This window comes from Mongoliitalea sp. (assembly GCF_054166905.1).
This window is the reverse complement of sequence record NZ_JBSZCK010000040.1, coordinates 288358-346028: the sequence shown is the minus strand read 5'-3', so window position 1 is coordinate 346028 and position 57671 is coordinate 288358. Positions and strand designations below refer to the sequence as shown.

General features: G+C 39.6%; 51 protein-coding genes (1 of these 51 running past the window's edge). 10 read left to right on the top strand and 41 right to left on the bottom strand.

The window, feature by feature from the left end; translation table 11 throughout:
- The first annotated feature begins 184 nt into the window (after positions 1 to 184).
- Both ACXIUD_RS15675 and ACXIUD_RS15670 read left to right on the top strand, forming a co-directional pair.
- The gene (locus tag ACXIUD_RS15675; RefSeq protein WP_458053588.1) at positions 185 to 1642 is read left to right on the top strand and encodes a Gfo/Idh/MocA family protein; all 1458 of its coding nucleotides are present in this window, start codon (positions 185 to 187) and stop codon (positions 1640 to 1642) included.
- A gap of 232 nt (positions 1643 to 1874) precedes the next feature.
- Positions 1875 to 2993, top strand: a complete 1119-nt coding sequence (locus ACXIUD_RS15670; RefSeq protein WP_458053587.1) for a fatty acid desaturase family protein — start codon at positions 1875 to 1877, stop codon at positions 2991 to 2993.
- Positions 2994 to 3244: 251 nt separating this feature from the next.
- Here ACXIUD_RS15670 and ACXIUD_RS15665 read toward each other — a convergent pair whose 3' ends face one another.
- The 14 genes from ACXIUD_RS15665 to ACXIUD_RS15600 form a co-directional block, all read right to left on the bottom strand.
- Positions 3245 to 4387, bottom strand: a complete 1143-nt coding sequence (locus ACXIUD_RS15665) for a hypothetical protein (RefSeq protein ID WP_458053586.1) — start codon at positions 4385 to 4387, stop codon at positions 3245 to 3247.
- Positions 4388 to 4396: 9 nt separating this feature from the next.
- The gene (locus ACXIUD_RS15660; RefSeq protein ID WP_458053585.1) at positions 4397 to 5422 is read right to left on the bottom strand and encodes a S41 family peptidase; all 1026 of its coding nucleotides are present in this window, start codon (positions 5420 to 5422) and stop codon (positions 4397 to 4399) included.
- Positions 5419 to 6186, bottom strand: coding sequence for a hypothetical protein (locus ACXIUD_RS15655; protein ID WP_458053584.1), 768 nt, complete (start codon positions 6184 to 6186; stop codon positions 5419 to 5421). Before ACXIUD_RS15655 ends, ACXIUD_RS15660 begins: the two co-directional genes overlap by 4 nt.
- Before the next feature lie 68 nt (positions 6187 to 6254).
- Entirely contained in the window at positions 6255 to 8579 is a 2325-nt protein-coding gene (locus ACXIUD_RS15650) for a TonB-dependent receptor (RefSeq protein WP_458053583.1), read from the bottom strand.
- Between the two features lie 147 nt (positions 8580 to 8726).
- Positions 8727 to 9590, bottom strand: a complete 864-nt coding sequence (locus tag ACXIUD_RS15645; RefSeq protein ID WP_458053582.1) for a LytTR family DNA-binding domain-containing protein — start codon at positions 9588 to 9590, stop codon at positions 8727 to 8729.
- Between the two features lie 22 nt (positions 9591 to 9612).
- Entirely contained in the window at positions 9613 to 10083 is a 471-nt protein-coding gene (locus ACXIUD_RS15640; RefSeq protein ID WP_458053581.1) for a hypothetical protein, read from the bottom strand.
- A gap of 4 nt (positions 10084 to 10087) precedes the next feature.
- A complete protein-coding gene (locus ACXIUD_RS15635; protein ID WP_458053580.1) occupies positions 10088 to 10903 on the bottom strand; it encodes a CPBP family intramembrane glutamic endopeptidase in 816 nt (271 codons plus the stop codon).
- Positions 10900 to 11658, bottom strand: coding sequence for a CPBP family glutamic-type intramembrane protease (locus ACXIUD_RS15630; protein ID WP_458053579.1), 759 nt, complete (start codon positions 11656 to 11658; stop codon positions 10900 to 10902). The genes ACXIUD_RS15635 and ACXIUD_RS15630 overlap by 4 nt, the downstream gene beginning before the upstream one ends.
- 74 nt (positions 11659 to 11732) lie before the next feature.
- The gene (locus ACXIUD_RS15625; protein WP_458053578.1) at positions 11733 to 12542 is read right to left on the bottom strand and encodes an alpha/beta fold hydrolase; all 810 of its coding nucleotides are present in this window, start codon (positions 12540 to 12542) and stop codon (positions 11733 to 11735) included.
- A gap of 16 nt (positions 12543 to 12558) precedes the next feature.
- Positions 12559 to 13332 carry an alpha/beta fold hydrolase gene (locus tag ACXIUD_RS15620; RefSeq protein ID WP_458053577.1) on the bottom strand — a complete coding sequence of 258 codons (774 nt, stop codon included), beginning with the start codon at positions 13330 to 13332 and terminating at the stop codon, positions 12559 to 12561.
- Between the two features lie 441 nt (positions 13333 to 13773).
- A complete protein-coding gene (locus ACXIUD_RS15615; protein WP_458053576.1) occupies positions 13774 to 15105 on the bottom strand; it encodes an alpha/beta hydrolase family protein in 1332 nt (443 codons plus the stop codon).
- A 136-nt stretch (positions 15106 to 15241) separates the two neighbouring features.
- Positions 15242 to 16147 carry a helix-turn-helix domain-containing protein gene (locus tag ACXIUD_RS15610; RefSeq protein WP_458053575.1) on the bottom strand — a complete coding sequence of 302 codons (906 nt, stop codon included), beginning with the start codon at positions 16145 to 16147 and terminating at the stop codon, positions 15242 to 15244.
- Positions 16144 to 17205: a serine hydrolase domain-containing protein gene (locus ACXIUD_RS15605; RefSeq protein WP_458053574.1), complete on the bottom strand. Its 1062-nt coding sequence runs from the start codon at positions 17203 to 17205 to the stop codon at positions 16144 to 16146. Before ACXIUD_RS15605 ends, ACXIUD_RS15610 begins: the two co-directional genes overlap by 4 nt.
- 372 nt (positions 17206 to 17577) lie before the next feature.
- Complete coding sequence (locus ACXIUD_RS15600) at positions 17578 to 18039, bottom strand: hypothetical protein (protein WP_458053573.1); 462 nt, start codon at positions 18037 to 18039, stop codon at positions 17578 to 17580.
- 129 nt (positions 18040 to 18168) lie between these two features.
- Here ACXIUD_RS15600 and ACXIUD_RS15595 point away from each other — a divergent pair, with 129 nt between their 5' ends.
- Positions 18169 to 19494, top strand: coding sequence for a DEAD/DEAH box helicase (locus ACXIUD_RS15595; protein WP_458053572.1), 1326 nt, complete (start codon positions 18169 to 18171; stop codon positions 19492 to 19494).
- An 18-nt stretch (positions 19495 to 19512) separates the two neighbouring features.
- Here the strand turns inward: ACXIUD_RS15595 and ACXIUD_RS15590 are convergent, their stop codons facing one another.
- From ACXIUD_RS15590 to ACXIUD_RS15540, 11 genes are all read right to left on the bottom strand, one after another.
- The gene (locus tag ACXIUD_RS15590; RefSeq protein ID WP_458053571.1) at positions 19513 to 20097 is read right to left on the bottom strand and encodes an HD domain-containing protein; all 585 of its coding nucleotides are present in this window, start codon (positions 20095 to 20097) and stop codon (positions 19513 to 19515) included.
- A gap of 11 nt (positions 20098 to 20108) precedes the next feature.
- Positions 20109 to 20975: a YitT family protein gene (locus ACXIUD_RS15585; protein WP_458053570.1), complete on the bottom strand. Its 867-nt coding sequence runs from the start codon at positions 20973 to 20975 to the stop codon at positions 20109 to 20111.
- Between the two features lie 60 nt (positions 20976 to 21035).
- Positions 21036 to 22076, bottom strand: coding sequence for a response regulator (locus ACXIUD_RS15580; protein WP_458053569.1), 1041 nt, complete (start codon positions 22074 to 22076; stop codon positions 21036 to 21038).
- Positions 22077 to 22095: 19 nt separating this feature from the next.
- Positions 22096 to 25818, bottom strand: a complete 3723-nt coding sequence (locus ACXIUD_RS15575; RefSeq protein WP_458053568.1) for a two-component regulator propeller domain-containing protein — start codon at positions 25816 to 25818, stop codon at positions 22096 to 22098.
- A gap of 4 nt (positions 25819 to 25822) precedes the next feature.
- The gene (locus ACXIUD_RS15570; RefSeq protein WP_458053567.1) at positions 25823 to 26254 is read right to left on the bottom strand and encodes a hypothetical protein; all 432 of its coding nucleotides are present in this window, start codon (positions 26252 to 26254) and stop codon (positions 25823 to 25825) included.
- Between the two features lie 195 nt (positions 26255 to 26449).
- Positions 26450 to 27898, bottom strand: coding sequence for a sensor histidine kinase (locus ACXIUD_RS15565; RefSeq protein WP_458053566.1), 1449 nt, complete (start codon positions 27896 to 27898; stop codon positions 26450 to 26452).
- A gap of 2 nt (positions 27899 to 27900) precedes the next feature.
- Positions 27901 to 28575, bottom strand: a complete 675-nt coding sequence (locus ACXIUD_RS15560) for a transmembrane-type terpene cyclase (protein ID WP_458053565.1) — start codon at positions 28573 to 28575, stop codon at positions 27901 to 27903.
- Positions 28572 to 29639, bottom strand: coding sequence for an oxygenase MpaB family protein (locus ACXIUD_RS15555; protein WP_458053564.1), 1068 nt, complete (start codon positions 29637 to 29639; stop codon positions 28572 to 28574). Before ACXIUD_RS15555 ends, ACXIUD_RS15560 begins: the two co-directional genes overlap by 4 nt.
- Positions 29640 to 30258: 619 nt before the next feature.
- Positions 30259 to 30642 (bottom strand): response regulator, encoded by a 384-nt coding sequence (locus ACXIUD_RS15550; protein ID WP_458053781.1) that lies wholly within the window; start codon positions 30640 to 30642, stop codon positions 30259 to 30261.
- 351 nt (positions 30643 to 30993) lie between these two features.
- Positions 30994 to 31887: an NAD-dependent epimerase/dehydratase family protein gene (locus tag ACXIUD_RS15545; RefSeq protein WP_458053563.1), complete on the bottom strand. Its 894-nt coding sequence runs from the start codon at positions 31885 to 31887 to the stop codon at positions 30994 to 30996.
- Positions 31888 to 32096: 209 nt separating this feature from the next.
- Positions 32097 to 32999, bottom strand: a complete 903-nt coding sequence (locus tag ACXIUD_RS15540; RefSeq protein ID WP_458053562.1) for an OmpA family protein — start codon at positions 32997 to 32999, stop codon at positions 32097 to 32099.
- A 167-nt stretch (positions 33000 to 33166) separates the two neighbouring features.
- Between ACXIUD_RS15540 and ACXIUD_RS15535 the strand changes: the two genes are divergently transcribed.
- On the top strand, positions 33167 to 33568 hold the full coding sequence (locus ACXIUD_RS15535) for an STAS/SEC14 domain-containing protein (RefSeq protein WP_458053561.1): 402 nt from the start codon (positions 33167 to 33169) through the stop codon (positions 33566 to 33568).
- Between the two features lie 54 nt (positions 33569 to 33622).
- Here ACXIUD_RS15535 and ACXIUD_RS15530 read toward each other — a convergent pair whose 3' ends face one another.
- The 9 genes from ACXIUD_RS15530 to ACXIUD_RS15490 form a co-directional block, all read right to left on the bottom strand.
- Complete coding sequence (locus tag ACXIUD_RS15530; protein ID WP_458053560.1) at positions 33623 to 34501, bottom strand: alpha/beta hydrolase family protein; 879 nt, start codon at positions 34499 to 34501, stop codon at positions 33623 to 33625.
- Between the two features lie 86 nt (positions 34502 to 34587).
- Positions 34588 to 35625, bottom strand: coding sequence for a cytochrome d ubiquinol oxidase subunit II (gene cydB / locus ACXIUD_RS15525; RefSeq protein WP_458053559.1), 1038 nt, complete (start codon positions 35623 to 35625; stop codon positions 34588 to 34590).
- Positions 35626 to 35634: 9 nt separating this feature from the next.
- On the bottom strand, positions 35635 to 37011 hold the full coding sequence (locus tag ACXIUD_RS15520; protein WP_458053558.1) for a cytochrome ubiquinol oxidase subunit I: 1377 nt from the start codon (positions 37009 to 37011) through the stop codon (positions 35635 to 35637).
- 393 nt (positions 37012 to 37404) lie between these two features.
- Positions 37405 to 39309, bottom strand: a complete 1905-nt coding sequence (locus ACXIUD_RS15515; RefSeq protein WP_458053557.1) for an acetate--CoA ligase — start codon at positions 39307 to 39309, stop codon at positions 37405 to 37407.
- A 746-nt stretch (positions 39310 to 40055) separates the two neighbouring features.
- Positions 40056 to 41441 carry a TolC family protein gene (locus ACXIUD_RS15510; protein ID WP_458053556.1) on the bottom strand — a complete coding sequence of 462 codons (1386 nt, stop codon included), beginning with the start codon at positions 41439 to 41441 and terminating at the stop codon, positions 40056 to 40058.
- Positions 41441 to 42790: an HlyD family secretion protein gene (locus ACXIUD_RS15505; RefSeq protein WP_458053555.1), complete on the bottom strand. Its 1350-nt coding sequence runs from the start codon at positions 42788 to 42790 to the stop codon at positions 41441 to 41443. Before ACXIUD_RS15505 ends, ACXIUD_RS15510 begins: the two co-directional genes overlap by 1 nt.
- A gap of 11 nt (positions 42791 to 42801) precedes the next feature.
- Positions 42802 to 44502 (bottom strand): peptidase domain-containing ABC transporter, encoded by a 1701-nt coding sequence (locus ACXIUD_RS15500; protein WP_458053554.1) that lies wholly within the window; start codon positions 44500 to 44502, stop codon positions 42802 to 42804.
- Positions 44492 to 45172 (bottom strand): TetR/AcrR family transcriptional regulator, encoded by a 681-nt coding sequence (locus tag ACXIUD_RS15495; RefSeq protein WP_458053553.1) that lies wholly within the window; start codon positions 45170 to 45172, stop codon positions 44492 to 44494. Before ACXIUD_RS15495 ends, ACXIUD_RS15500 begins: the two co-directional genes overlap by 11 nt.
- Positions 45173 to 45304: 132 nt before the next feature.
- Positions 45305 to 46936 carry a M28 family metallopeptidase gene (locus ACXIUD_RS15490; protein ID WP_458053552.1) on the bottom strand — a complete coding sequence of 544 codons (1632 nt, stop codon included), beginning with the start codon at positions 46934 to 46936 and terminating at the stop codon, positions 45305 to 45307.
- A 134-nt stretch (positions 46937 to 47070) separates the two neighbouring features.
- Here ACXIUD_RS15490 and ACXIUD_RS15485 point away from each other — a divergent pair, with 134 nt between their 5' ends.
- The gene (locus ACXIUD_RS15485; protein ID WP_458053551.1) at positions 47071 to 48099 is read left to right on the top strand and encodes an alpha/beta hydrolase; all 1029 of its coding nucleotides are present in this window, start codon (positions 47071 to 47073) and stop codon (positions 48097 to 48099) included.
- 65 nt (positions 48100 to 48164) lie between these two features.
- On the opposite strand, the gene ACXIUD_RS15480 is transcribed toward ACXIUD_RS15485, so the two are convergent.
- From ACXIUD_RS15480 to ACXIUD_RS15470, 3 genes are all read right to left on the bottom strand, one after another.
- Positions 48165 to 48608 (bottom strand): DinB family protein, encoded by a 444-nt coding sequence (locus tag ACXIUD_RS15480; protein WP_458053550.1) that lies wholly within the window; start codon positions 48606 to 48608, stop codon positions 48165 to 48167.
- Positions 48609 to 48619: 11 nt separating this feature from the next.
- Entirely contained in the window at positions 48620 to 49711 is a 1092-nt protein-coding gene (locus ACXIUD_RS15475) for a 6-phosphofructokinase (RefSeq protein ID WP_458053549.1), read from the bottom strand.
- A gap of 66 nt (positions 49712 to 49777) precedes the next feature.
- Positions 49778 to 49963 carry a hypothetical protein gene (locus ACXIUD_RS15470; RefSeq protein WP_458053548.1) on the bottom strand — a complete coding sequence of 62 codons (186 nt, stop codon included), beginning with the start codon at positions 49961 to 49963 and terminating at the stop codon, positions 49778 to 49780.
- A 111-nt stretch (positions 49964 to 50074) separates the two neighbouring features.
- On the opposite strand from ACXIUD_RS15470, the gene ACXIUD_RS15465 reads away from it, so the two are divergent.
- Entirely contained in the window at positions 50075 to 50812 is a 738-nt protein-coding gene (locus ACXIUD_RS15465) for an NYN domain-containing protein (RefSeq protein WP_458053547.1), read from the top strand.
- A 76-nt stretch (positions 50813 to 50888) separates the two neighbouring features.
- Here ACXIUD_RS15465 and ACXIUD_RS15460 read toward each other — a convergent pair whose 3' ends face one another.
- Complete coding sequence (locus ACXIUD_RS15460) at positions 50889 to 51557, bottom strand: hypothetical protein (RefSeq protein WP_458053546.1); 669 nt, start codon at positions 51555 to 51557, stop codon at positions 50889 to 50891.
- Between the two features lie 218 nt (positions 51558 to 51775).
- On the opposite strand from ACXIUD_RS15460, the gene mnmA reads away from it, so the two are divergent.
- The 4 genes from mnmA (at position 51776) to ACXIUD_RS15440 (ending at position 55715) form a co-directional block, all read left to right on the top strand.
- Positions 51776 to 52987: a tRNA 2-thiouridine(34) synthase MnmA gene (gene mnmA / locus ACXIUD_RS15455; RefSeq protein ID WP_458053545.1), complete on the top strand. Its 1212-nt coding sequence runs from the start codon at positions 51776 to 51778 to the stop codon at positions 52985 to 52987.
- Positions 52988 to 52996: 9 nt separating this feature from the next.
- The gene (locus tag ACXIUD_RS15450; RefSeq protein WP_458053544.1) at positions 52997 to 53392 is read left to right on the top strand and encodes a VOC family protein; all 396 of its coding nucleotides are present in this window, start codon (positions 52997 to 52999) and stop codon (positions 53390 to 53392) included.
- A complete protein-coding gene (locus ACXIUD_RS15445) occupies positions 53385 to 54110 on the top strand; it encodes a pseudouridine synthase (protein WP_458053543.1) in 726 nt (241 codons plus the stop codon). The genes ACXIUD_RS15450 and ACXIUD_RS15445 overlap by 8 nt, the downstream gene beginning before the upstream one ends.
- A gap of 114 nt (positions 54111 to 54224) precedes the next feature.
- Positions 54225 to 55715 (top strand): M28 family peptidase, encoded by a 1491-nt coding sequence (locus tag ACXIUD_RS15440; RefSeq protein ID WP_458053542.1) that lies wholly within the window; start codon positions 54225 to 54227, stop codon positions 55713 to 55715.
- Between the two features lie 230 nt (positions 55716 to 55945).
- Here the strand turns inward: ACXIUD_RS15440 and pncA are convergent, their stop codons facing one another.
- The 3 genes in view from pncA to ACXIUD_RS15425 are tightly spaced (each overlapping or abutting the next) and all read right to left on the bottom strand, a layout consistent with a single transcriptional unit that may run on beyond the window.
- On the bottom strand, positions 55946 to 56563 hold the full coding sequence (gene pncA, locus ACXIUD_RS15435; RefSeq protein ID WP_458053541.1) for a bifunctional nicotinamidase/pyrazinamidase: 618 nt from the start codon (positions 56561 to 56563) through the stop codon (positions 55946 to 55948).
- The gene (gene prs, locus ACXIUD_RS15430) at positions 56560 to 57480 is read right to left on the bottom strand and encodes a ribose-phosphate diphosphokinase (RefSeq protein WP_458053540.1); all 921 of its coding nucleotides are present in this window, start codon (positions 57478 to 57480) and stop codon (positions 56560 to 56562) included. Before prs ends, pncA begins: the two co-directional genes overlap by 4 nt.
- Positions 57467 to 57671, bottom strand: the end of a protein-coding gene (locus ACXIUD_RS15425; protein ID WP_458053539.1) for a nicotinate phosphoribosyltransferase. The gene runs 1277 nt beyond the window's last position; 205 of the gene's 1482 nt are visible here — the last part of the coding sequence; the start codon falls outside the window, past its right edge — the gene reads right to left on this strand; the stop codon is at positions 57467 to 57469. The genes prs and ACXIUD_RS15425 overlap by 14 nt, the downstream gene beginning before the upstream one ends.

Sequence of the window (57671 nt, the reverse complement as noted above, 5' to 3'; positions counted from 1 at the left end):
AAAGTTCTCAAACTTAAATAATTTTTTTCAATAAGATCAGAAGTGTACAAAAAACTTTGTGAGAAGAATAAATACTTCCACCCATCCATCAAATTTACCCGTTGCTATGAAAAAAGGTGGGAAGTAGTTTTCAATCCCGCTTTTTTAGAATAAATTAAGTGCGCAATAAACTCAAACCAAAGAAATGAAAAAAGAAAGTAAAGAGCTGGAAACTAAATCAAGGCGAAATTTTATAAAAGCTTCTGCAACTGCACTCGCAGTGTTTTACTTTGTACCTCGTCACGTACTCGGTGGTCCAGGATTTATAGCTCCATCTGATAAATTACGGGTCGCAGGAATTGGTGTTGGTGGTATGGGGGGTAATGATATCAGGGGAGTATTCAACTCGGGTAAGGTAGATATAGTAGCTCTTTGTGACGTTCATGATAGTCGTGCTAAAGCCAGTGTAGATGCCCACTCAAAAGCCACCTACTATCGAGATTATCGGGAAATGATGGAAAAAGAGCACAAAAACATTGATGCTGTGACGATTTCCACTCCTGATCACATGCATGCTGTGCAGACGATGGCAGCCATGCAGTTAGGCAAACATGTGTATGTACAAAAACCGCTATCTCACGATATTTATGAAGCCCGAATGCTTACAGAAGCAGCAGACAAATATAAAGTGGTGACGCAGATGGGTAATCAAGGCTCTTCGGGAGATGGCGTTAGACAAATGGTAGAGTGGTACAATGCAGGATTAATCGGTGAAGCCAATAAAGTGTATTGCTGGACAGATAGACCCGTATGGCCTCAGGGAATTCCTTGGCCAACAGCACCTGCAACTCCCCCAGCGGATTTAGATTGGGATCTTTGGTTGGGAACGGCTCCCTATAGAGACTACATCAGCAATTTAGTCCCCTTCAATTGGAGAGGATGGTGGGATTATGGAACTGGTGCATTAGGGGATATGGCCTGCCATATCATGGAGCCTCCTTTCCGTGTGCTAGGATTGGGGTACCCTAAATCCGCTGAAGCGAGTGTAGGTTCAGTATATGTAGGTGAGTTTCAACGAGGATATTTTCCTGAAAGCTGCCCCCCTTCCTCCCATATCACGCTGCGTTTCGAAAGACCTGGCAAAGATGACCTAGAGTTTCACTGGATGGATGGAGGTATTCAACCTACAAGACCAGTGGAATTGGGTCCAAATGAAGTGATGGGTGATGGTGGAAATGGAGTAATCATCGAAGGGACCAAAGGAAAAATGATGTGTGGAACCTACGGTATGAATCCACAACTGTTACCTACAAGCAAAACCAAAGAAGCGAATGTTCCTCAAACAGAAAAGAGGATTGAAGGTGGAGATAGAGGACACTACAATAATTGGGTAGATGCTTGTATCGCCGGATATGGTTCCGCTGCCTTCGAAAACTTAAGCTCTCCTTTCTCCATTGCAGGACCATTGACAGAATCTGTTTTGATGGGAAATCTAGCGATTAGAAGTTATGACTATCGTGAACCTAGAGAAACAGGCAGTGGCTTCAACTACCCTGGAAGAGGAATAAAATTAGTATGGGATGGCCCGAATATGCGGGTAACCAACTTCGAGCCTGCTAACCAATTTGTAAGGAGAACCTATAGAGATGGATGGACCTTATAAATTTGGTAATAATCCATTTATTTTAATTAACTCCCCTGATTAATAGGCGATAAAGCCTGCTGAAAATCAGGGGATTCTTTTTTATTATCGTTATATATTTCAATCTACTAGGATATTGAATTGAATTTTTGGATATTTAATAAAAATCGGTTCTTATTTCATGGCATGTCTAATGTTTTTAAGAGAATCAAAAATTTCAATCACAGTACAGTAATATTACCAAGTACCTCTTATGAATCAATCCCTCAAGTTTAATGATCAAGGGAACTCTCAATTTTTCGCCACAGTCAAACAACGTGTCGATGAGTATTTCAAAATCAATAACATTTCCAAAAAAGCCAACGCGGCAATGGTTGTCAAAACCACCATCTATCTCAGTTCATTTGTCGGCCTTTACTTTCTGATATTATTGGGAGGACTTCCCTTATCAGTAACACTGGGTTTAGCCATCCTTTTGGGCATGAATATGGCCTTTATAGGCTTTAACATCTGTCACGATGCGCTGCATGGATCTTATTCCAAACATCCTTGGGTCAACAAGAGCCTTGGTTTTATTTTCAACATCATTGGCGCCAATGTCTATGTATGGAATATTACACACAATCAAATCCACCACACATACACCAATATTGTAGGACATGATGGGGATTTGGAACTAGCTCCGGGAATCGTGCGAATTTCTGAAAAAGACCCTTGGAAACCATGGCATCGTTTCCAGCATATTTATGCTTTCTTTTTATATGGTTTAGCTTCACTTTCATGGTTTTTCAGAAAAGACTATGTGAAGTTTTTCCAGAAAAAAATCGGCTCCCACGTCAATAAGCATCCAAAAATCGAATACTTCAACCTTTTCTTTTACAAGTTTATCTACTATGGAATTTTTATCATCATTCCACTATTGGTAATGGATATTACTTGGCAGCAGTTTTTGATAGGTTTCTTGGCGATGAATTTTGCTGAAGGACTTGTTTTAGGACTAGTATTTCAATTGGCACATTTGGTAGAAGACACGAATCAGGTAGTGCCAAATGAAGGTGAAAGCATTGAAGAATCTTGGGCAGCTCATCAGTTGCGTACTACTGCTAATTTTTCTAGAAAGAGCGGTATTGCTACCTTCTTATGTGGAGGTTTAAATTTCCAGGTAGAACACCATTTATTTCCAAAAATCTGTCATATCCACTATCCTGAAATCTCAGAAATCGTCAAAAGTACTGCCCATGAGTTTGATTTGCCTTACCATGAAAATGAGACTTTTGTAAGCGCCTTAAAATCGCACTATAATTTCCTCAAAGAAGCAGGTTCCCCAGTGATCGCAAAAAAGGAAGTCAGAGAGCATTCTTATTCGCATTAAAGAGCGAAACCACTTTACAAAATAAGTCAGGGGTTCTATCGTAGAATCCCTGTTTTTTTTGCCACAAAGGCACAAGGGCGCAAATAGAAGAAAGGTAAATTTTTACTACAATAGAGCAATCACACCAAAAGATACATACTTTTGATGCTATAATGATTTAAGATAAACCATGAGTGAATTCTTTGTGTCTTGGTGCCTTTATGGCATTAATACCCCTCGAATTTCAGAATGAATAGTAACAGCAAAAATCTTTATCTGCCTAAATCCAGCTTATAAAAGGTTAAATTATCTTCCTCCACCCCAAAATATTCTTGATTTTTTTGAGCAATGATAGCTCCATTTCGGTGAACAATTGAAGAGAGCCAAATTCCTTTAGGAACTAGTATATCCTTTTGAATCAACTCATGATTGTTATCAAAGATGGCGGCATATTTCTGAATGCTATCAAGAAATGCTGACCACTCTTCCCAATTGTCACGGCTGTATTGGCTAGCAATGTCTTCACTCACTCCCTTGGTGTAAATTACTACTATGTCAGACTCTCTTCTATAAATTTGTTCAATTCTCCCAAACACTACATTCCCGTATTCCTCATACCAATCTTGATATCTTGCCATGGCAATACCAGGCATTGGAATGGCATCTTTCAAGTCGAGATCGACCGTCTTAGAAAATACTAATTCTCCCTCCTGTTCATTGTAAACAAAATACTTTTGCTCTGCCAACATCCACAAAATCCATTCATTTTTGAATCTAGCAAGCCCTGGAAATGTCCAATTATAAAAATTACCAGAGCTGTAAAGTGTATTTGGAGGGAAAGGCATACTCGTCCGAATCTCTCCAGTGGAAGGATTCAATATTTCCAAAACATCTTCAGAATAGGCACTGCCATACATGGATGGAATATCTATCAAACTTTCCCCTCTTTCAGGTCGCAGATAGATGTATTCTTTCGCCAATTTGAGTGCACCAAATGGTAAGCCATTGATGTAAAAGTAACCTTCAGCTGTAGGTAGCTTACTGACAAAAGTGCCATCAAGCTCAAAAAAATGAATGCCTTGCGCTTCATCCATCACACAGATTTCCCCGTCTAAAAAATTTACTCCTTGCGCCCAGGCAATTTTATTAGGGCCATCTTCGGTTAACTTGAAGGTATGCTTAACTTTTCCGGATTCATCAAAAACTACGTACTCCTCCTGAGCATTCCACCTCCCCAAGTATAATTCTTGTAGAGGATCGTAATCCATCAAAAACAATTCTCCCATATAATCCACCTGAATAGAGTCTTGAAAAGCCCATTGGTATGCATCAGTTAACTTATCTTTTGATTTTTTTTGCGAACATGCTGCAATGAAAATCATAAGTAATAACGCTTTAAAAATCTCTTTTTTCATGCTAACTAATTATTCCGATTGTTCTTTTAACCAGGACACAGCTGTATCAATAAAATGATCTCTCCCAATTCTAACGAGTAAAAAAGAAGTTAAGTCCTCATCTACTTGCACACCAAATTCCAAATGATTTTCTTCCAAATCTATACTTTGTGATGCAGAAAAGCGGTAAGTCCAACCATTGGGCAATTCTGCAAAAACCGGAATACCTCCACCTCCACCTGTCTGATCACCGAATAATCGGACTTGTGGAAGCGTCTTCCCCATTTGTGCAAAAAAAGTGGTGGTGCTATAAGAACGACGATTGGTTAAAATGGCTACATTTCCAAGGTATTTTGAGCCTGAACTTGGGATAATTCGCAAAGGAGCCCAAGGAGTAAAATCATTCCTTCCTGGCCCAGATTTAAACCGTTGTTGTCCGTATAGATGTTCTTCCTCTATAAACCTTGACATGATTGTTAAGGCGTTTTGCAAATTACCACCTCCATTACTCCGGACATCAATAATCAACCCTTTATGGCTTCGCATCAAAAACACAATTTGATCCATATGTTGCTCTGTCAAAGGACGTTCAAATGAACGATAATTAACATACAACACATCATCATCCAAGGTCTGCACTTGCAAAGGCCCTATTATCCAAAAATTGGTACGAAGGTAAACTTGCTCAATCAATTGTTGATTGTAAAACAATGGGAAATTCTCATACCAGAGCCAATTTCGAGATCTGTCAAAAGTACTTAACAAATTGACATGGCCATCTTCTAACTCTCCAAGCATATCACCTAAGACATCAAAAAGCTCATGTTCACTCATTGTGGTGAATATTTTTGAACTGTATTTTTCTCTAATCGCATGCCAATCCACCTGTTTTTCTTCAAAAAAACTGTAGCGATTATTGATATCATTCCACAAATGTTCAAATACCACCTGCGGACTAGACGCAGGTTTAACAGGTGCGAGCATTTCTTCGCATGCACCAAGAATAAACATTATTCCAACTAAAATCCACTTATAGATTGAAAAACGCCTGTTCATAACTGAAAATTAAACTGTAAGAAATAGTGTCCTGCAGCACGTTGGGAACGTTGCTCATTAACCAGATTACTGAAATTGAAACGATATCCTAAGCCAAACTCATTTCCATTGGTGAGTTTGTAAAAAACCTGATTGATCATGCCTAAGTCCTGCTGTTGAAATGGTTGAAAAAACCGGATCGATTGCAAAAAGGCATTGAATGTAGGCTGTTCATGCAAAAATGCATCCGGAGGACTCGTAACATAGGAGGCTGAAAATAAAAACCCTATCACTTGCCAATGCCCTTGAAAGCTGTATCTCCACTGTTCACTTTTTCCGAAAATTGACTCATAACGAATAGCCGGACCAAAGGAGGTATGAAAATCGAACCTGGGATTAAAATTCTGCGCATCTTGAAAATTACGAAGACTGAGCGCATTATTATTGGACCAACCTATCTTCCATCCGCTTGGCAACCAAGAAGCTTTATAAAAAGTGTAGGTCATGATACTGGCTTGGGTACCTACCATAGCAGCTCCAAACTCATTTTCTGTTGGAATTCGGGCATAGTGCATATAGACCTCGTCTATCTTTTTTTCAGATGCACTTATAAACCCAAATGAAAAACCAAGACTTCCTCCTCGATATACAAGTGGAGAATAAGCAAAATCTCTTTCCCATGTATTTTGAGGCCCTGCATTCCAGAAAAGAGTCCGTTGCTTTTCTTGAGCAAATCCTTCAAGATGGAATCCTAGGAGGATTAGTATGAGCAGTAGCTGTTTCATTTTTTCTCTTTACTCAACAAAATTACGTTCAAAATAAGAAGAAAACCCTGACATTCGTCAGTTAAAGGTTAAAAACCTTTTTTATTGATATGTAGTCCACTGGAAACTTCCTTCTTTTCTTTCTGAACTTCTTTTCCTTTTTGGAAGGAATAATTCAAGGTAAACCATAGCGGAATCCTTGACATTTGGATCTGACCGGTTGCCCGCTGGTGAAACTGCTCCTCCCGAGTTTCCAATCCATAGTAGGTAAATCTGCGGGAGAAGGGCATGGCAGAAGTCAAGCCTACCTTCCATTGCTCACCCAGCTTCTTCTCGGCTGCGAGGAAATAAAGTGGTCCACTGAAGAAATCAGATTGGATATCATTGACAGGAGATAGGTACCTGAAACGAAGGGTAAGGAGGATATCCCTTTCCAATGCCAGCATACCCGAAAACCCGGTTTCTATGGCTACTTTATCCCTTGCAGGAAAGCTACCTGCATCTTGTCCAATACCACGACTGTGAAAAACCCTCAGCATATGGTTCAGGGAAAGCTGCTTACTCAGCCTCATCGCTCCGCTGGATTGTAAGCCTGTTTGGTAAAGCGTGCCTAAGTTGGCAAAAGTAATTTCCATCAAGCCATTTGAATTGAGCCTATGTAGGCCATTGATCATATCGCTTCGTGTTTCAAAAAAGAGCGTATTCATCAACAGGAGGTTACCTGTATTCCAAGTATGTTCCACATTGGCCTGATGAAAGATATAAGGCTGAATAGCCTGATTACCAAAAGCAATGGTATAGGGATCCAAAAAGGCTTCAAAGTTGTTCAATTGGTGAAACAGCGGATACACTACGGAGGATCGGAAAAAAAACCTGCTGGCGTGTTTTTCAGTCCAAACATGCCCCAGTCTTGCATTGGGGAGGAAGTACAGATGGTTTTGAGCTTGCTCTTGATTGAGGGTTTGAAGGTTGATTTGCTCAGTCCTCAAACCAAGTTCTGCATCCCAAGCTTTACCTTTCCAGGAGAAGGAGCTGTAAAGGGCATTGATCCGACTTCTAAAATCAAAATTGTTTTCATAGCCATTTCCAAAATGCTGCCGCTGAACCTGAAACCCTGCGCGCATCCTTACATCCGCCCTCAACTGCCTGCTAAAATCCGTCCTCAGATTAGACACTACTTGGGTAGGTTGGATATGGTTGACAACAGGCTCTTTGGCTTCAAAAAAGCTCAATTTATTCTCTCCCCTTAAGCGGCTATGTGTCCAATCAACGGTGATACCGCTTTCCTTTTCCCCTTCAAATTCATGTTGAAAATAAAGCGCTGTAGTCAAAGACCGGTTACGGTCTTCTTCTTCACGCTTCGCGGTCCAAGGTTCCAACTCGTTTTTTTGAAGGTTGATGGTGCCGTTATGGGTTTCTGAAAACCAACTCCCCGCAACATATCCATGCAGTAAGGTCTTTGGACTCAGGGCATATTCCAATCCTTGGTGAAAGGTATGCGAAATGCTCCTTTGTCGGGTTTTTTGTTCCATTTGTATGTAATCCCCATTGTTGATATTCCGCTCATAGCCCTGCACCACATCAAATAGGCTGAATGCACCATTATAACTCGTATACGCATGGAGTTTGGGCGTATAAAAGGACAAGCTGGCACTGGGGAAACTGTAGACTTCATTTCGGGAAATGGGCAATTCCCCATACAACATTCCTGACATACCATGCTCCCTTTCGGTCAACAGGATATGGATCACTGCATCGGCATCCGCTGCGAATCTGGCCGAGGGATTCAATATCACTTCAATTTTATCAATTTGTTCCGCCCTGAGTTGCTGCACATAACGGTAGTCTCTTTCCGCTCCATTCACAAAAATCAACACCTTATTTTTGCCACTTATTCGGATGCTTTGGTTGAAATCCACAAAAACTCCGGGAATCAGGTTCAGGATATCCATGCCTGTATTGGATACGCCAACATGCTGCTTATTGATCAAATAAACAGCCTTTTCTCCTTCTGTTGTCCCTTTTACTTTTTCTCCCTCGATAATGAGTGTTTCCAATAAATGTTCGGATTCACGGAAATACAAGTTGCCCAACATAGGCCCTTCTATCGCATCCAAAGACAAGGTAAAACTCTCAAAACCCATATAGCTGAATTTTAGAAAGGAAGACTTTTCAGCATGATAGGGCAACTCGAAAAAGCCATCCATATTGGTATTGGCACCGGCAATAAATAGGGAGTCTGGCAGTTGGTACAAGACCACATTGGCATAAGCTATTGGCTCCTCAGTACTGGCGTTTAGCAAAGTTCCGGTTAATTTATCAGAAGTTTGAGCACTTGTAAGAAAGGAAGCAGTTAGTGCGAAAGCCATCAGGGCAACCGCAAACTGTGTGTGGAAGTTGGCAAATGATTTCATGGCCTTTATATTCTTTGGTTGTACAGAACAAAGGAAGAAAAGGGCATTGATAAAGCCGAAAAAGTGGTACAGACACCAAGTATTTGGGTTGAAGGACAATAAATACTAAGGACTTGTTACCAAATGCAAGTTTTTGGGTTGAATGGATCAGTGAAATCCTGCTAACTTTTCCTCAAACTCCTTGACCTTATTTCGGGAAACAGGTATTTCCATGTCCAAGCCATTTAATCTGAGCCGATAGCCTAAGGCATTCCCTTTTTTATGGCTGATTTTATTGAGGTTGACCAAAAAAGCCCGGTGCACCCTTACAAGACAGGCATGGTCTCGAAGCTGTTCTTCAATTTCAATCATGCTGTTTCGGATCATTTTTTTCTGTAATCTATCCTCCTGTTGTAGGTAAAAGGCCACATAATTCCCTTCCGCACTTACGCAGAGGAGTTCGGATAACTGAAAGCCCAAGGACTCCTTTTTGAGTTTAGAGCTAATACTAATCAAGGGCTCATCCTTCACTGTTGCTACAGGCAAACGCTTGAAAAATTCATCCTGCACCGGCAATGTGCTGAACCAAAAAGGGAAATGTACCAAGCTGAAAAAAATGTAAGGCAGAAAACAAATGAATACCGCGTATTTGAAGGAATCCAGAAAAGTGGGAAAATTCCATCGATCAGCCTCCGGTTCCAACAGAAATGCAGCAAAATAAATGGTTAGGCCCATCGCAGACAATACTACTGCAAAAGCCAATAATTCTTTCCCTATACTCCAAAAAGCTCCTTTTTTGGCAAGGAAAGGCAGTATTATTCCCGAAGTAGCCAGCCATGCGGATGTTCCGACCAGCATCCCGTAGGCGAGCAGTTTGACTATAAACTTTCCATCCTCGTCCTGTCCGCTGGAAAAGGGACTGTAGACGACCATAAACAAGAAGCCAAAAACTGTCACGGCCAAAAAAGCCGCCCAAGGCTTTTGCAGCAGGTAGTTTTTCGGGATTTCTTTTGTTAGCCAATTGGAAAACATACTTTTTGATACGGTAAACCTTTCACAATAAAAATAATAAGAAAGCGGAAAGCAAACCGAAAAGGATACTGTATAAAATGGCTTCAAATTGAATGGTCCAGAAAACCTTTTTTTCGACAAATTCTTTTTTGAGGTATACCAAACCTTCTATCGTATTGGAAAATGGGACAGCACTGGAAAAATCAGCATAGATAAATACCAAACTCCCCATAAAGAGAAATTGCTGCCCAAAGGAAAAGGTTAGTAGGAAAGGTAAAATAGGATACAACACTACTGACATCAGGATGGCCCTGACAAACTGGGAAGGAATCAACAGTTTGGCTACCCGCATGGACTCCTCTTGGTTATCCATATCTCTAAAAAAACCCTTATACAACCGGTCCTTCCCTTTGTATATTTTCCTTGCCAATTGTAGGTCTATTACCCCTGCAATGATATAGGAGACAAAGTGGGCGATGAAGAAAAATAAGCTGAATTTGAAATATAGAAGCATATTTTCATTGTTTTTTTAGTGATGCCAAAGCAACAATACCAATAAGCAAATACAAAATTTCCAAGACCCAAAAGTGAATTTGAAAGACACCTGTTCTAAGGATCAAGCTTGGAAATACCGCCAGCAAGGCATTGGAAGTACCATGGGCAACCAAGGCCGACATGGGTTTATTTTGAGAGGCTTTCACTACCCAGGAAAGGAAAAAGGACAAGCCAATACAACCAATCAAAAAGGCAGGTAAAGGCATAAATACCTGAAAGGAATCGGGAATAAACCAGAGAGGGACATGCCATATGGTCCATATGATGCCTAATATGATATTTCCTATCCATATCCCGTATTTGGATTCCAAATAGGGCATGATGTATCCACGCCAACCGATTTCTTCCTGACCTCCACCGAAAAAGACCATAACCAACCAATAAACCGGAAAAACCCAAAGGGTGGGTAAGAACATGGACAACCGCTCATGGCCAAAAAATCCCGGCAGGTACCAGGCCAGAAAATTGGCAAATCCCATAGCTCCAAAAATGATCAACCAGACTTTCCAACCAAACCTGAAGGAAAGAAAAGAGCGAAGAAAAGGCCGGACAGCGGATCTCCCTTGAAGGGATTGGATGGAATAAATTGCCGCAATACCCGGGCCAAAGGCTCCCAAAATAATGGCCGGCATGCTCAGGCTGCTTCTGAGGTTTTCATCCCATTCCCAAATGCCTAAACCACCCAAGACAAATGGCAACCAAAGGAGCCAAGACCATATAAAGGTAACTACAAAGAACCTGATGGGAATGGATTTATTGTTTGATACTTCTGGCCTCATAGGAATATTTTTTCAAGAATAACCATGGCCACATGTGCGAACATATGCGCCAAAAAAGCACTTTCCAGTCCCTTTTTCCAGTACAGCCAACCAAAAACAAGCCCCCCAACCGAATTGCCAATCAGGACATAAGCGAGCATGATGCTGCTTGGATTATCTATGGACTGAAAAACAATGGGAAAATGGCCTAAGGCGAAGAGGAGTGCAGCTAAACTTATCCCTATCCAATAGATAGCAGGTTTGGTTCCCCTAAAAATCTTTGCCGCTATCCATACCAGCAGCGTCATCAATCCAAAGCGCATCAAAATTTCTTCCGTAATGCCCCCGTACAGGAACCTCGCGGCAAGTGTAATCTGAATGGATTCTCCCAGCTGCTCAAATTCTGAAGGAACCAATCCCCTTCCTATGAGACCAAGGGTGCTCAATAAAATACCTGTAAAGAGCCCACCAATTATCCCATAGATCAGTATTTCGCGGGTTTGGGGGGAATCTTCTTTTAAGCCTACCATCTTTTCGAGTACGGGAACACTCAGGTTAACCTTCTGGTAGAGCAAGGTTCCCACAATAACCGCTATCAACATCAGAATGGTTGGATTAATCAGGATCAGCAGTTGGATTTGGGAAGGGGTAAACGTTTCCTCCAAAATAGATTGCATTTCCTCTGGCAATGGAAAATCCACCGTCAACATGGACAACATGCCCAAAAGCCCAAGGAAAAATAAGATTAGGGCTAGGTAAACTTTTTTTCTTTTCATGATGCTGGGGAATTTTAGATATGGATTGATATTGGATAATAATAGATATTAATCGTGAATAGAAGGGATAACTATCAGGTTTTAAAAACCTGGCAGGTCTCATCTAAAAACTTATGCAAGGCTTGGTTAAAAGCCTCAGGGTTATCCTGATTGGCGATATGGTTGGCATTGGGAATTTCTACACATTGACTAGATGGTTCCATTTTACACCAAGCTTTGGAAGCGTTTTTGATAAAGCCCAAGTCTTTTTCCCCATAAAGCATCAAAAGGGAAACTTTGGTGGGTTGAGACGAAGAATCAATCAAATCGTAGCACATGTCAGCGGTGATTTGCAATGCTAACTTCTTACCGATTTTCCCGATACTTCTGGCTAAATATTCCTGTACTTCCTTCTTCACCGCTCTGTGCTTGCCAAAGGATTGGTAGAACATTTTTTCAGGAATCAAACCAATCAAAAAGATAAAAAAGGGAACCAACTTTCTCGCCCATTTCCCCACATGGGATTTCAGTTCTATTCCGGGGGCATGGACCAGGGCCAATACTTTATCAGGATGTTTCAACTGAAAATACTGGGCCACCATACTTCCCAGAGATTGCCCAATCAAAACTACTTGGGCAATTTGCAGTGTCTCCAGCAGCTCGTGTAAACAGTCGGCAGACAATTCTGTAAAACGCTTATTGTAATTTTTTAAGGATGAGTTACCATGTCCCGGTAAATCCCAAACTAATGTCCTGTATTGAGGTTGAAAAGATGCCCGCTGCTCCTGAAAGGTAGCATGGTCCATACCTACTCCATGAATAAAAACCAAGATGGGACTATCTTCTGCACCTGAAAGTTCATAGTATATATCTCCATATGAGCTTGAAAATATTCCCTGCTTCATGATTGATCAATTAGGTTTACAAGATTTCTTTTAGGCAATTATTGAATGCTTTGGGATCGTCCAGGTTAGCCACATGGCCCACCCCTTTTAAGTCAATCACCTTTGCTGATGGATTGGCCTCGATAGCCTTTAGTGTTGATTTTAACATCCCATTGATCCCTTTGTCAAATTCACATTTGATCAAGGTATAGGGAACAGTACTTTGGGATATGAACCTCGTGAAATCATAATTTACCAAATTATACCTGAAATGGGGAATGGCAATTACCGCCTTTTCAAACATTTGGAAAAAAATATCCTTGGAGGCCTCATTGGTGGCCGTATGGGAAACCATCAATTTCAGGTACCAATTTTTAAAAAACCGGAGCATAAAAGCGTCAATGCCCCTAAATGCAGGGGCAAGGAATTTTGGAAATTTCATCTGCCCAGTAGTACCAAAAGTGGTTAAGCTTAAGAATTTTTCAGGCACTTTGCTGACCACCAGATAGCCCAGCACACCCCCTGCAGAATTACCAACATAATGTATCCGGTCCAAATGAAGGTCCTCAATCAATTGGATAATATCTGCTGCCAATAGGGTCAAGGCGTATTGCCCGGTAGTATTCGGTGATGGTTTTGGAGAATCTCCATGTCCTCTTAAGGATAGCAAAACTACCTTATACCTATCTGAAAAAAATGCTTGCTGTTGCTGAAATTGGAGGATACTCGCGCCTGCCCCATGCACAAAAAGGATTGTTTCCCCATGATCGGCTCCTGCAATGGTATATTCTAGATTGATGGTATTCATCATGCATACAGATTAATTAAACTGCATAAGTTTAAATCTTTTGTTCAAATCTTGACCATAAGACTCGAAACAAATTTCTCTTAAAAAATTGGTTTGAAAAATGATAATAGTCAGGGTTCTCCCTGTTTTAATTCATGGAAGGATATTCAATGATCAGTGGGTTATTATTTAAACCTTTTTGAATTGACCTAATTTATATATAGAGGCTGTCTCATAAGTAGTCTCCCTTATTATTTATCCAAATCTTATGTGGCTATAAGATTGCTTAATCTTTGTGTCTTGGAGACTTTGTGGCAACAAAACTATTTCGAATTGCCACAAAGTCACAAAGACTCTAAGGGATGATACTAAATCCGAGTTTTACCTGAGAAATATTTTTAAACTCGATTTATGAGACAACCACAACATAATTTACTCCCATAGAGGATTGAGATCTGACAGCGCTTAATTAACTCTCAAATCACTGAGCTGAGCCTCTGGGGTACTTTTCTTTTCCTCATTTTTTTGGAAAACTTCATCCAGCCAATCAAAAACCGTGTGCCGAATCAAGGTAATATTAGGCAGCATGTTCTTTCCGGAAGCCCCCAGTTCCGCTTTTCCGATAACCAAATCCACCTTTGGGTTATTGATTTTTTTCATAGAATCTTCAATAAATCCCTTCGTGGCCCAATAAGCCAATTCATCCTCACCCACCATTAAAAGGCTGGGGCATTGGATAGCGGAAGGGTCTGCTTTAAATTCCTTACAGGCATCCAGCCATTCCTGTATGGTATTCACTTTCCATCGCCATTTGTATACATCCATCACATTGAACAAACCGCCCAACCAAGACCCAAACAGCCTGGTGATCATTTTGAACAAGGGGAAGTTTTCATATTTGGCCAAAATCTTCAACTCTTTGACCTGCACCAAATAATCGTATTGGTTCAAAATAATGCTATTGGCAATCATGGCTTTGATACGCTTGTCTTTGGCAGCAGCCCTGGCTACGGTATACCCCCCCATGCTGGGGCCAAATACTGCCAACCTCTCCATATCCACATCCGGCCTGCTTTCCAGGTAATCGATTACTTTTGCTACAGGTTTTTCCATGGCAGGTTCCATTTTCATGCCCTCTGCCGCGGTATTTCCCATTCCGGGAAGGTCCACGGTGATCATATTGTAACCACGTTCCTGGTCACCTATGCCAAATATCATACACATGTCCTCACAAAAAGATTCTCCTCCACCTACATTGTATAGCGTAGGCCTTTTGACATTGCTGTTGTCCGGTTTGATAAAATAACCCGGTAGTTTCTTCCCTTCATATTCAATTTCAATGGCTTCGATGGGAGGGTTAAATAATGCCGCAGCTTTCCTGAAATTTTCTACAGAATGCTTTCTGATTTCATTATAACGCTGGGTTTCTTTCACAGGACTCAGATTCAACAGAGCAGCCCTATTCAAGTAGTATACACGTAAGAAAGTTTCTCTGGCTGTTATGGTATGTCCCCGGGAAAGGCTTTTTTGAGCTTGAATTTCCAACAAATCTGCTATTTTGGTGAGCTCTCGTACCCATGCTTGGGTATCATACTGTCCAACATTCCTGACGGCAGCAAAGGCTTCACCAACATCGGCTCCTCCTCTTGCTCCAAATGCAAGCAGGTAGGAAAAATAACCATCTGCGATGGGATTCTTGTAATAAAACCTCATTCTCCCGACAAGGGGTTTATTGTCTTTGGACACCTTGTGGGAATCGCTTTTTACGACTGTGTTGTTTTTTGTCTGGGCTTTCATAGTATTGGGATTTTGGTAATACAACTCATTGATTTACTGTAAATTTCAATAAATACAACGACATTTAATGGGAAAAAAAGTAATGGAATTTGGTAAAAATTCGGGTAGCTTATTCGATAGTTTAACCGGACAGGTTTTATTCTTTTTTCAGGCTTTTCCTGTAAGCGGCTGGGCTTGATCCGCACATTTTTTTAAAAAATTTCACGAGATGGCTGTAATCATCAAATTTCAACTTCCAAGCAAGTTCTTTAATGCCAATATCTGTAGAAGACAACAGGGTCTTGGCATGTAAGAAAGTGATTTCGTCGATGATACATTTGGGAGTAGTTTGGAAGACTTTTTTGACTGCGTCTGCCAGATAAGCAGGACTGATCTCCAAAAGTCCCGCGTAAAAAGCAACCGATCTATCTTGCAAATAATGTTTCAGCACCAAACGCTTAAAGTTGGTGGCGATTTTTTGATATTGAAGTTCTACAAATCTTCCTTCACTTTTTATTTCAGAAATTATCCGGTTGATGTACACGATCATAACTTGAAGCAGATTCCGGAATACCATAATATTCTCCTCCTGCAATTGCTCTTGCTCTTGCAGCATCAATTCAAAAAAATAACTCAATCGCTTATATTCTTTTTTGCTCAGGGGCACGACCAAGGGTTGGACACTATGCAGAAAACCAAAACTTTGCATTGGTTGAGGTATACTCCCCAGATTCAAAAAAGATTCTTTGAAGTTGACCACAAAGCCATCCCAATCACCGGTTTTTTCCCAGTTAAGGATTTGACCGGGAAGATAGATGACCATGGTATATTTTTCAATTTCTTCCCGGATATCAAAAACACCCACCGCCGCCTTAAGGTCTCTTCCAATTGCAATCTGAAAATAAGTAATACTGAAAGGCCCCATAAAAGGCACGATTTCATCACCAAGTTCTGAAAAACGAAATACATGAAAATTTTCATCGCAGGACCGCATGGGGGTATTGGCAGCCTGATAATAATCATTAAATTCCCGGTATATCGGTATGTCCAATTCTTCTTTCAAAGCATACTTTTTATAGTGTCTATCATCAGTCCAGTGGCTTTTCGGTGTCCCTTACCATTGATCTGATTGGTAACCCCACAGAAATACAGATCCGTTTTGGGATTGTAAAAGGCGAAAGTACCTGTCTGTCCCCAATAGCCAAGAATCTCTCCAGGGTATTTGAATGGGAATAAAATCCTTGGAATCCATAATTTCTCCAATCCTACTCCATATTGGAAAAGACCTGGCGGAGGTAAAATCATCTTCCATTGTTTCATGGAAGCTACCTCAGCCTTTGGGAAAAATACCCCTCCAAAAAAAGCTTTCAGGAAAATCATCACCTCATCCACGGTAGATACAATTCCCCCCTCAGGTCCAATGGAGGCCATGTATTCGGGCAACCATAATTCTTTAGCACCATAATAGAATGGCACAGGACAGTTATCGGCTTTATCCCCATACACATAAGTGTTTCTCAGGCCCAAGGGATCAAAGATTTTTACCTTCATGATCTCTGGAATGGACTGGGCGCTGACTTCTTCAATGATTTTTCCTAACAACTGATAATTGGAATCCGAGTAGGCTGCCTTCCTTCCCGGTCTGAAATTGGGTTTTAATGCTTTGATCAGGTCAATGGTCCTGTCCAATGGCCAAGCTTGATCATTTCCCTCCAACAATTCGTCCGCTACCGTTCGCCCATTTTCCTGTTTATGAAAAAAATAATCCGGTATACCAGAGGTATTGGAAATCAAATGCTTGATGGTCAACTGATCAGAATAATCCACTCCCTTCAGCACATGAAGGCGATCGGTATAGCGTTCAGGTAAAAACTTTTTGATGCTATCATCAAGGCTGATTTTCCCTTTCTCGATCAATTGCATCACAAGCACCGTGATGTACATTTTGGTGACGGAAGCAATGAAATACTTGTCCTCCACTCGCATACTGCCAGCAGCGCCTGACCAAGAATCTCCTTTATCCCCATGCTCCACTTTCATCGCTACACTGAAAATATTTTTGTTGTCCACCATTTTTTGGAGGGAAGCTTGGAGCAGAGCAGGGTTTAATATCCGTTTCATACTATAAATATAAAAAAAGCCAGCAAATCAGATAGGGAATTGCAATAATGAAAATGTCAAGCATGCGAAGATTATAATTTCTAAACAGCGGGTGTACTAATAGGGATATACCTTTCATAAACATTCCAAACCTCGAACATCAGTTTTTTTAGAATCCAGACCGAATCGAAATTTGCTTTGAATTATTAAGATTAATTTCCCAAAGCTTATAATTAAAAAAATCGGCCTAAACCTATCAATTATTGCTTTTATATTAGCAAGCCTCTATCTATCCACTTTGAAGAATAAAAACCAAAGTAAATCTAAAAACAAAATCAAAAAATGTAAAAAACCCTGCTACTGATATCCTAGCAGGGTTTTTGAATTAATGTCTTACTTCTCCCCAATAAAAGGCAAACTCTCTGCTATTGCCAATAAAATTGTATTTTGAATAAAACTATCTAATTGGAGAAACTTAGCGGTTTCTGTAGGGGATACGACTTTATTGAATCGTTTCTGATACTTTTTATGCAAAGCTGCAATAGAAGCATTGTTTCGGATGATCGATTTAGCAATCGCATCCGCCTGAGCATCTGTGAGACTTTCAAAGTTTTCTAAGTAATCATTGATTGTTTTGATTCTTTGCTTAATAAGCTCTCTTCTTTCGGTTTCGTAGGCATTGTATACAGACCAGAACTGATCATTTCTATCGTAACCCATATATTCTTCAATCAATGCTCTTCTTTCCATGCCAAAGGCACTTTGAATCAAAGAGATTTCATCATCAATGGATTGTGCCCAAAGCAACGCTGGACTTAACAATAAAGCTGCTACAAGAAGTAAATTGATTTTCATAATTTAGTTTTGTCAATGGTTTAAGTGCTAGTAATATACTAAAAACAAGTTAAAAATACTTTATGAAAAGAGCCGTCAATATCTCTCATACCTAATCTTTCGTCTCTTAAAAAAACCTACCTTTACATCATGTCAAAAAACTTAAGTCAAGAATACGCCGAATTTTTAATACCTGCTGGGATAGAATCGTTGAATGAGATGCAACTGGATTTTATAAAGCAATCGCGGCAGGTTGATCAGCTTATGCTCTTATCCCCTACGGGATCGGGAAAGACCTTAGCATTTTTACTTCCTTTACTTGACACACTTGACCCTCAGCTGCGCGCCACACAAGCAATTATCATCGTACCTTCCAGAGAGTTGGCTATTCAAATCGAACAAGTTTTTAAATCACTAAAATCTAACTTTAGAGTAAGCACTTGCTATGGAGGGCATTCGGCAAAACTTGAACAACAATCATTAACCGAAGGACCTGCGGTGGTCATTGGTACCCCAGGTAGGCTTTCAGACCATATTTTACGAGAATCCCTTTCGTTGCAACACATCAAAACCATTGTTTTAGATGAGTTTGATAAATCCCTACAAATGGGTTTTCATGAACAACTACGTGTGATTTTCAAAGCATTAACAGGAAAAGAAAAACATATCCTAACATCGGCTACTAAACTTGACCGCATGCCGGACTTTCTTCCTTTTCAAAAACCGCATCTTATCAATTATCTCAAGGATGAGGTAGAATCAAAATTAGAACTCAAGGTAGTTCACACCTCAAGCAAGGTAAAAGTAGAAACGTTGATGCGCTTAGTTGCGGGATTTCAACACGAGGCTTGTTTGGTTTTTTGTAATCATCGTGAAGCTGTGGATAGAATCAGTTTACTTTTAAATGATTATGGCTTTGAACATGGAGTGTTGCATGGAGGAATGGAGCAACTCGACCGTGAAAAGAACCTGATCAAATTCCGTAGCGGAGTCTATAATCTGTTGATTGCAACTGACCTTGCCTCCCGTGGCTTGGATATCCCCGAAATCAAACATGTGGTTCATTACCAACTCCCTCCCAAGAAAGATGCTTTTACCCATCGCAATGGACGTACTGCCCGTATGCATGCAAAGGGACAAGGCTATCTTATTTTAGCCAATGATGAGGAGTTGCCAGAATATATAGATAAAACGATAGAGGAACTTGAGCTATCAGAAGAACTTACTCCCCCTACTCCTACCGAGTTTGCATGCCTTTATTTCAGCGCAGGGAAGAAAGATAAAATCAGCAAGGGAGATATCGTTGGACTATTGACCAAAAAAGGAGGTTTATCAGGAAAAGATATTGGAATGATTACAGTCTTGGACTATGCCTCCTATGTGGCAATCAAACGCACGGATGCAGCTAAAACAATCCAAAAAGTAGATCAGGAAAAATTGAAAAAAGTGAAAATCAGGGTGGCTGAGGCCAATTAATTGTCCATCAACTGACACCTATCCTACAGAAGTCCTGATGACTAATGCTAAATTCTTCTCCTTCACCGGGGTAAGCGTTTCTTTCCCATAGTCTGTATGATATTCATGATTGGTTAAGAAATTAACTTGAGTTTCCTTCCAATCCTCATCAGATAACATAGGGTTGTTGTGCCTTAACTCCATTTTCAACAACTCACTCTGCTTCAAATAAAGATCTGTCCCCAAATAAAATAAGTCCGCATCTGCCAAAATTTTTTCTAGGTCATTTTTCGGTTGTTGGGGAATTTTAGTCGCCATGATCATACCACATATAGCTTGGATATCATCTGAGGAAAAGCCATAGGCAGGCAGCTCTTCCTTCACCAAAAAACAACCAATCATTTCATGGTTTTCACTTCCTATCAAAAAACCTGAATCGTGATAAAGAGCGGCTATCGATACAAGCTCTACCTCTTTAGCTGAGCATCCTTGCAATTTGGCAAGAAATACAGCTCGATCTATAACGTATTGTGTATGTGCCAAACTATGATAGACCATAAAACTGGGCAGACTATTGGCTAAGCGCTCGAACATCTGATTAACCATGCGTGTATCCTTTTCCAAAAATATATTAGTTAGTTTTTTTGAATGAGCCCACCTTTTACTTCTTTGATGCTGTGAACGAATATGAAGGCATCAGAATCAATTTTCACAGCTGCTTCTCTGATTCTGTGGATTTCAAGGCGTGTGACGACAGTCATGATGATATCTGCATCAGATTTAATATCGAAAGACCCTGGTAAATAACCTCGCTCTCCTTTATACACGGTTAGAGCTTTATTGAAATCATGTACGATCATATGTTTAATCTGTTCAGGGTTTTTGGAAACGATATGTAAAGCGGTATACTCCTGAAATCCATCTACCACATAACCAGTAGTTTTCATAGCTGTATAATATACCAGAATTGAGTACATACCCGTTTCAATACCAAATTTGTATGCCGCACCAATGATGATTAGGGTATTCAAGGTGAGTATAATTTCCCCAGCCGAAAACGCTGATTTTCGCTCCGTATACAAGGCAATTACCTCCAAGCCATCGATCACACCTCCCCCACGGATAACAAAACCAATACCCAGCCCAATAAAAAAACCTCCAAAAACAGCAATAAGCACTTTATCTGTTGTAAATACAGGTATTTCGATTAAATACATACCTGCGGCCAATAAGAGAACTGCTATACTCGCTTGTACCCCAAATGTTTTACCGATTTTTTTGAATCCTATAATCAAAAAAGGTATGTTAAACCCGATGAGCAATAGACTTATATGGATATTGGAAAAACTTTTTACCAATATAGAAATGCCCGTGACCCCTCCATCTAAAAAATTATTTGGGACCATGAATCCTTGCAAACCTACAATCGCAAGACCTACCCCTATGATGGTAAATGCGATAGAACGTAGAGAAAAAACTGATTTCCAGCTGATTGGACTCATTCGATTTATTTTTTAGTAGTTGAATATACTTAATTTCATCAAAAATTCACTTATGAGCAGCTATTTTTCGACTTTATATACCATTATAGGTTCTTTTTTATTCTTTACGCGTACCTCACCTACAGGAAGGCATTCAAAAGAATCTTTTATTTTAAGGTAGTTTTGTTCGTTAATATATATCTCCCCTTTATCTGCGGCCGCTTGTAAACGCGCTGCCAAATTGACCGTATCTCCAATCACCGTGTAATCCAAGCGCTTAAGAGCAGCCGAACCTATATTTCCCCAAACCATTTCACCGCTATTAATTCCAATAGAAACTTCCGGTTTAAATTTTGACACCTCTGTACCTAAATCAGTCTTTTGTAAGGCATTCCGAATAGCTAAGCAAGCATCGACTGCTCTATCGAGGTGATACGAACCTTTAAAGGTAGCCATAACTGCATCGCCCAAAAACTTATCCACTGTCCCATCTTCTTGTATAATTTCTTTGACAATAATGTCGAAGTAAGCATTTAGCATATTCACCACAAAATCAGGAGACTCTGTTTCGCTTATAGCAGTGAAGCCACAAATATCAATAAACGCTACCGTGCCCTCCGTAGTCTCATTTGCCAAAAGTGAGGCCTCCATCTCTTTACCCCCCATAAAATTGAGTACAGTTTCATCTACATACATCCTCAAAATATTGTTTTCTTTGACTGCTTGAAGAGTTCGCTTCAGGATTGCTATATGCTCAATAGTTTTATCAATTGTAATTTCTAAATCTTTAAAATCAATTGGTTTGGTTATAAAGTCAAAGGCACCACGATTCATAGCGGTACGAATATTTTCCATATCTCCATACGCAGATACCATTACTGCTTTGACCAAACCATGCTGTTCATGTAACTTACTAAGAAATGTAAGCCCATCCATCACAGGCATATTGATATCACTCAATACTAGATCAATATCCGGATGATCCAACAATTGCTCTAAGGCTTTTTTTCCATTTTCAGCAAATACAAAATCGTATTCACCCTGACGAATTTTTTGCCTGAATCGCTGTTTGATAAGGATTTTTAAATCTTCTTCATCATCCACTACCAAAATCTTGGTCATACATTTTTCAATTTAAGGGTTAAGTTACTGTAAGGGTAATCCTAAATAGTGATCCTTCGTTTGGAATACTTTCTATTTGCAAGCTTCCGCCATGAGCGATAATTATATCGTTACTGATTGACAATCCCAGTCCTGTCCCTTCTGTACCTTTTTTGGTAGTAAAAAAGGGCTGTAAAATCTTTCTTCTAACATCATCAGACATGCCAGGCCCATTATCTTCTACTTCAATCAGCACACTTCCTTGTTGATTTCTGGTTCGTATTATCAGCCTAGGTTCAAAACCTTGTTCAACTTCTTTAATTTTCATTCGTAACGCATCAAAAGCATTGTTACATAAATTAACAATCACTCGACTAAAGTCCTCTCCCACTACCTCGATTTGTGGGATTGAAGTATCCAAATCATATTGAATATCTACATTGATGGGATGCTTGCCAGCACGCATTCCATGAAAACTTAGGTTTGTATACTCCTTAATCATGGCGTTCAGATCAGTCAGCTCTTTTTGTCCATTGCCGCCTCTAGAGTGTTGCAACATGGAAGTGACTATACTATTGGCCCTTGATCCATGATGAATAACTTTTGATAAATTAAATCTGATGTCTTCTAAATTTTCACGAACGAAAGTATTTTCTAAAAAGCTATCAGTAGGTTTCTCCATCTCCTTGAAAACCTCTTCTATAAGCTCTAGGGAAACTTCACTAAAGTTTTTGACAAAATTCAATGGATTCTTTATCTCATGGGCAATTCCTGCGGTAAGCTCTCCTAAAGATGCCATTTTCTCCGCATGAATCAATTGAGCTTGCGTGGCTTTCAAATCTTGATAAGCCTGTTCGATTTGCTTGGCCTGTTCCAGCTCCCTTTGCTGTGTACGTTCTCTTTCTCGGCGGATAGTTTTAGCTTTTTGAAAAAGGTGGATGACCCTAAATACAAAGAGTAAAATCACAGCATATAAAGTAATAGCCAACCATGTGCGATACCATGGCGGACGAACCGCAAAGCTATAAGACACTATGTCGGACCATTCACCCGCTTCCCCTTCTGCTGGTCCTATGTAACGCGCCTTTACTTTAAAAGTGTAATCTCCCTCCCACATGTTACCAAAAGAAGCACTACTTTTCTTGCTTGAGGGACTCCAATCTTTCGTATAACCTTCTAACAAAAAACTGTACTCCATAAGATTAGGCCGAGCTAATTCATCGGTCGCAAAGTCAATTGTAATACTATTGTACAGATAAGGTAAACTGAGGTTTATGGGTATATTTTCAAACGCACTAATGGAAGAAAATGTAATACCAGCATATTTTTCTTGGAACTCCTTTCGTTCCTCAGGACTTAAAATCCTACCAAATATTTTCAACTCATTACCATTCTGCGAAAGACTATTTTTTTCACGTGAAGATTCCTTGACCAATAAAGTATACCAACTGATTGGCTCTTGATCTAGACTGATGGACTTCACTTTTGCAATTGGTTTATATTTTTTCTTTTCTAATTCCTGATAATCAAATCTCACCAATCCCGTCAAATCACTACCATTTCCTGCCCATAAAACCCCTTTACTGTCTAAAAGCATACCTTTATTGACATCCTTTACTGGGAAACCATAGTTTGTCGAATAATATTCTATTTGATTTACTATTTGAGGAATTGGTAGCATAGCAGCCTCTGCTGGTATTACTGTAAAACCACGATTTGTTCCGATAAAAATTACACCTTGTTGATCTTGGACGAGGTCATAAACCGTATTGTCACTCAATCCATTTTCCCTATTAAATGTAGTAAATGAATCGCCATCAAATATAGACACTCCGCCTCCCTGAGTCGCAAACCAATACCTTCCAATCCTATCCTGAATAATACTCCAGACCACTTCATTGGCTAACCCTTCCTGAGTTGAATAGTTTGTAAATGATTGACCGTCAAACTTAGAAACACCAGACGCTGTTCCTAACCAAATACTGCCATCACTGTCTTCATAAAGTCCATAAATAATGTTACTTGGGAGACCATGATTAGTGGTAAAAACTGTGAGTGAAGCATTTGGATCAAAGATGCTAGTGCCTTCTAATTTAACGAGTCCACCCCCACCAGTTCCTAACCATATTGCACCATTTGAGTCTTCAATGATATCATAAATCACATCACTTGGAAGACCATTTACAGTGTTAATAGTAGTAAATGTTCCAGCAGCACCAACTCTATTACTTTCTTGATAAAAAGATAAACCTCCTCCGCCTGTTCCAAACCATAAATTTCCTTTACGATCTTTCAATGAGCTGATTACAAGTGGATGGGCTAAACCTTGATCCGTGGAATAATTCGTAAAAGTCTTTCCATCAAACCTTGCTAACCCAGCTCCATTAGTCCCAAACCAATAATTTCCAAAATCATCTTCAACAATGCTGAAAACTCCATTTTCAGGAAGCCCCTGACTCATCGTGAAGTTCGAAAAAGCTTTTCCATAAAAAAGAACTACTCCACCGCCACCTGTTCCAATCCATAGATTCCCGGACCTATCTTCTGTAATACTATAGATAAGACTTTTAGGTAATCCTTCGGAACTTGTATAGGTGGTGAACTCCTGACCATCAAACTTTGTAATACCTCCTATGCCAGTTGCAAACCAAATATTGGAGTCCCGATCTTCAATGATATCCCAAATCTCATTGCTTCCTAATCCATCAGCAATCGTATAGGAAGTAAAGGTTCCTTTTTCTTTATTATCGGAAGACTGATAAGAAGAAACTCCCCCTCCTCCTGTACCTATCCAAAGCGTACCTGTTGAATCCACCAATAAACAATTAACTTTATTATCAATCAATCCATTGGCCGTTGTGAATTCAGTAAAAGAATTCCCATCAAATCTTACTAGTCCAGAATTACCCGTGGCAAACCATAGATATCCCTCTTTATCTTCAGTGATTTTTATAATTGAATTACTTGGTAAACCGTTTTCTTGGGTGTAATTCACAAATGAAGCCCCATTGAATTTAGATACCCCACCATCTCCAGTGGCTATCCAAATATTACCTTTACTATCCACTGTCACACCGTAAACCAGGTTATCTGCAAGTCCATCAGATGTATTGAATGTGGTAAATTCTAACCCATCATACCTCGACACACCTCCACCATCTGTTCCAATCCAGATATTCCCATTTAAATCCTCTGTTATGCAATGGACTAAGTTATTTGCGAGCCCATGGGTAGTGGTGTAATTGGTAAAAGACATCCCGTCAAATTTGGAAATCCCTCCTCCCCAAGTGCCAAACCATAAATTCCCATGGGTATCCAAAACCGAACTGGTGATATTGTCTAAAGCTAATCCATTGTCAGTTGTAAAGATGGTGAGGTGGGAAAGACCTCCATCACCTAAATTATAAGGATTACCATTTTTATCCAGCACTGCTTTACCTTGGTCATCCACGAGAATAGGTCGTAAATTGACCTTAGGAGGCAAAATTCGTAACTTCTTAGTTTCCTCAAATTTAATAAAATAGCTTTCTTCTTCTGTTCGTGGAATTTTAAAGGACTGAAGCTTCCCCATATCTGCCAACTTGATTAATTTAGGTTGCAGAGAATCTGGTAGGTCTCCTACATTAGTTGACCTTGGCATCACCCTTTGGACATTATCTCGTACTTCTCCCGATAACTGAAGTATTTCTACTTCAGAACTAGATTGACCACAAGCCCAAAAAAGCAATCCAACTATTACTCCTTTAAAAATTTTTAAAATCATACGCTTAGTTCCTTATGATAATTCTAGGTGGCGATTGGCCCCTTGCATAGGTCATTCCCTCATGAACAAAAACAGTATAAGCAAAAGTACCACGTGGACTATTTGCAGAAACTGCCAATACCAATGGATTACCAGCTTTCACTTCACGGGTATCATGTCCAAAAATCTTTTGATCAGGGAAAGTTAAGGAGGCATCAGATCCTTCTACCACCCATCGAATTCGATCTCCTCTCCTCATGGTAACATCGCTGCGAGACTCATCACCATCAATTACTACACGCCACTCATCGTTGATCACTTTTACGACTAGTCTATATTCTTGTCTTCTTTGATCTTGCTCATTAGAAAAGCGTTCAAAAATAAAGTTTTGACCAAGTATGGAAAGGAAAAAAAATCCCACCAACAGGGCACTGACACTCATAACTTTAAAATTCATAACAGTTAATTTAAAAGGGTTATTTTAATTTTTATTCGAAACAACAGCGCACAACTAGATACCCAAAGCTTCAACATTCAAGATAATCATTTTATCTTCAATTTTCTACAAGAACTTTATTTTACGAAAAACTATTTAGATACTCTTTAAACAGTCTCTACACATCAAATTCATTTTGATAAGCACTCTTATTACTTAATTTTTAGATAATGAAATAGTGAATTTAGTCCCAACACCAACTTCACTTTCCACATGTAAAATACCAGAATGTCTCTTCACAATATCATGTGAAATACTCAGCCCAAGTCCGGTCCCTTCCGTCCCTTTCTTTGTTGTAAAAAAAGGCTGAAGGATTTTATCTTTGATGGCTTCTGGAATACCAATGCCATTATCCTCAAAGGAAATTCGAACCTGACCTTTTACAAGAGTAGTAGTCACTTTTAATTTTGGTATAAATTGCATAGTAGAAGAACTTCGATCTTGAATCTTTTGGTTGTCTGACTGGTAGGCAGGTCTTTTACTTTGTGTTTTTAAAACCCTCTCCCGCATCGCATCAAAAGCATTATTACATAAATTCAATATCACCCGACTAAAATCTTCCTCTATTAAATTAATACTACCTATATTTTCATCTAAATCATACTGTATATCCACATTGATAGGGTTTTTTCCAGCCCTCATGCCGTGAAAGGCTAAGTTTATATACTCTTTGACATGCGCATTGAGATCGGTGGGCTCCATCTTGCCCGACCCACCACGGGAATGCATCAGCATGGAACTGACAATACCATTAGCGCGTGTGCCGTGTTCGTGAATCTTGCTAAGATTGACTTTCACATCCTGAAGGATCGCTACGATTTCTTTCTTGGTTGTAGAATCTTCTAGCTTATCTAACTCCTCGAAAACTTCTTCAAGCAGTTCTGTACCTATTTCCGAAAAATTATTGACGAAATTTAATGGATTTTTGATTTCATGAGCTATTCCAGCAGTCAATTGACCTAGAGAAGCAAGCTTTTCCTGTTGAATTAATTGTTCTTGGGCACTGATCAAGATATCGTTTTTCTCTTGAATATTTTTCAATGCTTTAGATTTTCCTAATTCATAAATCAATAAAATTAGAAAAATAGTGAAGTTAGTACCCAAGATTGAAGAAAAGTAAAAGAGCTGTTTTTTACTTAAATCATATTGTGGCACTGGGGCTCCAAGATTGGATTCCATAATAAATAAGCCTAAGCTTAAAATTGCCGAAACAATCATCCAAAAGATGGCTGCGTTTTTTCCTGAAATTAGCATCGCTACAGCAGGAAGTAAAAATAATGCTGCTGCCGCTGGTGAGCTTAATCCACCTTGTAGCCAAGCTTGAATTGGGAAGGTTACTGCAAACTGGGTCAAAAATACTGTTGCGGCAATCGGTTTTGGTAATCCATATCTATAGGCAAAAAGGATAAGCAAATTGATAAAGGCATTGATTAAAAGTAAATAGGCATTTACCTCTGAATCAATTTCGTAAGCAAGATTTACTCCTAAAAGATTGGAAAGCCCTGAAATAAGAAGTACGGAAACAAAAATTGTCTCCGAGCGAAGATTGTCTTCAGTTTCGAGCTTTTTTTTCGGGATAAAGAATTGAGTGATTTTCTTAAACATAACTAACCTTTACTAAGAACACCAAATAGTGTCCCATGTCTTTTCCATAACGTATAGATGAAAGTACTATCCAGTAGGAAACAAGATACCCCCAAGAATTGTACAAAATGATTTTCAGGATAAAAGAAAAACATTGACACGGTAATCAACCCTGTCCCTAGTGTTCGCGCCCAAGCCAAAACCATGGAAAACTGTCCAGTATCTTTGGTCTGCATCAGTAAAAACAAACACTGCAGCGATAATATGACATTTATTATATATCCAGAATTGGCACCGATTAAGGTATCAAAACCTTCATTTCTATAGAAATAACTAAATAAAATCCAAAAGATGAAGTTAATGATGCAGAAGTAAACAAAATACTTTTTGGTATCCTCATTCATCGGCTGTTTGGTACCATACCTTATTACAGAATAGAAAATAAAACAATCCAGTAAAAACGCCGCTTGATAGCTCAGTGCAAATAAAAGGCCTGTATTGGGATGGTAAATCCAGCTCCATACAAATTCCCACCCAATATTTGCCCCTGCCACATAGGCGGGCATTTCAACAAATTTTTTCTTTTTGATTTCTAAAACCAAGATTACATAAGCCACGACCCAAAAAAGGCATCCTACTCCATTGAAAATCAATCCTGGAAACGAATAATCTTCAAAATTAATGAGTGGCTGATTCATCGACTCGTCTTTTTAGTTCCCCAATCCTCTGTCAAAGATTTGGGAAGATAGAAATTGAGAATGTTGGATTTGGTCATTTTACTGATCATAAATTGAGAGAAGATTCGTGTAAAAAATTGAAGGACCATTGCGAAAATCAAGCTTTTATCCAAGAATTCGCCAATCTGAGCAATTTTTTTGATACGTTTTTCAATCTTCTCCTGATGAGCTGCATTAGATTCTGGGACTGCCAAAAGATCGGATATTTCCTTGCCCATCATAATTTTCATAATGGCAACATTGGTGTTCGGAGCAAAAAAAGGATGTGATTTCAAATTGATCCATTCAAGCAATGCCCTTGTCAGCGCTTTGCCTGATTCACTTTCTTTTATTTGTTGATCAAGAATGCTGTGCCCTAGTTTGAGCGCATCCTTTGCATTTGAGGGGATCAAATCGTCATCAAGACCTACAATGTGCCCTATTACTCTCCAGCAGTGCATATATGCTTCAAGTTCTACTGGCTCTAATTCTATACCTATTTGATCCATCCCCTCTAAAATCAGTGCTGAAAAAGACATCAATGTACCTGCTAGATCTTCTTGATTGATGGGTTCACCATACTTTTCTGCATCCCAGCCATTTGCCTTAATATAATGGCGAATCACGGCATGAATCAGTCGAACCTTTTGTGTCGCGACAAGTCCTCGCCCTTTTTTGGAAAGTCCACCGGGTAACATTGCAAAAAACACAAACTGAGCAGTTTCCGAAATTCTCCTACTAAATGCCTCTGTAGATCCGTGTTTTTCATTGAGCCTAGCAGTTCTGTGAAGTACTTCGGAGCCATCTGCACAAGCATAACACTCCGGAAGAGATTTGTAACAGAGTAATAAAGATACCCAAAAGCCATGTCTAAGGTAAATCTGTTGCCCGAGAGCCATTAAATCTTGATCCGCCCAGTCAGGGAGTTGAGCACTTTCTTCAAAATAGGCTTTAAGTTCATCAGGTGCGTTAGGATCCAGATGATCTCGATCACGGGTTATATGCTCAAACAAATGATTGATAGTGGCTATTTCCTTTTTTTGCATGATCAAAGCAACTGTTTTGTCTGCAAGGGGATCTGTATGTTTTCTTTTCTCCAAAAGGAAGGAGTCTGACCAGTCATTGACCTTAGAGGTGTCAACCTGCTCCAATTTTTGCAGGGCAGCTTTTCTTAAACGCCTGTTATTTAAAATAAAGCTTATGGAAGCACTTATAAACAATAAGAGTAGTCCCAAAAATATCCAGCCAAGTAGAGTCATATTTTATTGATTAAAAAGAGATTGAAAGCGTTATTAATCCGCCAAAATTTTTTATCCTAAACTTACAAATCAACCCCTCAAAAGGAGTTCATTTTTTTCTTAAATATCGTAAAATACAATTTTATTAAAATGTAAAATACAAAATTTTATTGAGAGAAATGTGAACTATGCGAAAATTATTCTAAATATTTTCATTGGTTTACGATATGTTCAATCATTTAATATTTAGTGAAAATTTTGGTTTAATTGGGGTCCCTTATGGCCAAATGTCCTATGATTGCTTTTCGATGCCCTAGTTTTCATTTTCCAATTCAATGGTCAGTTGTTTAAGTGCATTCCGCAGTTCCAGATTTTCGCTATTTATTAATCATTTCTCAAGGAGGAATCATCTTTATTTAGCATATAATTAGGCATTTATCTGGAGTATTTGTTCTACTTCCTTTTTGAGTGAATCAAAATTAATAGGCTTTGTAAAAAACTCCTTCGCTCCAGAACTCATGGCCTTTTCATAATTCTCACTGTCTCCATATGCAGAGATCATACTTACCTTTATTTGGGGAAAATCCTTTTTTACTTGATTCAATAGTTCTAATCCGCTCATCCCAGGCATATTGATATCCGAAAAAATATACATCACCTCAGGAGGTTTTTTACTTTTTAGGATTTCAAGTGCTTCCTGACCGGAAAATGCAAAATCAAACTCAATTTTCCCACTTCTAATTTCTTTTCTAAATTTCTGACGGAAAAGCATCTCAACATCTTTCTCATCATCTACTACTAAAAACTTCATCATTCTTTTTTTGGATATTTTACATCATTTGAATCAAATATAATGTATCCATGCCGCTTTGATAATCAAACATCTGGATATCATTGCCTTAATATAGAAAAATAAAAGGTATAAAACTTCGGATATGGACAAACGATAAAAATTATTATTCCAAAGCCATTAAAAATTTCCCGAAGAATGCTGGCATTCTAATATAAAATCAAAAATTGGATACCCTAGACGATTCTCATCTTGAAATCAAAAGAAAAGTTATTCCCATAGGGAAAAACTACAGAGATGAACTCTTAAAATCGATCAAGGGACTTTGAAGCAGATATTTAAAGGAAAGATCTTATTTATTTTATGGAAATCTTATTTAGCTCCCACATACTTCCTCCAATTATGCTCTTCTTTGAATCCTAACACATCCTTAATCTTTCGATTGGAAAATAATGCCTCATGTTCCTCCAGCTCTCGGGTAATTGGAACTCCTGGAAAAAAGCGTGTAGCCAGTTCCTTACTTGGAATAATGGCACCATTGTGATCATTACCGGCATTGAAGATTTGAAACCCTAAACCATCTTTTTTCAAGCATAGGTCCACAATTTGCCCTAAATCGCGGGCATCGATGTAGCAAAAGGCATTTCTTCTACGGACTTCCGGGTGTTTAAAGTAATGAGGAAAAAGCTCAGCGTACTCATGAGGCTCAATGACGTTACCAATCCGTAAGGCATAAATATCCACACCGGATCTCCTCTGAAAGCTACGAGCCGTTTGCTCGTTTACCACTTTGGACAAACCATAGCTATCCATTGGGTCCACATCGTAATCTTCTTCCAATGGCAATGATTGAGGATTGGTCTGCCCATCTGAAAAACAAATGCCATAGGTGGTCTCCGAAGAAGCGATGATGACCTTTTTGATACCCAACTTTACAGCAGCCTCAATTACATTGTAAGTTCCCACCGTATTCACACGGAAGGTTTCATTATCAGGATTGATGAGAATTCTTGGAACAGCTGCAAAATGAACCACTGCATCGAATTTAGGTACACCAGTTCCTGCTTCCAATTCATCAAACCAGGTGTAGGAAGTCATGGCATTAAACATCTGTCCTGAATCCGTGATGTCAGCAATTATGGTATTGACCCCTTGGATATCCACCGGTTTTAAATCCACATTTAACACCTGATGACCTTGATCCAATAAATACTGAATGGCATGTTTACCTGCTTTTCCTGATCCTCCTGTAAAGAATATCCTCATGATTGAATTGATTTGATCTACACTAAGATTACAAATTACCGAAAACAAAGTTTAAAATTCCCAGAAGAATTGCCCCAAAAAAAAATCGCTGTTTTAACTAAATGAGAGATTATCCATCAAAAAAACGTTGTGCTTTCAAGCCCTCGTCGCAATCCAAAAGGATTTACTTGAAGACCAAAAGACACAACGTTTAAAAAGAACATCAAGAATTAATTCCCTGTCAAAATTTTCATCAATTCATCTAACTTCGGAGATAAGATAATCTCTGTACGTCTGTTCAGTGCTCTCCCATCTGCTGTATCATTGGAAGCTCTTGGCAAAAATTCACCCTTTCCGGAAGCGGTAACCCTGTTAGGAGAAATAGCATGCTCATCTGTTAGGATTCTGACAATAGAGGTAGCCCTAACCACACTCAAGTCCCAATTGTCTCTAAAGCGTGCAGTTCGGATAGGTACATTGTCAGTGTGTCCCTCGACCAATACATCAATCTCCTCATTTTTATTCAAAACATCTCCCAGAACTTGAATGGCCTGTCTTCCTTTTTGCTCCACATCTGCACTGCCCGAACGGAACAATAACTTATCGGACATAGAGACATATACTTTCCCATTTCTGACCTCTACAGTCAGCTCATCAGAATTGAAACCAAGTAGCGCATTTCTCACAATATCGTTCAAACGCTGTGTAATTGAATCCTGACGGGCGATAATTTGCTGCATTTCGCGCAGCGCATTTTCCCGCTCCAGCAGCAAACGCTCTTTCTCATTCAATTCATTGGATTTCTGCTGGAGAGCTGTATTAAATTGTTGGGCTTGAGAAACATTCTCATTTCTCAAGTCATCATACAGACCACGTAAATCAGAAAATTCCTGTCGGAGAACTTGATTTTGCTGAGTACTTTCATCCAACCTTGCGGTGAGATCTGCATTTTCGGACTCACTCATGGAAAGGTTGGTACATAATTCATCACGCTCTAAGATGACCGCTTTTAATCGTTTTCCTCCTGGCAATTTATCAGGAACACGATCTCCACAACGGTACACAGGGGCGCAGGAAGAGGCAGCTAATATCAGCAAGCCACCCATTAGTGCTAAGGCATTAAGTTTTGTCATAAAAGGATTATTTCTACATGGAATTTATAGTGATTTCTTACGCAAATTCATCATTTCTGTTGATGCGATCATCATAAATTATAACTGATTTAAGGTACATTCTAAAGAAAATTTTATGCCAAAAAAACTTTCTCTAAACTCAATGGCTATAAAGCTGTTACTTCTGTATGGAAAAATATGCTACAATTGATGAAACAGACTTCCCCCTGGTGAGGGTAACCTTTACAGGTGCGAAGAGTACGGATGCAAACTTTCAAACCTACCTCAATGAAAACAAGGCCTGCTACAGACATCAGCGATCACTCGGCATCCTGTTTGATGCTAGCAACGCTTCTATTCCCTCCCTCAAGCACCAACAAATGCAAGCTGCTTGGCTGAAAGAAAACAGCAATTTAATGGTGGATTTCTGTGTGGGCACGGCATATGTAATTCCCAATGCAGCCATCCGTGCAATCTTAAAAATGATCTTTTCATTTCAAAAACAACCTGTACCTTATAGTATTTTTGAGCACATCCATGAAGCCGAGCAATGGCTTCAATCAGTCCTATCAAAAGATAAAATCAATTAACTTTATCATTTGAGGGCAATTCAGGAAAAGTAGTTCTATAATTTTTTGTTCAAACTACCTGACTAAAAAATTATTGAAAGCAATTTTAGCTTGTGCACTTTGAAAGAGAGCAGCATGCCCCTCCCCGGGTAATTCGAGAATATCGATTGATTGACAATTCTTGCAGTTGGCAAGCTGCTGCTTGAATGTTGGCCATGAATGCATATGAATGGGACCATCATTCAATCCTTGAACGAATAAAATATCGGATTTGAAGCCATCAGTAAAATTCAACAAAGATCTTTCAAAATAAGCTTGAGGGTTCTCCGAAGTAGATCCATATTCATCATGTAAAATATTGCATTCCATTTCGTTAGGAATCTGACCATTTTCCTCTAATTGACATCGAAATACCAAGTTGAGTGGACCGGGAGCATTCGCAATTACACCGTCAGTTACTTGCATGGTATTAAGCCTTGTCACAATGTATCCACCCTGTGAGTGCCCGGCGATGAAGACTTTATTCAACTGAAGTCCCAACTCCAAACTTGCCTGTTCTTTTACCCAAAGAAGGGCTGCTTCTGCATGGAGTATATTATCGCCAAAAAGTAAATTTTCCTGTGGATAAGCGACGCTGATAATCATGATATCTTTTCTATCCACAATTTCTTTGAAACGCTCAAGTACATTTTGAGCAGCTTGTACGATTAAATTGTCCCGTCTTACCGTACCATGAAAAGCAACTATGACATCAAACTCATTGCCTTCAGGTTTATACACAACAAGGTCAATGTTAAAATCATTATAGTTGACTCGTTTGTTAATTTGGAAAGACGGGTTTTCTACTTTGTCTATATTTTCACTTTCTACCGAACATGAAAAAAGAAAACATAAGACTATCAATAGTAGTAGATTAAGCAGTTTCATTTCACTTTCTTTTATCATCAAATCCATGTTTATTGACAGTTAAGGAGACAGTAGGCGCCTAAAAATAAAAGTTCATTTCAAGCGAAAGAAATTTATAAGATAGTATTTTACAATCAATACCCCTCAGACGCTGAATTAACTTTCCCCCAGAATGTTCGGTAAACAAAATAGCTGTATAACAGCACAAGTGGTCCACCCACAGCAACAAATCCCATCATAATCTTAAGTGTTTTGATAGACGCCGCAGCATTATAAATGGTAATACTATGAGCTTCTATTCCATTGGACCAAAGAAGTCTAGGATACAATTCAGCAGCCACGATAACTAGGAGTAACGCAATGGTTAGACTGGTAAATACAAAAGCCCACCCGTATTTTTCCTTGCTAGCCAAACGTGGCACATTGGCAATACTCAGAAAAACCAATACTGGAACCACAAATAGTAGTGGATTTTCTTGAAAAACAAGAAGCAAATGATCCAAGGTTAGCAATCCATAGAGTGTGGTAATTACATAGGAACATATGAAAAATGCCATCCCTATTTTTAAAAATCCTTGGATTCGGAAATAAAGAGACCCTTCCGTTTTCAATAAGAGATAAACAGCCCCATGCATCATAAACAACCCCACACTTGTAATCCCTACAAGGATAGAAAAAGGATTTAAAAACTCGAAAAAACCACCTCCAATGTATTCGAAATTTTCGTCCAATGGCATCCCGTTGAGAATGTTACCTAAGACTACACCAAGTAGAAATGCTAACATGACACTTGAAATCGAGTAACACCAGTCCCACATAGTTCTCCACCAAGGCATTTCTTCCATATTTCGAAACTTAATCGATATCCCTCTAAAAATGATAAACATCAAAAACAGGATAAAGGGTGTATACATGGCAGAAAATAAGGTACCATAAAATACAGGGAAGCCAGCAAATAAGGTTCCCCCACCAATAACCAACCATACTTCATTCCCATGCCAAGTCGGGTCAATGGCTTTCAAGGCCGTCTGACGACTACTTTCTCTTCGGAAGAAAATATGCCAAGCCCCAGCACCAAAATCAAAACCATCTAAAATCGCGTAGCCTGAAAAAAGTGCGCCTACTACTAAAAACCACCAAGTGGGATAATCAATGCCAAGTAAAGTCTCCATAAGTACTGATTATTTTGAAATGATCGTTGCGATTTGACTATTTATACTTCCCTCGTCTGAGTCTGTATCATTAGAGGGTCCTTTTTGGATAGCTTTATTCATCAAATAAATGAACAACAAAAAAAGAATTGCATATACAATAAAGAACAAGACTAAAGAAAATAACACTTGATTAGCTTGCACACTTTTGGAAAGTGCATCCGAGGTGCGGAGCAATCCGTACACTACCCATGGCTGCCTCCCCATTTCTGCTGCAAACCATCCAAATTGATTGGCCAGCTGGGGCAAAATCGCGGTAAACACAAACGTCCATAGCAACCATTTATTTTCAAATAGCTTCCCACGCTTCCACTGCAAAAGAGCAAATAAGCTTAAAGCTATCAGAAACATTCCTATAGCCACCATCAAATGATAAAACTGAAAAACAGCATTCACTTGTCCTGGCCTATCTTCCTCAGCAAATGCATTCAAACCGGTCACGGGAGTTTCAAAATCCTGATGCAACATAAAAGATAAACCGCCCGGAAGTTTCAACCCAGTGACTTTTTGAGTTTTGTTATCTACCCATCCAATTAAATACAAATCAGCAGGTCCGCTTGCCTCATAGTGTCCCTCTAAGGCAGCTAATTTAGCTGGTTGATTGACAGCAACTCCCTCCGCAGAATTATGTCCCGTAAATAATTGTGCTAATGAAGCAATGACTGCCACCACCAAGGTGATTTTAAAAGCTTTCATGGATAAGGATACATATCTTCCTTTAAGGATGTAATAGGCATGCACACTCAAAATTAAAAATGCTCCAGCTAGAAATGCACCCAACCAAACATGTGTGAGACGATCTACTGAGGAAGGATTAAAAACCATCGCCCAAAAATCTACAATTTCTGCCCGGGCCTGCAGGCCTTCTCCTACAATATGATAACCTGCAGGCGTTTGTTGCCAAGAATTGGCAACCACGATCCAAACCGCCGAAAACATTGACCCCAAGAATACTGCCCAAGTCGCTACTAAATGAACCCAAGGTTTGACACGATTCCAACCAAAGAGTAATATTCCTAATGCACTGCTCTCTAAGGCAAAAGCAAAGATTCCTTCTGCTGCCAAGGCACTTCCGAATATGTCACCTACATAGCGGGAATAGGTTGCCCAATTAGTCCCAAACTCAAACTCCATGACAATGCCTGTCACGACACCAATGCCAAAAGTAATAGCAAAAATCTTTGTCCAAAACTTTGCTAATATTTCATAATCTTTCTTTTTGGTTCGGATATACATCGTTTCAAAAACAACCATCAGTAAACCTATACCAATGCTTAAAGGCGGATAGATGTAATGAAAGGCAACAGTAAAAGCGAATTGGATACGTGATAAAATTTCTACATCCATGATGTTTGATAATCTAAGGTTAGCAGTTTTTCATCGGACCATTCGATTAACTATCGAATGAAACGAATGCATAAAAGTATGATGGATATCATAAAATCACTGAGACGAAGGTCACATTGATATTTAAAAATCATTGAAAAATAGGTTTAAGCTTTGCTGATAAGAGTCAATTTATATTAAAAAACCTCAGTGTTTTCGGCAAACTCTCCAACCACCTTGTATATCGTGGATTTTAAAGGTAAAAAAGGAAGAAAAAGTGCTACGAAGCTACTCTCTCTTCCTTATTGTTTAAACATATTCTTTTAATTGATACCTGGACTTGCGTCAGTCAGGCTTGAAAAGATCTCATGATTAAATGCATAATTACCGAAAATTTGGGGGTGACCTTTAATTTTAATCCAAGTCAAACTCGATTCCAATTTTATTCGTCTTGAGAATTTCTTTTATTTCGTCCAATATCATCGGATCGTCAATAGTCGATGGAATATCAAAAGGGATATCGTCTGCAATGTTTCTGATGATTTTTCTAAGAATTTTCCCAGAGCGTGTCTTGGGAAGCCTTTTGACAATCAATGCTGTTTTGAAGTATGAAATCGCACCAATGGTTTCCCGAACACTTTTCACTAATTGCGTTTCCAAATCTTCCCTGCTGATAGTCCGGCCATCTTTGAGCACTACCAAGGCAATTGGCCGCTGACCTCTGAGTTTATCGGCGATACCCACCACGGCGCATTCTGCCACCATGGGGTTGGCAGCGACAATTTCCTCCATCTCTCCCGTAGACAGTCGATGTCCACTGACATTGATGACATCATCCACCCTTCCCATGATATAGAAATAGTTGTCTTCATCCTTAAAACCACCATCACCAGTCAGGTAGTATCCTTCAAACTTAGACAAATACCCTTTTCTAAATCGCTCATCATCTTTCCATAAAGTCGGGAAGCAACCCGGGCCCAGGGGTAATTTGATGACCACATATCCTTCCTGATTGGGCCCTAATAATTGACCATCCTCACTCATAATCTGTACATCATAACCAGGAACCGGGGTAGATGAGGAGCCTGGCTTGACAGGTTTCAATCCTATCCCTGCCATATTAGCCAACATAGGAGATCCAGACTCGGTTTGCCACCAATGGTCAATCACCGGTATTTGGAGTAAATCACTCACCCATTCATAGGTAGCCGGATCACAGCGCTCGCCTGCCACAAACAAGTATTTCAAGGAAGACACATCATAGTTATTGAATAAATCCCCTTCGTGATCTTCTTTTTTAATTGCCCGGATAGCAGTTGGTGCGGTAAAAAATGTTTTCACTTGATGTTGCTCTATAATTCTCCAAAAAGTCCCAGCATCCGGAGTACGAATAGGTTTGCCTTCAAACAAAATCGTGGTACATCCTGAAATCAATGGCGCATAGACAATGTAGGAATGCCCTACTGCCCAGCCAATATCTGATGCTGCCCAGAACACCTCACCGGGTTTGGTGTCATAAACTGCTTCCAAACTATATTTCATGACCACTGCATGTCCTCCATTGTCCCGGATAATGCCTTTAGGTTTCCCTGTGGTCCCCGAAGTGTACAGAATATATAAAGGGTCCCACGCATCCACAGAAACATAGGTATGCGGTTCAACACTCTCCAATGCCTGATTCCAATCAATCTCTCGTGCCGAACGAAGTTCGGCAATAGCCATATGTCGCTGCAAAACAATATGGTAGTCGGGCTCAAAGGTAGCTTCTTTCAATGCCTGATCTATCAAGGGTTTGTAAGGAATCACTCGATCAAATTCAATCCCACAGGAAGCTGAGACTATCACCTTTGGCTCTGCATCATTAATTCGGATAGCCAGTTCATGCGGGGCAAATCCACCAAATACAACCGAGTGGATCGCACCTAATCGGGCACAGGCAAGCATGGCAATGACTGACTCAGGTACCATGGGCATGTATATGATTACCGTATCTCCTTTACCAACCCCCTGAGACGCTAATAATCCAGCAAAAAGTGCAACTTTAGCTGTTAATTCCCGATAAGTGAATTTTTGAATGGTATTGGTAACAGGAGAATCATAAATTAAGGCTACTTGATCACCACGACCAGTTTCTACATGATAATCCAAACATAAATATGATGTATTTAGCTTGCCTCCTTCATACCAACGGTAAAAACCTTGGTCATTGGTAGAAAGTGTTTTTTCTGGAAATGTTAACCATGCGATTCTTTTAGCTTGTTCTTTCCAAAACTCTTCTGGATTTGTAAGCGATTGTTGATAATCATTGATAGAAGCCATTAATACGACAAATAAATAGTGCTATTACGTTATTTTGGGAGATAAAATTCTCTGAATCTAAGGTAAAGCAAAAAAACGAAGGGTTTTAACAATAAAAAGCTAAATAGATATAGCTACGAGGGAGCAGTGGGTAGTGAACAGTGAGCAGTGAGCAGTTGATAAATTAGGAATGAAGAATGAGGAATTAGGAATGTGGATACAGAAGATATTCCTTTCTTCTTACCCGGATACCGTACTTAAAAGTTAGCAGTGAACAGTGAGCAGTTGACAAAAAATTTACCCCCTCATGAAATAGGTTGACAGGTCATTGACCGAAGGCCGAATCGAGTGGCCGACAAATCTAAAACCTTAATGACGGAAGGCAGGTCTACCCTCTAATCCCGATAGCAATCAGGACAAAAATAATTAAGAGTAAACAGTTGATAAATTAGGAATCAATGTCGTTTAGATAAGAATGCAAGTTGAGGTGAAATTTTTCCAAAGTTTGATTAGCAGTACAATCAAACTGAATCTGCAAACAGAACTTTGGAAAAGTTTTGCTAAACTAAACGACATTAAATTAGGAATGAGGAATGTCAGTACAGAAGACAATAATTTCGTATCACCTGATTCCCGTACTTGGTACATGGTACTTAGTACATGGTACAAGTCTTGAAACTTGATTCTCGTCTCTCGCTTCTCGTCTCCAGCTTGCAGCAGGCAAGTCTCGTTTCTAAAAAAAAACCCGACTTCCGCCGGGCTTAATCTTATTCTTCAAATCCTAGACCTGCTGCATTGAGCATTTTGGCATAGGCTGTCTTCCTACGGGCTGCCAGATTGTTAAGAGTAACACGAGCACTTATCAAACTTACCTCACGAGCATTGACAAGGAATAAGGAAGACTCTCCTACTTCAAAGCGCATCATTTCTCCATCTAATAATTTTTGCAAACCATCCACATTATTCGTAAATACAACTAACTGTTGACCCACAGTCTCAAAGTTGAAGATCTCAGCATCAAGCTTGTTTCTCAATTGTAAAAATTTGAGATCTCGCTCATAATTCTTGAAGTTCAATTTGGCACGGGCCATCCCTAACCCACCGCGTTCTTTTCTAAGAAACAATGGTGTAGATATGGTAAATCCATACTTGTAATTATTTTCCAAAAAAGGGACAACTTCAGCTTGGCTAAATGTTTCTGTCAAGAAATTATAGTTAAACTTTGCCACGGGTAAAAGTAAATTGGCTTTGAAGCGACGATCTACCTCCAAGGCTTCAATATCAAAATCTGTCAAGCGAAGCTCCGGGTGCATGTTTACATAACCTCTCAAAGACTCCGGTAGGTAATCTACGATAAAGGGATCCAACACATTTTCAGGAAACACGTCTTCCACTAAGTCAACGGGTTCTTCACTTTCATCCCATAAGAATGTATTCAACATTTGAGTGGATTTGAAGAAATTAATCTGAGCGGATTGAAGACTGAAAAGACGGTCCTGCACCTGCGTGTATGCTTCCACCGTATCAATTGCTGGGAAATCTCCTTGTATAAAGCTTTCCTTCACCATTTGGAATCTCTGTACTGCGAGTTCATATCCCTCTTCAAAAACCTTGACATTTTGGTAGTCAGAGGCCCATTTCCAATAATGATCCGTAGCGTCAAGATAAAGATCATTCAAAAACAATTGACGTTCCACAACGGTAGCTTCCTTAAAGATTTGTGCTTGCCTTAAAGCCGCTCTACGTTGATCGATAATCAAGCCTTGTCCCAAATTGAAGGAGGCGCCCGCAGCAAATAATCCACCAGAAGGAACCGTACGCTCGCTGTTTAGAAAAACACCAGAATTTTGCTCCAACAAACCTTTTAATTCTACACCACCCATGGTTGGAATGGATATTCCAGTCTCTTGAATATCAAAATAATCAGAATTATTAAATCGCTTCCGATCTCGCTGAGTATAAATTTTAGGGTCAAAACCTCCCCTCGCAGCGCGTAACTCCTGTTTACCAAATTCTAAGTTTACATCCGCTTGCTTGGCAACAGGATGATAGGATCTAACCCAATCCATGTAGGTTTCAAAATCCAAAATCTCTTGCGCAGAAATAGTATATGAAAGGAAGCTAAAGCAGCATACCAGAATTGCTCTCATCATTATTTCTTTTTGTTATCCGCTTTTTCGCGGGCTGTATAATAATCAGCAGGGAATCCGTTTAATTGTCGCCAAATCTCATACCACAAAGGCACATCATTTAGCAAGGCAATACCATCCGCACCAGAACCAATTCTCAGGGCTTCTGGCCATTTCTCATCCTCTGGATCTTCTACTACTAGGATTCGGTACTTTCCATTAGGACTTGCAAAATTATCAATAGCATGGATTACGCCTCCAAAGGTACCATTGGTAATCTGAGGCCAACCGGAGAATACGATTGCAGGCCAACCGTCAAAAATAAAGCGAACTTTTGAACCTACTCTCATCAATGGATAATCCACCGGGGCCACAAACATCTCTACTGCCAACTGTGCATTTGCTGGCATAATACTGATGATCTCAGAACCTTCCTTAATGGTTTCACCAATACCCACTTGCACAGCTTGGGTAATGTAACCATCCTGAGGTGCTAGAATATATCGGAAACCAGTACGCATTTCATAATTGGAGTACTGATTTTCAAGTTTAGTAACAGTGGCTTCCGTGTCAAATTGGGCGGACATAGACTCAAACATATCTGCACGTGCCTTTGCCATTCGATCCCTAAAGTCATTATCAATGGCATTCAATTCAATTTGGGCTGCAATTCGCGCATTGACACTTTGCAACAATGAATTTTCAGCCGCTATCATGCCCGCCTGCACTTCTTGAAATCTCAGCTCTCGCTGTTCGAAGTCTGTCAACGAGCGAAGGCCTTCTTGGAAGAGTTTCTCTGCACGTTTCAACTGTTCTTCACCAATTTTGAAATTCACTTTTGCCTGCTCGAATCGAATACTGTCAGAAATTACCTGAAGCTCTGCCATGCGAAGTCTATTGGTAGCCTGTTCCACCCTCAATTTATTATTTTGACGCATCGCTTCTATCTGAATCTCAATCGCCTTCACTTTTTCAGAATAGGAAAAAGCAGACATAGTCTTTGCGTCTACTTGCATCTGAGTACGCTCCAAAAGCTGTGGATCAAAATAGTCATCCTTGATCTCAGATACCAACAATACTGTATCCCCTTTATGAACAAAATCACCTTCCGCTACATACCACTTCTCAATCCTACCGGCAATAATGGTATGTACCGTTTGAGGACGTTGGTCTGGACGTAAGGCAGTCACAAAACCCTGCGATCGTATGTTCTGTGTCCAAGGCAAGAACAAAAAGAGAAAAGCACCTAGTAACATCCATAAAAGTATCTTTCTCCTCTTTTTGCTGTCATCGCCAGGATAGGTCATTTTAAGGCTCAAGAACTCTTTAAAAGAGACTTTTTCACTGATCTTGTTTTTACTAATCTGCATCATAGCCCTAGGAATTAAATTGTTCTAGTTGATAAAAACCCATCTGTACTTCCATCGTAAGTCAACTTACCATTTTTCAATTCAAGTACACGAGGGAATTTCTCTATAATATCTTTTTCTTTTGTCACTAACATTACTGTCCAGTTTCCTGCCAGGATGTAGTCTACCATTTTCATCTTATCCTCATACTCCATAGCACCAAACATGTCTTCCAACAACAATGCTTTCGGCTTGCACACCAAACACCTTGCAAGAATGATCTTACTAATCACTTCTTTGCTAAGACCCTTGCCTTCAGGCATCAATTGAGTATCCCAATCTTCGGTCAACTTATAGATAAAGTCTTTCAGACCTACCAACTCCAAAATTTCTCGCACATGCGAGTCCTCCGCATCTTTCCTCAAGGTAATGTTCTCATAAATGGTACCGTGGAAGATTGACTGATGAGATAAACTATCCCCAATAAATCCTCTCAGTTTATCCAAATTCATCGTATCTATTGGAAGCCCATTGACGATGATTCTACCTCTATAATCACTGTAAAGACCAGACATCAAGTACATCAAGGTACTTTTTCCTCCACCACTGTTTCCTGTCAAAACAACTTTTTCGCCTGCATTCAAATCAAAGGTCACATTATCCAATACCTCATAATTGGTGTCTTTGATGGCATAATGAAGATTTTTAACCTGGAACTGTAAACTTTCATTATTGGTCGTTAAGGATTTCTCTGTACCTTCTTCTCGCTCCATTTTCAAATCCATAATTTGACCGATTTTCTCTGTAGCTGTCATGGTGTCGTACACGGCATCCAAGGAAAGAATCACCTTCTCCACCGATGTTACCATCAAAATAATAATCACCTCAACCGCCACAAACTGACCGATACTGATTTGGTTATCAATCAACAATATACTACCTACAATCAATAGGGTGGTAACAATCAAGGCTTTGAAAGCAATCATGATTTTGTACTGGAATACCAATACCGCAAAGTGTCTATCTCTATACTCTACATAGGACTTCAGTAACTTATCCATATTGAAGAAAGGAAGCTTAGAGTTACCTGCCAATTTGAATGTGGCCATCGTTCTACCGATTTCTTCCAACCAATAAGCTGTTTTATACTTCATGGTAGATACCTTCAAATTGGTTTCCATACCTTTGGGACTTGTATAGTAAAATATCAAAATCACCAAAGCAATCAAGGCCAAACTGAAAAGCAAAAAGAATATATTGTAGAGTGCCAGAAGTATCATACCAAAGGTAATCTGCACGATAGCAAAGGAAAAGTCAATCAATATTTTGGACATCCCCTTTTGCAAGTTGACAGCATCAAAAAACCGGTTAACCAATTCAGGGGTATAGTTTTTTTCCAACTCATCCATTTTCAAACGAGGAAGACGGTAAGCAAAACTGAAACCCACCTTTGCAAAAATACGCTGCTCGAGTTTCTCTGTTAAATACAATTGGGAGATTTGAAGGAAGCCGCTGAATGAAATGGCGATGGTTACTACCAATACCATGATCAACCAAGCCGTACTCACCCTACCCCCTAATACAAAATTGATAATGGCCTGAATACCTAATGGGTATACCAATGATAAGGTACCATTCAATAATGAATAGAAGTAAATTGCATAGACCTCCCGTTTTTCCTCATTGATGAGTTTGAAGAACCTGTCCAAAGGAGTCAAACCGCTATCAGTTTTCATGTGCGATAGTTTTAAATACTAATTGATTGAAGAAATTGACTTTTTTTCCACTTCCGGCATGCTGTTCGGTCAGGCCTGGAAGGTGGTTTTCATAATATGTTTGCATTAAACTTGCTTCCATAATGGTGGTTACTAGTGTTTTGGGAAACTTATACTTAGGATTGTATGCTACTATTAATTCAGCGATCCGCTCGCCTAACTTGTAATACTGATGAAAAAATCCCTGTTTTTGTTCTTTGTCAACTTCCTTCGTCATGATTGCTTTGGTAGATTCATCTGTGAGCAACCTTCTCAATTTAATAGGGTCTAGAAAATCGTTTTTACTAAAAATCGGCCCCTCTACCAACAATTGAATGGCAAGCTCTAACTTTTGTTGTGCATCAGAAAGATTTGCCGTGCAATAAACCAAATTTTGTTCTATAAATCCCCAATACCAACCGAATAGATACAATAAAAGTTTGTGCTTATTTTCAAAATATCGGTAAATCGCTGCCTCTGTGCATCCAACAGTTACAGATAATTTTTTAAAAGTGAAATTTTCGAAGCCCAGCTCGAGCATCATGTCAATACTCTTCTGCACGATATCCTTTCCCAAATCCGAACTGAACGGATCCTTGAGGTAGATCTTCTCATTGACATCAACTCTTACTCTTTGTAGAATTCTATCCATATTGGTATGTAAGAACGTTTGGCATAACGTAGGCTACTCACAAAAGGTTTTATAATCTTAACTTTTTGTTAGTATTACTTACAAAAAATTAAAAAAAACACCCCAGCATTCAAACTGGGGCATTTTCAAAGATTACTTTTTCATGTAGCTTTCACGGATGCTTTTAAACTCCGAGCCTTCTTTCCATTGAGGCCACTTGTCGGATTGAGCTAATTTTGAACCAACTTTGTACAAAACCATCAAATCCTCCACCGCACTGCTCAAATCCCATAGCTCTGGATCGTACTCGTCCGCTGGGGTATGGTAATTCTTGGAAATCGCCGATGTTTTTTCAGCCTGCAAGTGGTCTACATAGTCCGAACCAGTACCCACATACAATGCTGGTACCCCTATCTTAGCAAAATTAAAATGATCAGATCTGTAATATAATCCTGCAGTAGGCGCAGGATCTCCGGAGGAATATCTCCCCTTTCCTTCCAACACCGTATCCAAGATATCATCCAATTCCGACTGTCCCTTGCCAATCACAGCGATATCTTTGGTGGATCCGAAGATATTTAATCCATCAATATTGATATTGGCAACTGTCTGCGCAGCTGGGAAAACGGGATTTTGAGCATAGTAAGCAGAGCCCCACAAGCCTTGTTCCTCAGCAGTTACTGCTAAAAATACAACTGTTCTCTCTGGTTTCTCTCCTTCAATAAAACCTTTTGCTAATGCCCACATGGCCGCAATACCGGATGCATTGTCCAAGGCGCCATTGTAAATACTGTCACCCTCAGCATTTGGAGTACCGACACCAATATGATCCCAATGGGCTGAATAAATGATGTATTCATGAGGTCGTGTAGTACCAGTAACCTTGGCTATGAAGTTTTTTGAAACATCAAATTTACCTTCTGCACTTAAAGATGAACTAGCCTTCAAACCCATAGGCATCCCTTTGAACCCAGGCGATTTGGCTTGTTCAAATAATTCTTCACTTGAGAATCCAGCCAAATCAAACAGCTTATTGGCAGTTTCTGTACTTACCCAGCCTTCAAAAACAGGTTGATATACATCCTTCCCTCTATTATCTAGATACAACTTAGTCCCATTCCAAGCGTTTTGTACCACACCAAATCCATAGCTTGCAGCTGCTGTCTCGTGGATGATCAATGCCCCCAAAGCGCCTTGCTTCGCAGCTTCCTCTAATTTATAAGTCCATCGACCATAATAAGTCATGGTATTACCATTGAATAAATCGGTGTTTTCTTGTCCATAACCTGGATCATTCACCAACATCACCACGATTTTATCCTTAACATCCAAGTCTGAATAATCATTCCAAGCATATTCGGGTGCGACAATTCCATATCCAACAAAGACCATCTCTGCATCTTTGAAGCGCTGTTCTCCATCCAATCGCTGCGTCCAAATCACATAGTCTTCAAATCCTTTCAGTTCCAATTTCCCTTTAGCTCCCACTACTTGCATCATTTCTGATGCTTTGGATGTAATGGACACCATAGGTACATCTTGAAAGTAACTATCCCCGTTACCAGGTTCAGCACCAATCTCTGAGAAGATCTTCTCCATGTATGCCAAGGTCTTGGTTTCTCCTTCTGTAAAAGGCATCCTACCTAGATAAGAATCATCAGAGAGTTCGATGATATGGGGTTCAAGATCTGCCGGAGTGATTTGAAATACTTGTTCGGTAGAGCTTGTGCAAGCAAAAGCTCCAATTGCCACTATGGGCGCAATGAATTTTGTTAGTCTTTTCATAGTCATTCGAATACGGCGAAAATAATACTTTTATTTTTAATCTTGCCTTCACATTCAAAACAACAACTTAACTTATATTGCCAAGGAATATATTAACTTGAAGTACTAGACATCCATTCTACCTTAGTAAGCCCATGAAAACTATTTTAAGAGTTGTCCTTGGCATAGCAATCGTATTTGCTATCACCTACATGCTCGGACCAAAAGCCAAAATACAAACATTGGATGGTGAATATCCCGAAGTTCCTACGGACGCAATCGCTTTAGAAGCGTATGTGAAAAGCATTGAAGACACTGTCAGTCAATTAAAGCCTGGCAACCAAGCTAAAATTATCTGGGCAGATAGCATCCAAAAAAATAAAACACCTTACTCTATTGTCTATATTCATGGATTTGGTGCAAGTCAGATGGAAGGAGATCCAGTGCATCGGGAAGTAGCGAAGCATTTCGGTGCCAACCTCTTCCTTGTAAGACTTCCCGAACATGGCATTGCGAGGCCTAATTCTATGGAATATTTATCAGCCCAGCTTTTAACAGATGCAGTTAGAGAAGCTTACATGATAGGTAAAAGTTTGGGAGATGAAGTTATTGTCATAGGAACGAGTATGGGTGGTGCTCTATCTTTGGTGCTTGCATCAGAAAGACCTGACATGAAAGCATTGGTCCTGTACTCCCCTGCTATTCAAGAATATGGAGAGCGTCTCCAACAGTTCTTCAATCCCTGGGCAAAGTTTATAGCCAGTAATTTTTTGATCAAAGGTGGTGTCAGCAAAAGTAACCGAGAAGGAGATAAGGCCAAGTATTGGTCAGAATACTATCATGTGAATGGTTACGAAGCCTTAGCTGTATTGTTGAGAAGTAAAATGGTACAACCAACCTTTGAAAAAGTAAACATGCCCGTATTCCTAGGCTATTACTATGAAAGTGATACTGCTCAAGATTTTGTGGTTTCTGTTCCGAAAATGCAGGAGATGTTCCAACAACTGGGAACTCCAAATTCCAGCAAACAAGAAATGGCCTTTCCCAAAACAGGAGACCACGTAATCGCATCCTCTATAACTTCTCAGGATTGGGAAACAGTCCTGCAGGAAACAATTGAATTTTTGGAATCCGTGGCAGGCATCAAAACTTTCGCTTCTAAAGAATTATTTGAGTTGGAATAATTACTCCAAAAAAGTAATAAGCCCGAATGAAATATATAAAAATCATTATTTCTTTCGGGCTTTTTTCATTGATCCAATAATCTCCTGTGATAATTGATTTGCCCTAGGTGGTAATTCAGATGACTGACCAAATGGAACATGTAATATTCATAGGTCATGGGTTCTTTCAATGCTCCTCCAGGATAGGTTCTGGAAAACCAATCCTCTGGAAACTGTAATATGGAATCGGTGATCATATGATTGGTTTCATCTAGCATGTGGAGCAATTCCTCTCTGGGAACGAAGGTCGTTGAAAACTCTTTATCTCGATCCCTCACATAACCAGTATCCCCCATGTTTTTGCCTATGTAATGGTTGAGGTTTCCAATAATATGCAAAGTAAGATTGCCAGAAGAATTACTCACATCCGGCACTACTCTCCATATATTAGCCTCTTTTTTAAAACAGGTCAATTCATGTTTGACTTTTTGCAAGTCCCTATCAAAGAAATAAAGCAATGAACTTTTCATAGTTTTTTCAATTAATCTCCAAAAGACACACTCAGTCCTCTTGCAGCCTGAATCAAGTAATTATCTTTTCCTACTTTGTTGTAATCACGGGTAGCTTCCTCCAATGGAACAGCTATAAAATCATGATTTTTGAAAGCTACCATCTGCCCAAAGTCTCCATTCAAGACCATTTCAAAGGCTTTGACTCCAAAAACGGATGCCAATACCCGATCGAAAGCAACCGGTGTCCCTCCTCGTTGGGTATGGCCAAGAACTGTTTCACGAATATCGGCTTTCACGCCTGCATCTTTCAACTGTTGGGACAGCTGATAAGCCACTCCTCCAAGGCGTACATGTCTACTGCCTTCATCACCTTCCCTGGCCACAATACTTCCTTCTTGAGCCTTTGCACCTTCTGCAATGACAATATTGACAAATCCACGTCCATTGTCATAGCGTTCATTGATTCGCTTGACCAATTTTTTTACATCGTAGGGAATTTCAGGGATTAAGCATATTTCTGCACCTCCAGCGATAGCTGTATGCAAAGCTATCCAGCCTGCATCCCTGCCCATTACTTCCATTATCATCACCCGTGAATGGCTTTCCGCTGTTGTCACCAATCGATCAAAGCTTTCAGTAGCGATCTGTACAGCTGTCTGAAAACCGAAAGTCATATCAGTTGCTGATAAATCATTATCAATTGTTTTTGGAACACCAATCACAGGCAGACCATGATCAAAAAGTGCTTTGGATATTTTCTGAGAACCATCTCCTCCAATATTGATTAATGCATCAAAACCCAAAGACTTGATGCGCTCAGCCAATTCTTTTGTCTTATCCACCATCACTACATTGCCATGCTCATCTTTGACTGGATAATGCAAAGGATCAGCACGGTTTGTGGTCTTCAAAATCGTTCCACCTTTGACATGAATACCTGCTGTCTTGGATTTACTCAACTTTAACAAATCCGTAGGTTCACTCCAAACCCCAACAAAACCTTCCTTACTTCCATATACCTCCCAATCCTTTTCTTTTTTTGCTCGCTTAGCGATTCCTCGAATCACGGCATTCAAACCGGGGCAGTCTCCCCCACCTGTAACTACTAAAAGCTTCTTCATTTTGCTAAAATTTATAGTGCAACTTACAAAAATGATGGAAGAAAGGTCTTAAAAAATTTAGTTTTTTTACTCCTTGCTTTTCAACTTCCACCAAGCAATTAATAAACCGAAAACAAAACCCAATCCTGTACCTATACCTAACCACATAGCCACTTCCTCTTGGTAAAGACCAATAATCAGACCATTAAAAAGTCCCGCAAAAATCCCTGCGATGACATAGGAAAGGATACTTTTATTATTTTTAGTTGTCATGGATTTCAAATTCGTTCAAATATAAATGCTTCTACGGTATGTTTTATTCTGCGATTTCAAAATTCTGAGAAAATAACACGTAACTTAGAGGTTTAAAGTTGATTTTTACCAATGGAAAAAGATATAAAAATAGCCGTTTTGATAGATGCGGACAACGTTTCTTCACACCCTATCAAGGAGATGATGGAAGAAATTGCCAAGTATGGAAACCCTACCATCAAGCGTATTTACGGTGATTGGACCAAGCCCCATTTAGGTAAATGGAAGAATATTTTATTGGAAAATGCCATCACCCCTATCCAACAATATGGATACACGACCGGGAAAAATGCCACTGACTCAGCGATGATTATTGATGCTATGGATATTTTGTACTCTGAAAAAGTAAATGGTTTTTGCTTGGTTTCCAGTGACAGTGATTTTACCCGGCTGGCAACACGCTTGAGAGAAGCAGGAATGTTAGTTTTAGGTATGGGGGAAAAGAAGACACCTGACCCTTTTATCGTGGCTTGCGACAAATTTATCTACGTAGAAATTCTTCAAAAAGAAGATCAGGAAAGTACCCCTGAAAAATCAAAAGAAAGCCGCAAACAAAATGTGGATAAAATAGGACCAAAACTGATTCGATTGATTTATAATACTATCTCAGATTTAGCGGATGATGATGGTTGGGCTTTTATGGGAGATGTAGGCAATTTGCTCCAAAAAAAGCAGCCTAACTTTGATGCCCGTAACTTTGGCTTCCAAAAACTTACCCCGCTAATCCATTCTTTACCTCAATTTGAGATTGAACAGCGGGAAGGTAGCAAAGGAAGGAATAAGTTGATTTTTGTAAGAAATAGGGAGTAGTGAACAGTTGAAGACTGTCAATGAGGAATTAAAAATGAGGGGGGGCTAAAGACTATTGAAGGGCTAGCTTACTTCTTCAAAAATTAAGCTTCCCTCTTTTCATTACATCAAAACTCAAAGACACATAAAATACATTTGCTTGAAAGTTTTCGTAAGGTCTACTTGTAGCACCAGTAACCGGGTCAGTGGCTGTAAAACTACGATTGAAGAATTCGGTAGGGTAATATTTGATTTTTAAATTGGTTCCTCCAGGCAAATTAATCCCAGCAAAAAATGAACTTTGCCATAAATTGACACGGTCACTGAACCATACATTAAACCTGTCAACTCTTCGCTCATCCACAAAGGTACGCTCTCTGTAGTTAAAAGCCATTTCCAATTCATACCCAGCAAAGATAAATTGGCCATCCAGATTACCTAGTTTAACGCCGACAGGAATTCCAAGATTGTATGTCCTGACTTTTTTTCGGGTAGATGGTGATTCATCAAAAATAAATCCCACATTTCGCAGATTCATCCCTGTAAACCATCCAAAATTCTCCGACTGATCAAAGTGTAAGAAGTTTTGAAAATTAAATACAGGTGCCCATCGAAGGACATTATTGGCATCCGCAACGGTCGCACCAGAGAAAATCCACTCTCCCCCTGATGTCCAATAAGGTTCTCCCTTTTTTTGAACTTGCTTTTGACCAAAAGATATTGATGTAATCAAACACAAAACGAAAATGAATAGAAGTCTTTTCATATAAGAAGATAAAATTAACAAAATCACAGTGCAAGATATCAATAAAATCTCAATAGACAATAGTTTACAGACTAACCAACACTCAAAAGATTTATGATTTATGAGACAATGTTCTATCCAAACAATATTCCCTACCTTTGGGAACCTTATCAAAGATGGAGGTTGTTTGCTTTAAAATTGAAAACTCATGGACCTTGAACCCATGAATTATTTCGCCCATGGAAAAGAAAAAAAGAGTTGTTGTTGGCTTATCGGGAGGAGTAGACTCCTCAGTTGCGGCTTACTTGCTAAAAGAGCAAGGTTATGAAGTTATTGGGATGTTTATGAAAAACTGGCACGATGAAAGTGTCACGATTTCCAATGAATGTCCTTGGATGGAGGATAGCACAGATGCCATGTTGGTGGCAGAGAAATTGGGGATCCCGTTTCAAGCCATAGACCTGAGTGAAGATTATCGTGAACGGATTGTAGAATACATGTTTGCAGAATATGAGGCAGGCCGCACACCCAATCCAGATATTTTGTGCAACAGAGAAATTAAGTTTGATATTTTTCTTAAAGCAGCAGAAAAACTCCACGCAGATTTTGTAGCCACTGGACATTATTGCCGAAAAGATAGCTTTGAAAAGGATGGACAAACTATCCACAGACTATTGGCTGGGGCAGATCCGAATAAAGACCAAAGCTATTTCTTGTGCCAGTTGAGTCAAGAACAATTAAGTAAGGCATTATTCCCTATAGGTCATCTTCAAAAATCCGAAGTCCGTGCCATCGCTAAGGAACAAGAGTTGATCACTGCTGAAAAAAAAGACAGTCAAGGATTGTGTTTTATCGGCAAAGTGCGTTTACCTGACTTTTTGCAGCAACAATTGAAACCAAAAAAAGGAGATATTCTTAGCATTGCAGAGGACTATCCAGCTTATGCACAATGGACACTTCCGCCAAACACTGAACTTAAAAGTTTCAGTGATGAACAATTGGATGCAATGTGCATACCAATTCAATACCAACCATCAGAAGGGAAAAAAGTAGGCGAACATAATGGAGCACATTACTTCACCATAGGTCAACGGAAAGGGCTTCAAGTAGGTGGGACAGGAAAACCTTTATTTGTTATCGCTACTGACACCCAAGAGAATGTAATTTATACTGGACTAGGAGAAGAGCATCCAGGCTTAAACAGAAATGGTCTTTTTGTAAAAAAAGAAGATGTTCATTGGATTCGGGAAGATTTGAAACTTGAAGTTGGAGAACATCAACGATACCAAGGGAGAATTCGCTACAGACAACCGTTATCTGGAGTAACTTTATTGATGCGGGAAAAAGGACTATATGTAATTTTTGATCAGCCACAAAAAGGGATTGCTTCCGGACAGTTTGTCGCTTGGTATGATGGAGAGGAAAGTATTGGGTCTGGGACTATATTCTAAACTCTAGCTATGAAACAAACACTTGTTCAAATTGCTCTGGTTGTCCGAGATTACGATGAAGCTATTTACTTTTATACAAAAGTGTTGGGCTTTGAATTGTTAGAAGACACTGTTCAATCTCCTTCCAAACGTTGGGTGGTGGTTCGCCCCTTTGGATCTTCCTGCGCTTTGTTACTTGCTAAAGCGGCCAATGAAAAGCAGAAACAAAGCATCGGCAACCAAACAGGTGGACGTGTATTTCTATTTCTGCACACCGATAACTTTGACAGGGATTTTGCAAGACTTCAGGACCATCAAGTTACCATTGTAAGAGGACCTGTGGTAGAATCTTATGGAAAAGTAGCTGTTTTCGAAGACCTGTATGGTAACCTTTGGGACTTAATTGAACCTACAGTTCATGATTAAGCTAGAGGTTATCTTCGAAGATGATTATTTTATTGCTATCAATAAGCCTGCAGGCGTATTGGTGCATAAAACTCATTTGGCAGATGAAGAGGAGGACTTGATTGCGGTAAAAATCCTTCAAGCACAGACAGGCATCAAGGTTTTCCCCATTCACAGAATCGACAGGCCCACCACAGGTGTATTGTTATTTGCCAAATCAAGCGAAGCAGCCTCTAAAATGCAGCCCATCTTGCGCTCATCAGAAGTAGAGAAAAACTATCTCTGTATTGTTCGAGGCCATCTGAAAGAAAAATCAGGTTTAATCGATCAGCCACTCAAAAAGAAAATCTACGGAGAATTACAAGAAGCCCAAACCAACTTTTGGGTTCTGGACGAAACAAGCATTCCCTACAATACTACCGGAAGATATCCTACTAGTAGATACGCTCTTCTACGCTGTCATCCCCATACAGGACGAATGCATCAGATCCGTAGGCACCTAGCCCATATTCGTCATTATATCATTGGTGACACCACCCATGGAGATAATACCCAAAATAATTTTTTCAGAAAGGAATGGGGACTCAATAACCTTCTCCTGCATGCTTGGCAATTGTCATTTATACATCCTTTTACTCAAGAATCAATTACCATTCAGGCAGAGGTCTCTCCTATTTTTCGGGAATACTTAAAGCATTTGGGATTTGCATGGAATCCTTCTTCTCCAAGGGAGTTTTAAGCCTATTCTTTCTTCTTGACCACAACTCCTCCTCAACCGCTTAGACAAAAAGCATCAATAAGCCTGTTTATTTTTTTGAGAAGTACTATCTTCAAGGCTGCAATACAAGAACACATGAAGAAAAAATCCATACTACTCGTTTTATTAGTCACAGCGGCTTGTTTCGCCAGTTTCGCTCAAGGAGGCAAAGATGCCATAGAAAAAAACTTTCATGAACGGGAAGCTATTTCCCATTTCAGATACTTAGCATCCGATGAATTGATGGGGCGAGACCCTATCCGTCCTGAAATTGACGCTGCAGCTCGCTACATTGCTGAGCAATTTTGGAAATATGGTGCGAAGGAACTCCCCAATGCCAATGGCTATTATCAGCATATTCCATTCCGATTATCTTCACCTCCGACCAAAGGAGAAGTGACTTTTGGAGATAATACATTTAAGCAAGGTGAGGGAATGTTGGTTTTGGATGGTCCTTCTTTGACAGGTGCTTACGAATTGATTGTAGCAGGTTATGGATTGGAAGGAGATTTTGAAGGAAAAGATGTTCGTGGGAAAGTGGTGGTCTGTAATGTGGGTGGGCCAGGAAATTTATCTCCCCGTGGACTGTTTGCAGCAGGAAGACAAAAATTAGCCTTAGCACAGTCCAAAGGAGCGATCGGGTTAGTGGAGGTTTATAATGTACCTACTGTTCCATGGCCATTAGTAGCTAATTTCCTAAACAATCCACAGCTAACCGTAGATAAAACAGGAGGAGGTGAAAGCATCCCTTACATCTGGATTCAGGACACTAAAAATGAAACCATTAATGCCGTCGGAAACCGTCAATTGACGACAGCCAACTTCCAGATTGAAGGAAAAATCAATAAAGCAATTGTTGGCAAAAATGTAGTAGCCGTTATAGAAGGAACAGATCCTGTACTAAAAAATGAATATGTGATGCTTTCCGCACACTACGACCATATTGGTGTGGGAAGACCAAACGCAGAGGGTGACTCCATCTACAATGGAGCACGTGATAATGCTGTCGGAACAGTTGCGGTCATGAATGCCGCAAAGTACTTTGCAGAAAATCCTCCTAAGCGCTCTATCCTTTTCTGCGCCTGGACCGCCGAAGAAAAAGGCTTACTGGGAAGTGAATATTTTGCAGAAAACCCATTGATTCCTTTGAATCAAATTATTTACAACCTGAATATTGACAATGGTGGGTATAATGATACGTCTATTTTTACTGTGATAGGCTTGGGTAGAACAAGCGCGGATTTCTTGCTTGAAGAAGCTGCCGCTGCATTTGGAAAAGAAGCCATTGCCGATCCATCGCCAGAACAAGGGCTATACGATCGATCTGATAATGTTAATTTTGCAAGAAAAGGCATCCCAGCACCTACCTTCAGCTTAGGATTCCGTGCTTTCGATGATGAAATTAATAAATACTACCATCAGCCAGGTGATCAAGTAGACAATTTTGATTTGGATTATGCTGTCGCCTATTGGAAATCATATATCCTAGCTGCTGAAAAAATCGCCAACTGGAACGAACGTCCTAAATGGGCTCCTGGTGATAAGTATGAGGAAGTAGGAAGACAGCTTTATGGTGGAGGACAGTGAACAGTGGACGACAGTGAACAGTGAATAGTGAGCAATTATGAATTAGGAATGAAGAATTAAGAGTGAAAAATTAGGAATGAGAAATGGTGTGCAACTGTCGTCTGTCGGTTTAATCCTTGGCATTAGGAGTGAATAGTGAAAATTGTTGAGCATTTTCGGATCCGCGGAAATTAAAAACTTTATAAACCGCAACTGATGGAGCTATATTACGTCCATCAGTTGCGGCTTTTTTATAAAGTAAGGTCTTTAGCCTGTAGGATTTTTGCCCCTGCAGTCTTCATTTCTTCAACAGCAACATCAAAATCTCCTTCATTTATGTTGACCGCTCGGGTTGCATCTGCGATGAGATTTACTGCAAATCCCTCAGATAGTCCATCCAATACTGTAAACTTTACGCAGTAATCAGTAGCTAATCCACAAACAAACAATTCGCTGATAGCAGCATTTTTCAAATATGCGGACAAGCCTGTATCTCCTTGTTTATGGTTATCATAAAATCCACTATAAGAATCGACCAAAGGATTGGTTCCTTTTTGAAAGATTGCTTTCCATCCATTCTTATCCAAATCTGCATGAAACTCGGCTCCTGTAGTACCCTGCACACAGTGAACAGGCCACAAAATTTGATTCACCCCATTTAGATCGATAAATTCTCCCACATGCTTTCCCGCGTGATTAGCTGCAAATGAACCATGATTAGCCGGGTGCCAATCTTGTGTGGCTACAATGAAGTCAAATTGAGACTGGATTTTATTGATCAAGGGAATGATTTGATCTCCCTCATGGACTGCCAAGGCACCACCTGGGATAAAATCATTTTGTACGTCTACGAGTATTAATGCTTTCATTCGGATAACTGATTTACGATAATAGATGCAATGCTTTTCACTTCAACAAATGATTCGTCTAAATGGAGTGAATTTGGATGTGAATTCGTCGTAACAACCTTTTCAATGACCCCAGATGATTTAATTTTTTCGATTGCATTGTTTGTAAAAAGTCCGTGAGTAGTGATGGTATAAATGTTTTTTGCACCGGCTGCTTTGTATGCCTTGGCAGCATTAATCAACGAACCACCCGTGCGCACCATATCATCATATATCACCACATCTTTTCCCTGTACATCTGCGGATATACTCGTTACTTCTGTTTTCTCACCAGACACCCTTCTTTTGAAAACAAATGCAGCATTGACCCCCATTTCATTGGCTAAAGACTCCACCCATTTAGCTCTGCCAGCATCGGTGCAAGCCATTACGAATCCCTCATCTGCCAAACTCAGTGCTGCTTCTGTTATGATGGGTTTACAATATATATGAGAAATGAGCGCCTGCCCTTCAAAATAATGGGGAATTCCTTCTGAGTGTAAATCAAAAAAGTAAAAATGATTACCCAAACTCGTCCTTGGTAAGGATGAAAACATCACTGCTCTAGATTTAGCGGTGACTACCTCACCCGGCTTAACGGCCCTTTCCATGGTAGAATACCCAAAGTAAGGAAAAATCAAACGAATAGAACGAGCACCATATTTGATCAAGGCATAGGCCAAATCATAAATTTCTAAGGTATCAGTATCAGAAATCGTTCCTCCAATAAGAGCTACATCCCTACCATTAACCGATGTTAAGATGCGCTGATAGCGCTCACCATCTGGAAATAGTTTGACATCAATTTTTCCCTCTTCAACATCAGCACCTGCTAGGACTTCTTTGAGCAAATACTGATAATCTTTGGTTGAAAAGACAATTAACTTACTCTCCTTCATAATTTTTCATTTTAAGCACCAAAGCTGTGCGCAACTCAAATAGTCTCTCTTCTAAACCTACAGGATAAATATGTGGATTGATTAGGCGCTTATGAGCCTTGTCAAACTGTTGTAAGTTAGCCTGAGCATTGGCACGAATGACATCTATGCTTGGACGGCGATAGACTTTTTTACCTGCTTTGAAAATAGTT

Bases quoted from the DNA above. Each gene is read 5' to 3' on its own strand.
- ACXIUD_RS15675 (WP_458053588.1), top strand. From the start codon at position 185: ATGAAAAAAGAAAGTAAAGAGCTGGAAACTAAATCAAGGCGAAATTTT.
- ACXIUD_RS15670 (WP_458053587.1), top strand. From the start codon at position 1,875: ATGAATCAATCCCTCAAGTTTAATGATCAAGGGAACTCTCAATTTTTC.
- ACXIUD_RS15665 (WP_458053586.1), bottom strand. From the start codon at position 4,387: ATGAAAAAAGAGATTTTTAAAGCGTTATTACTTATGATTTTCATTGCA.
- ACXIUD_RS15660 (WP_458053585.1), bottom strand. From the start codon at position 5,422: ATGAACAGGCGTTTTTCAATCTATAAGTGGATTTTAGTTGGAATAATG.
- ACXIUD_RS15655 (WP_458053584.1), bottom strand. From the start codon at position 6,186: ATGAAACAGCTACTGCTCATACTAATCCTCCTAGGATTCCATCTTGAA.
- ACXIUD_RS15650 (WP_458053583.1), bottom strand. From the start codon at position 8,579: ATGAAATCATTTGCCAACTTCCACACACAGTTTGCGGTTGCCCTGATG.
- ACXIUD_RS15645 (WP_458053582.1), bottom strand. From the start codon at position 9,590: ATGTTTTCCAATTGGCTAACAAAAGAAATCCCGAAAAACTACCTGCTG.
- ACXIUD_RS15640 (WP_458053581.1), bottom strand. From the start codon at position 10,083: ATGCTTCTATATTTCAAATTCAGCTTATTTTTCTTCATCGCCCACTTT.
- ACXIUD_RS15635 (WP_458053580.1), bottom strand. From the start codon at position 10,903: ATGAGGCCAGAAGTATCAAACAATAAATCCATTCCCATCAGGTTCTTT.
- ACXIUD_RS15630 (WP_458053579.1), bottom strand. From the start codon at position 11,658: ATGAAAAGAAAAAAAGTTTACCTAGCCCTAATCTTATTTTTCCTTGGG.
- ACXIUD_RS15625 (WP_458053578.1), bottom strand. From the start codon at position 12,542: ATGAAGCAGGGAATATTTTCAAGCTCATATGGAGATATATACTATGAA.
- ACXIUD_RS15620 (WP_458053577.1), bottom strand. From the start codon at position 13,332: ATGATGAATACCATCAATCTAGAATATACCATTGCAGGAGCCGATCAT.
- ACXIUD_RS15615 (WP_458053576.1), bottom strand. From the start codon at position 15,105: ATGAAAGCCCAGACAAAAAACAACACAGTCGTAAAAAGCGATTCCCAC.
- ACXIUD_RS15605 (WP_458053574.1), bottom strand. From the start codon at position 17,205: ATGAAACGGATATTAAACCCTGCTCTGCTCCAAGCTTCCCTCCAAAAA.
- ACXIUD_RS15600 (WP_458053573.1), bottom strand. From the start codon at position 18,039: ATGAAAATCAATTTACTTCTTGTAGCAGCTTTATTGTTAAGTCCAGCG.
- ACXIUD_RS15595 (WP_458053572.1), top strand. From the start codon at position 18,169: ATGTCAAAAAACTTAAGTCAAGAATACGCCGAATTTTTAATACCTGCT.
- ACXIUD_RS15585 (WP_458053570.1), bottom strand. From the start codon at position 20,975: ATGAGTCCAATCAGCTGGAAATCAGTTTTTTCTCTACGTTCTATCGCA.
- ACXIUD_RS15580 (WP_458053569.1), bottom strand. From the start codon at position 22,076: ATGACCAAGATTTTGGTAGTGGATGATGAAGAAGATTTAAAAATCCTT.
- ACXIUD_RS15575 (WP_458053568.1), bottom strand. From the start codon at position 25,818: ATGATTTTAAAAATTTTTAAAGGAGTAATAGTTGGATTGCTTTTTTGG.
- ACXIUD_RS15570 (WP_458053567.1), bottom strand. From the start codon at position 26,254: ATGAATTTTAAAGTTATGAGTGTCAGTGCCCTGTTGGTGGGATTTTTT.
- ACXIUD_RS15565 (WP_458053566.1), bottom strand. From the start codon at position 27,898: ATGTTTAAGAAAATCACTCAATTCTTTATCCCGAAAAAAAAGCTCGAA.
- ACXIUD_RS15560 (WP_458053565.1), bottom strand. From the start codon at position 28,575: ATGAATCAGCCACTCATTAATTTTGAAGATTATTCGTTTCCAGGATTG.
- ACXIUD_RS15555 (WP_458053564.1), bottom strand. From the start codon at position 29,639: ATGCAAAAAAAGGAAATAGCCACTATCAATCATTTGTTTGAGCATATA.
- ACXIUD_RS15550 (WP_458053781.1), bottom strand. From the start codon at position 30,642: ATGAAGTTTTTAGTAGTAGATGATGAGAAAGATGTTGAGATGCTTTTC.
- ACXIUD_RS15545 (WP_458053563.1), bottom strand. From the start codon at position 31,887: ATGAGGATATTCTTTACAGGAGGATCAGGAAAAGCAGGTAAACATGCC.
- ACXIUD_RS15540 (WP_458053562.1), bottom strand. From the start codon at position 32,999: ATGACAAAACTTAATGCCTTAGCACTAATGGGTGGCTTGCTGATATTA.
- ACXIUD_RS15535 (WP_458053561.1), top strand. From the start codon at position 33,167: ATGGAAAAATATGCTACAATTGATGAAACAGACTTCCCCCTGGTGAGG.
- ACXIUD_RS15530 (WP_458053560.1), bottom strand. From the start codon at position 34,501: ATGGATTTGATGATAAAAGAAAGTGAAATGAAACTGCTTAATCTACTA.
- cydB (WP_458053559.1), bottom strand. From the start codon at position 35,625: ATGGAGACTTTACTTGGCATTGATTATCCCACTTGGTGGTTTTTAGTA.
- ACXIUD_RS15520 (WP_458053558.1), bottom strand. From the start codon at position 37,011: ATGGATGTAGAAATTTTATCACGTATCCAATTCGCTTTTACTGTTGCC.
- ACXIUD_RS15515 (WP_458053557.1), bottom strand. From the start codon at position 39,309: ATGGCTTCTATCAATGATTATCAACAATCGCTTACAAATCCAGAAGAG.
- ACXIUD_RS15510 (WP_458053556.1), bottom strand. From the start codon at position 41,441: ATGATGAGAGCAATTCTGGTATGCTGCTTTAGCTTCCTTTCATATACT.
- ACXIUD_RS15505 (WP_458053555.1), bottom strand. From the start codon at position 42,790: ATGATGCAGATTAGTAAAAACAAGATCAGTGAAAAAGTCTCTTTTAAA.
- ACXIUD_RS15500 (WP_458053554.1), bottom strand. From the start codon at position 44,502: ATGAAAACTGATAGCGGTTTGACTCCTTTGGACAGGTTCTTCAAACTC.
- ACXIUD_RS15495 (WP_458053553.1), bottom strand. From the start codon at position 45,172: ATGGATAGAATTCTACAAAGAGTAAGAGTTGATGTCAATGAGAAGATC.
- ACXIUD_RS15490 (WP_458053552.1), bottom strand. From the start codon at position 46,936: ATGAAAAGACTAACAAAATTCATTGCGCCCATAGTGGCAATTGGAGCT.
- ACXIUD_RS15485 (WP_458053551.1), top strand. From the start codon at position 47,071: ATGAAAACTATTTTAAGAGTTGTCCTTGGCATAGCAATCGTATTTGCT.
- ACXIUD_RS15480 (WP_458053550.1), bottom strand. From the start codon at position 48,608: ATGAAAAGTTCATTGCTTTATTTCTTTGATAGGGACTTGCAAAAAGTC.
- ACXIUD_RS15475 (WP_458053549.1), bottom strand. From the start codon at position 49,711: ATGAAGAAGCTTTTAGTAGTTACAGGTGGGGGAGACTGCCCCGGTTTG.
- ACXIUD_RS15470 (WP_458053548.1), bottom strand. From the start codon at position 49,963: ATGACAACTAAAAATAATAAAAGTATCCTTTCCTATGTCATCGCAGGG.
- ACXIUD_RS15465 (WP_458053547.1), top strand. From the start codon at position 50,075: ATGGAAAAAGATATAAAAATAGCCGTTTTGATAGATGCGGACAACGTT.
- ACXIUD_RS15460 (WP_458053546.1), bottom strand. From the start codon at position 51,557: ATGAAAAGACTTCTATTCATTTTCGTTTTGTGTTTGATTACATCAATA.
- mnmA (WP_458053545.1), top strand. From the start codon at position 51,776: ATGGAAAAGAAAAAAAGAGTTGTTGTTGGCTTATCGGGAGGAGTAGAC.
- ACXIUD_RS15450 (WP_458053544.1), top strand. From the start codon at position 52,997: ATGAAACAAACACTTGTTCAAATTGCTCTGGTTGTCCGAGATTACGAT.
- ACXIUD_RS15445 (WP_458053543.1), top strand. From the start codon at position 53,385: ATGATTAAGCTAGAGGTTATCTTCGAAGATGATTATTTTATTGCTATC.
- ACXIUD_RS15440 (WP_458053542.1), top strand. From the start codon at position 54,225: ATGAAGAAAAAATCCATACTACTCGTTTTATTAGTCACAGCGGCTTGT.
- pncA (WP_458053541.1), bottom strand. From the start codon at position 56,563: ATGAAAGCATTAATACTCGTAGACGTACAAAATGATTTTATCCCAGGT.
- prs (WP_458053540.1), bottom strand. From the start codon at position 57,480: ATGAAGGAGAGTAAGTTAATTGTCTTTTCAACCAAAGATTATCAGTAT.